The 57,671-nt window shown below is 67.1% G+C and carries 51 protein-coding genes and 1 pseudogene (2 of these 52 only partly in view); 31 read left to right on the forward strand and 21 right to left on the reverse strand.

Annotation, left to right across the window (positions count from 1 at the left end; all coding sequences use genetic code 11):
* The 6 genes from ACKTTN_RS03435 to ACKTTN_RS03460 all read right to left on the reverse strand — a co-directional run.
* Window positions 1-806, reverse strand: the 5' end (the start) of a protein-coding gene (locus tag ACKTTN_RS03435; protein WP_407908472.1) for an ATP-binding protein. 3,112 nt of this gene lie to the left of the window's left edge; 806 of the gene's 3,918 nt are visible here — the first part of the coding sequence; it begins with the start codon at window positions 804-806; its stop codon lies off the left edge, out of view.
* 152 nt (window positions 807-958) lie between these two features.
* Window positions 959-1,990, reverse strand: coding sequence for a YncE family protein (locus tag ACKTTN_RS03440; protein ID WP_407908473.1), 1,032 nt, complete (start codon window positions 1,988-1,990; stop codon window positions 959-961).
* Window positions 1,987-3,519 carry an ArnT family glycosyltransferase gene (locus ACKTTN_RS03445; RefSeq protein ID WP_407908474.1) on the reverse strand — a complete coding sequence of 511 codons (1,533 nt, stop codon included), beginning with the start codon at window positions 3,517-3,519 and terminating at the stop codon, window positions 1,987-1,989. Before ACKTTN_RS03445 ends, ACKTTN_RS03440 begins: the two co-directional genes overlap by 4 nt.
* Window positions 3,509-4,249, reverse strand: coding sequence for a hypothetical protein (locus ACKTTN_RS03450; RefSeq protein WP_407908475.1), 741 nt, complete (start codon window positions 4,247-4,249; stop codon window positions 3,509-3,511). Before ACKTTN_RS03450 ends, ACKTTN_RS03445 begins: the two co-directional genes overlap by 11 nt.
* A gap of 3 nt (window positions 4,250-4,252) precedes the next feature.
* Complete coding sequence (locus ACKTTN_RS03455) at window positions 4,253-5,050, reverse strand: COG4705 family protein (RefSeq protein ID WP_407908476.1); 798 nt, start codon at window positions 5,048-5,050, stop codon at window positions 4,253-4,255.
* A gap of 172 nt (window positions 5,051-5,222) precedes the next feature.
* A complete protein-coding gene (locus ACKTTN_RS03460) occupies window positions 5,223-7,160 on the reverse strand; it encodes an LTA synthase family protein (RefSeq protein ID WP_407908477.1) in 1,938 nt (645 codons plus the stop codon).
* Between the two features lie 126 nt (window positions 7,161-7,286).
* On the opposite strand from ACKTTN_RS03460, the gene ACKTTN_RS03465 reads away from it, so the two are divergent.
* Window positions 7,287-7,973, forward strand: coding sequence for a response regulator transcription factor (locus ACKTTN_RS03465; protein ID WP_407908478.1), 687 nt, complete (start codon window positions 7,287-7,289; stop codon window positions 7,971-7,973).
* The gene (locus ACKTTN_RS03470; RefSeq protein WP_407908479.1) at window positions 7,970-9,178 is read left to right on the forward strand and encodes a sensor histidine kinase; all 1,209 of its coding nucleotides are present in this window, start codon (window positions 7,970-7,972) and stop codon (window positions 9,176-9,178) included. Before ACKTTN_RS03465 ends, ACKTTN_RS03470 begins: the two co-directional genes overlap by 4 nt.
* Window positions 9,179-9,205: 27 nt before the next feature.
* On the opposite strand, the gene mnmE is transcribed toward ACKTTN_RS03470, so the two are convergent.
* From mnmE to rpmH, 4 genes are all read right to left on the reverse strand, one after another.
* The gene (gene mnmE / locus ACKTTN_RS03475; RefSeq protein WP_407908480.1) at window positions 9,206-10,531 is read right to left on the reverse strand and encodes a tRNA uridine-5-carboxymethylaminomethyl(34) synthesis GTPase MnmE; all 1,326 of its coding nucleotides are present in this window, start codon (window positions 10,529-10,531) and stop codon (window positions 9,206-9,208) included.
* Between the two features lie 55 nt (window positions 10,532-10,586).
* Window positions 10,587-12,260: a membrane protein insertase YidC gene (gene yidC / locus ACKTTN_RS03480; protein ID WP_407908481.1), complete on the reverse strand. Its 1,674-nt coding sequence runs from the start codon at window positions 12,258-12,260 to the stop codon at window positions 10,587-10,589.
* A gap of 30 nt (window positions 12,261-12,290) precedes the next feature.
* Window positions 12,291-12,698 carry a ribonuclease P protein component gene (rnpA, locus tag ACKTTN_RS03485; protein WP_407908482.1) on the reverse strand — a complete coding sequence of 136 codons (408 nt, stop codon included), beginning with the start codon at window positions 12,696-12,698 and terminating at the stop codon, window positions 12,291-12,293.
* Window positions 12,699-12,786: 88 nt separating this feature from the next.
* On the reverse strand, window positions 12,787-12,927 hold the full coding sequence (rpmH, locus tag ACKTTN_RS03490) for a 50S ribosomal protein L34 (protein WP_027083663.1): 141 nt from the start codon (window positions 12,925-12,927) through the stop codon (window positions 12,787-12,789).
* Between the two features lie 244 nt (window positions 12,928-13,171).
* Here rpmH and dnaA point away from each other — a divergent pair, with 244 nt between their 5' ends.
* From dnaA to ACKTTN_RS03540, 10 genes are all read left to right on the forward strand, one after another.
* A complete protein-coding gene (dnaA, locus tag ACKTTN_RS03495; protein WP_407908483.1) occupies window positions 13,172-14,509 on the forward strand; it encodes a chromosomal replication initiator protein DnaA in 1,338 nt (445 codons plus the stop codon).
* A 244-nt stretch (window positions 14,510-14,753) separates the two neighbouring features.
* On the forward strand, window positions 14,754-15,857 hold the full coding sequence (dnaN, locus tag ACKTTN_RS03500) for a DNA polymerase III subunit beta (RefSeq protein ID WP_407908484.1): 1,104 nt from the start codon (window positions 14,754-14,756) through the stop codon (window positions 15,855-15,857).
* A 126-nt stretch (window positions 15,858-15,983) separates the two neighbouring features.
* Entirely contained in the window at window positions 15,984-17,075 is a 1,092-nt protein-coding gene (recF, locus tag ACKTTN_RS03505; protein ID WP_407908485.1) for a DNA replication/repair protein RecF, read from the forward strand.
* A 134-nt stretch (window positions 17,076-17,209) separates the two neighbouring features.
* Window positions 17,210-19,645 (forward strand): DNA topoisomerase (ATP-hydrolyzing) subunit B, encoded by a 2,436-nt coding sequence (gyrB, locus tag ACKTTN_RS03510; RefSeq protein ID WP_407908705.1) that lies wholly within the window; start codon window positions 17,210-17,212, stop codon window positions 19,643-19,645.
* Between the two features lie 206 nt (window positions 19,646-19,851).
* Window positions 19,852-20,661 (forward strand): M48 family metallopeptidase, encoded by an 810-nt coding sequence (locus ACKTTN_RS03515; RefSeq protein WP_407908486.1) that lies wholly within the window; start codon window positions 19,852-19,854, stop codon window positions 20,659-20,661.
* Between the two features lie 138 nt (window positions 20,662-20,799).
* Complete coding sequence (locus ACKTTN_RS03520) at window positions 20,800-22,068, forward strand: tetratricopeptide repeat protein (protein ID WP_407908487.1); 1,269 nt, start codon at window positions 20,800-20,802, stop codon at window positions 22,066-22,068.
* A 224-nt stretch (window positions 22,069-22,292) separates the two neighbouring features.
* On the forward strand, window positions 22,293-22,880 hold the full coding sequence (locus tag ACKTTN_RS03525; RefSeq protein WP_407908488.1) for an energy transducer TonB: 588 nt from the start codon (window positions 22,293-22,295) through the stop codon (window positions 22,878-22,880).
* Between the two features lie 75 nt (window positions 22,881-22,955).
* The gene (locus ACKTTN_RS03530; RefSeq protein ID WP_407908489.1) at window positions 22,956-23,729 is read left to right on the forward strand and encodes a MotA/TolQ/ExbB proton channel family protein; all 774 of its coding nucleotides are present in this window, start codon (window positions 22,956-22,958) and stop codon (window positions 23,727-23,729) included.
* Window positions 23,730-23,760: 31 nt separating this feature from the next.
* Window positions 23,761-24,180, forward strand: coding sequence for an ExbD/TolR family protein (locus ACKTTN_RS03535; protein ID WP_407908490.1), 420 nt, complete (start codon window positions 23,761-23,763; stop codon window positions 24,178-24,180).
* 9 nt (window positions 24,181-24,189) lie between these two features.
* Entirely contained in the window at window positions 24,190-24,609 is a 420-nt protein-coding gene (locus tag ACKTTN_RS03540; RefSeq protein ID WP_407908491.1) for an ExbD/TolR family protein, read from the forward strand.
* Window positions 24,610-24,889: 280 nt separating this feature from the next.
* On the opposite strand, the gene ACKTTN_RS03545 is transcribed toward ACKTTN_RS03540, so the two are convergent.
* The 3 genes from ACKTTN_RS03545 to cls all read right to left on the reverse strand — a co-directional run bounded on the left by ACKTTN_RS03545 (window position 24,890) and on the right by cls (window position 28,213).
* Window positions 24,890-25,678 carry a pyridoxine 5'-phosphate synthase gene (locus ACKTTN_RS03545; protein ID WP_407908492.1) on the reverse strand — a complete coding sequence of 263 codons (789 nt, stop codon included), beginning with the start codon at window positions 25,676-25,678 and terminating at the stop codon, window positions 24,890-24,892.
* Between the two features lie 631 nt (window positions 25,679-26,309).
* The gene (locus ACKTTN_RS03550) at window positions 26,310-26,570 is read right to left on the reverse strand and encodes a hypothetical protein (protein WP_407908493.1); all 261 of its coding nucleotides are present in this window, start codon (window positions 26,568-26,570) and stop codon (window positions 26,310-26,312) included.
* 215 nt (window positions 26,571-26,785) lie between these two features.
* Entirely contained in the window at window positions 26,786-28,213 is a 1,428-nt protein-coding gene (gene cls / locus ACKTTN_RS03555; RefSeq protein WP_407908494.1) for a cardiolipin synthase, read from the reverse strand.
* 170 nt (window positions 28,214-28,383) lie between these two features.
* Here cls and ACKTTN_RS03560 point away from each other — a divergent pair, with 170 nt between their 5' ends.
* Both ACKTTN_RS03560 and ACKTTN_RS03565 read left to right on the forward strand, forming a co-directional pair.
* Window positions 28,384-29,472, forward strand: coding sequence for a PA0069 family radical SAM protein (locus tag ACKTTN_RS03560; RefSeq protein WP_407908495.1), 1,089 nt, complete (start codon window positions 28,384-28,386; stop codon window positions 29,470-29,472).
* Between the two features lie 167 nt (window positions 29,473-29,639).
* On the forward strand, window positions 29,640-30,737 hold the full coding sequence (locus tag ACKTTN_RS03565) for a sensor histidine kinase (protein WP_407908496.1): 1,098 nt from the start codon (window positions 29,640-29,642) through the stop codon (window positions 30,735-30,737).
* Window positions 30,738-30,774: 37 nt separating this feature from the next.
* Here the strand turns inward: ACKTTN_RS03565 and ACKTTN_RS03570 are convergent.
* A pseudogene (locus ACKTTN_RS03570) lies at window positions 30,775-31,299 on the reverse strand (SLC13 family permease); the annotation flags it as partial.
* On the opposite strand from ACKTTN_RS03570, the gene ACKTTN_RS03575 reads away from it, so the two are divergent.
* Together ACKTTN_RS03575 and ACKTTN_RS03580 are read left to right on the forward strand one after the other, a co-directional pair.
* Window positions 31,180-32,151: a sensor histidine kinase gene (locus tag ACKTTN_RS03575; protein WP_407908497.1), complete on the forward strand. Its 972-nt coding sequence runs from the start codon at window positions 31,180-31,182 to the stop codon at window positions 32,149-32,151. The pseudogene ACKTTN_RS03570 and the gene ACKTTN_RS03575 sit on opposite strands and share 120 nt — an antisense overlap.
* 7 nt (window positions 32,152-32,158) lie before the next feature.
* On the forward strand, window positions 32,159-32,590 hold the full coding sequence (locus ACKTTN_RS03580) for a response regulator (RefSeq protein ID WP_407908498.1): 432 nt from the start codon (window positions 32,159-32,161) through the stop codon (window positions 32,588-32,590).
* 222 nt (window positions 32,591-32,812) lie between these two features.
* Here the strand turns inward: ACKTTN_RS03580 and ACKTTN_RS03585 are convergent, their stop codons facing one another.
* The gene (locus ACKTTN_RS03585) at window positions 32,813-33,139 is read right to left on the reverse strand and encodes a hypothetical protein (protein ID WP_407908499.1); all 327 of its coding nucleotides are present in this window, start codon (window positions 33,137-33,139) and stop codon (window positions 32,813-32,815) included.
* Window positions 33,140-33,165: 26 nt separating this feature from the next.
* Window positions 33,166-33,882, reverse strand: a complete 717-nt coding sequence (locus ACKTTN_RS03590; RefSeq protein WP_407908500.1) for a 2OG-Fe(II) oxygenase — start codon at window positions 33,880-33,882, stop codon at window positions 33,166-33,168.
* Window positions 33,883-34,214: 332 nt separating this feature from the next.
* Between ACKTTN_RS03590 and ACKTTN_RS03595 the strand changes: the two genes are divergently transcribed.
* The 7 genes from ACKTTN_RS03595 (at window position 34,215) to ACKTTN_RS03625 (ending at window position 39,836) form a co-directional block, all read left to right on the forward strand.
* Window positions 34,215-34,712, forward strand: coding sequence for a hypothetical protein (locus ACKTTN_RS03595; RefSeq protein WP_407908501.1), 498 nt, complete (start codon window positions 34,215-34,217; stop codon window positions 34,710-34,712).
* Window positions 34,709-35,299: a hypothetical protein gene (locus ACKTTN_RS03600; protein WP_407908502.1), complete on the forward strand. Its 591-nt coding sequence runs from the start codon at window positions 34,709-34,711 to the stop codon at window positions 35,297-35,299. Before ACKTTN_RS03595 ends, ACKTTN_RS03600 begins: the two co-directional genes overlap by 4 nt.
* Before the next feature lie 45 nt (window positions 35,300-35,344).
* Entirely contained in the window at window positions 35,345-36,103 is a 759-nt protein-coding gene (locus tag ACKTTN_RS03605; RefSeq protein ID WP_407908503.1) for a hypothetical protein, read from the forward strand.
* 33 nt (window positions 36,104-36,136) lie between these two features.
* Window positions 36,137-36,904, forward strand: a complete 768-nt coding sequence (locus ACKTTN_RS03610; protein ID WP_407908504.1) for a hypothetical protein — start codon at window positions 36,137-36,139, stop codon at window positions 36,902-36,904.
* A gap of 70 nt (window positions 36,905-36,974) precedes the next feature.
* Window positions 36,975-37,673, forward strand: coding sequence for a C39 family peptidase (locus ACKTTN_RS03615; protein WP_407908505.1), 699 nt, complete (start codon window positions 36,975-36,977; stop codon window positions 37,671-37,673).
* A gap of 65 nt (window positions 37,674-37,738) precedes the next feature.
* The gene (locus ACKTTN_RS03620) at window positions 37,739-38,476 is read left to right on the forward strand and encodes a hypothetical protein (protein ID WP_407908506.1); all 738 of its coding nucleotides are present in this window, start codon (window positions 37,739-37,741) and stop codon (window positions 38,474-38,476) included.
* Window positions 38,477-38,504: 28 nt separating this feature from the next.
* Window positions 38,505-39,836, forward strand: a complete 1,332-nt coding sequence (locus tag ACKTTN_RS03625; RefSeq protein ID WP_407908507.1) for a transporter — start codon at window positions 38,505-38,507, stop codon at window positions 39,834-39,836.
* Here ACKTTN_RS03625 and ACKTTN_RS03630 read toward each other — a convergent pair whose 3' ends face one another.
* The 3 genes from ACKTTN_RS03630 to ACKTTN_RS03640 all read right to left on the reverse strand — a co-directional run bounded on the left by ACKTTN_RS03630 (window position 39,837) and on the right by ACKTTN_RS03640 (window position 43,029).
* On the reverse strand, window positions 39,837-41,330 hold the full coding sequence (locus ACKTTN_RS03630; RefSeq protein ID WP_407908508.1) for a sigma-54 dependent transcriptional regulator: 1,494 nt from the start codon (window positions 41,328-41,330) through the stop codon (window positions 39,837-39,839). It abuts the gene before it with no gap.
* A 103-nt stretch (window positions 41,331-41,433) separates the two neighbouring features.
* Entirely contained in the window at window positions 41,434-42,486 is a 1,053-nt protein-coding gene (locus ACKTTN_RS03635) for a class 1 fructose-bisphosphatase (RefSeq protein ID WP_407908509.1), read from the reverse strand.
* Between the two features lie 75 nt (window positions 42,487-42,561).
* Complete coding sequence (locus ACKTTN_RS03640; protein WP_407908510.1) at window positions 42,562-43,029, reverse strand: hypothetical protein; 468 nt, start codon at window positions 43,027-43,029, stop codon at window positions 42,562-42,564.
* A gap of 90 nt (window positions 43,030-43,119) precedes the next feature.
* Here ACKTTN_RS03640 and dinB point away from each other — a divergent pair, with 90 nt between their 5' ends.
* The 6 genes from dinB (at window position 43,120) to ACKTTN_RS03670 (ending at window position 54,907) form a co-directional block, all read left to right on the forward strand.
* A complete protein-coding gene (gene dinB / locus ACKTTN_RS03645; RefSeq protein WP_407908511.1) occupies window positions 43,120-44,223 on the forward strand; it encodes a DNA polymerase IV in 1,104 nt (367 codons plus the stop codon).
* A 124-nt stretch (window positions 44,224-44,347) separates the two neighbouring features.
* Window positions 44,348-46,744 carry a sensor domain-containing protein gene (locus tag ACKTTN_RS03650; RefSeq protein ID WP_407908512.1) on the forward strand — a complete coding sequence of 799 codons (2,397 nt, stop codon included), beginning with the start codon at window positions 44,348-44,350 and terminating at the stop codon, window positions 46,742-46,744.
* Window positions 46,745-46,918: 174 nt separating this feature from the next.
* Complete coding sequence (locus tag ACKTTN_RS03655; protein WP_407908513.1) at window positions 46,919-48,007, forward strand: Fic family protein; 1,089 nt, start codon at window positions 46,919-46,921, stop codon at window positions 48,005-48,007.
* A 61-nt stretch (window positions 48,008-48,068) separates the two neighbouring features.
* Window positions 48,069-52,136, forward strand: a complete 4,068-nt coding sequence (locus ACKTTN_RS03660) for a DUF6531 domain-containing protein (protein WP_407908514.1) — start codon at window positions 48,069-48,071, stop codon at window positions 52,134-52,136.
* 12 nt (window positions 52,137-52,148) lie between these two features.
* Window positions 52,149-54,461 carry an RHS repeat-associated core domain-containing protein gene (locus ACKTTN_RS03665; protein WP_407908515.1) on the forward strand — a complete coding sequence of 771 codons (2,313 nt, stop codon included), beginning with the start codon at window positions 52,149-52,151 and terminating at the stop codon, window positions 54,459-54,461.
* Between the two features lie 11 nt (window positions 54,462-54,472).
* Window positions 54,473-54,907 carry a hypothetical protein gene (locus ACKTTN_RS03670; RefSeq protein ID WP_407908516.1) on the forward strand — a complete coding sequence of 145 codons (435 nt, stop codon included), beginning with the start codon at window positions 54,473-54,475 and terminating at the stop codon, window positions 54,905-54,907.
* A 123-nt stretch (window positions 54,908-55,030) separates the two neighbouring features.
* Here the strand turns inward: ACKTTN_RS03670 and ACKTTN_RS03675 are convergent, their stop codons facing one another.
* Window positions 55,031-55,729: a transposase gene (locus ACKTTN_RS03675; RefSeq protein WP_407908517.1), complete on the reverse strand. Its 699-nt coding sequence runs from the start codon at window positions 55,727-55,729 to the stop codon at window positions 55,031-55,033.
* Between the two features lie 278 nt (window positions 55,730-56,007).
* On the opposite strand from ACKTTN_RS03675, the gene ACKTTN_RS03680 reads away from it, so the two are divergent.
* The gene (locus tag ACKTTN_RS03680; RefSeq protein ID WP_407908518.1) at window positions 56,008-56,337 is read left to right on the forward strand and encodes a hypothetical protein; all 330 of its coding nucleotides are present in this window, start codon (window positions 56,008-56,010) and stop codon (window positions 56,335-56,337) included.
* 114 nt (window positions 56,338-56,451) lie between these two features.
* Here ACKTTN_RS03680 and phhA read toward each other — a convergent pair whose 3' ends face one another.
* Entirely contained in the window at window positions 56,452-57,342 is an 891-nt protein-coding gene (gene phhA, locus ACKTTN_RS03685) for a phenylalanine 4-monooxygenase (RefSeq protein WP_407908519.1), read from the reverse strand.
* 121 nt (window positions 57,343-57,463) lie between these two features.
* On the opposite strand from phhA, the gene ACKTTN_RS03690 reads away from it, so the two are divergent.
* A protein-coding gene (locus tag ACKTTN_RS03690) for an Lrp/AsnC family transcriptional regulator (RefSeq protein WP_407908520.1) crosses the window boundary here: on the forward strand, window positions 57,464-57,671 show its start. It continues 269 nt past the right edge of the window; the window shows 208 of its 477 coding nt (coding positions 1-208); the start codon lies at window positions 57,464-57,466; the stop codon falls past the right edge of the window.

A 57,671-nucleotide genomic window follows, 5' to 3' on the forward strand; every position in this document is an offset into this window, starting at 1 on the left:
TAGGCGCGGTCGACCGGCTCCGACCATTCGCTCGGCGCGGGCAACAGGCCGTCGAAGGCATCGACGACGCCGGAGTGATGGTGTTCGAGCAGGCGCATCGCTTCGCGCGGTAGTCGCGTGCGCGACATTTCCGCGGCTGTCGCCGGCGTGCCCGTCGCCGCGACGCAGCGCGCGCCGTCGCCCTCGATGCGGTACAGCGCCGCGAACGGAAGATCGCGCCGCGCCGATTCGAGCGTGGCGACCGTGCGTGCACACGCGTCGTCCACCGAATGCGCGCCCATCGCACGCGTGAGCGATGCGATCGTCGCGAGGCGGCGTTCGGCGAGCGTGCGCTCGGTGACTTCGGTCACCACGCACAGCATCGCTTCGATCCGGCCGGTGTCGCCCTGCACCGGGCTGTAGGAGAACGTGTGGTACGTCTCTTCCTTGAAGCCGCGACGCTCGAGGTAGAGCTCGAGGCCTTCGTCCCACGTGGCGTCACCGGTGCGCAGCACGTGCTCGATGCGCGGGCCGATGTCGGGCCAGATCTCCGCCCATACATCGCGCGCGGAGGCGCCGATGAAGTCCTGCTTGACGCCGAGCGTCGGCCTGTATGCGTCGTTGCAGAAGAACGTGAGGTCCTCGCCCCAGGCCAGCCACATCGCGAAACGCGAATCGAGCATCAGCTCGACCACCGTCTTCAGGCTGCGTGGCCAGCTGTCGATGTCACGCAGCGGCGTGGTCGACCAGTCGCGTTCGGCGATGGCACGGCGCATCGATGCATCGGAACCCGTCGCGTCGCGCAGGGCAGGAGCGGAGGGGGTCATGGAGCCGGGCGGGAGAAGTGTCGGTACAGGTCCGGCAAGCGTGTCGGGTCGCACCGTGATGATTCCGTGCACGCCGCCCGCGTGCATATCCGGTCTGGATCACATGGCCCGCGCGGTCCGCGACCGGTGCAGGCGATGCATCGATCCCGGCGTCAGTCCTGCGTGCCGACCGCGAGCACCGTGAAACTGCCGGCGATCATTTCCGGACGCGATTCGGCGCCCCCCGTGCGGGGTTTGAAGCGCGCCGCCGGCAGATAGGCGCGGTGCGTCGCGGTATCGAGTGCGATCGTGCGCGCGCTGACCTGCGTCGCCAGCACCTGCCGCACGCTGTAGTGATCGGCGTCGTCCTCGTGCACGACGGTGAGGTTACCGCTCTTGCCGTTCGGGCTGAGCGCGACCTGCAGCACGGGGTCGAATTCGGCGCCGTCGGGGCCGTCGCCGATCGGCACGCGCGCGACCGCGTGGCCGTCGTGCGCATCGGTCACCGCCATCACGCCGTTCGCGCAGGCGGAGAACAGCCGCGCATGCACGCGATCGAACGCGAGGCCGGTCGGTTCCTCGCAGCCGTCGAGTTTCCACGCACGCGCGACGCGCGAGGTGTCGCTCGCGATGTCGACAACTTCGCCCCGGTCCTCGATGTTGACGAAAACGTGCCCGGCCTCGTCGCTTGCGCCTAGCTCCGGATTGCCGTCGAAGGCGATCGTCGCGAGTTCGCGGCCACTGATGGGGTCGAGCACCGACGCGTTGTTGCTCTTGGCGTTGAAGATGAAGAGATGCTTCGAGTGCGTGTCGTACAGCAGGGCGTCCGGCGACTGGCCGCTGACCGGCAGGTCGCGCACGCGGGCCAGCGTGGCGAGGTCGAATTCGGTGACGGTGTTGCTGCGCCCGTTGGTGGCGAAACCGCGCCCGAGCGAGGGCACCAGCGCGATGCCGTGCACGCCGGCAGTGCCGCTGATCTCGCCGATCAGGTGACCGTCGCGCGTATCGATCACCTGGACGCGATCGCTGCGGCTGAGGAACAGGCGATGGCCCGAATCGTCGACCGCCAGGAGATCCCAGCGCCCGTCGCCCGGCACGGCGAAGCTTGATTGCACCGCGTAGGTCGGCGTGGCGGGCGCGTGGACACCGGCACATCCGGCGAGGACGGCAGCCACGGCGACGGTCGTAGCGATTCGGATGGTCATGGCGTTTTTCCGGAGGGCGGTTGGTTGGGTCGACGTGGAGGTGCGGACGGCGTAGGTGTCACGTCGAACATCACCCGGCCGCGGAACGGCGCGCCGAGTGCGTGGGCGTCGCCGCCGTGGGCATGCAGGTAGTCGCGAACGTCTGGCCAGTGCGCAACGCGCGTGATCCACACGGCGTTGTGATCGGCGTTTTCCTCGACCAGCTCGGTCGCGGCATCTTCGTCGAAGGCCGGATTGACGGGCGCCGCATCCGGGGCCGGTGTCGGCTGCAGCGTGACATCTTCGACTTCGGCGCCCAGGTGCAAACGCAGGCCGTAGCGCGGATCGTCGTCGACGAAGACGACGCGATCGATCGGCGCGCCGGTTCGTGCGCGAATCGCGTCCGCCCACTGGCGCGCATCCTGCTCCGAAGCGATGTGCGACCCACCGATGCGCAGCGCGACGAGCAGCACGATCCACACGAGAAGTGGAACAGACGGCAGCGCGGCGCCGCGTGCGGCGTAGTCGCGCACGGCGAGCAAGGCGAGCGGTACCGTCAATGGCAACACGTAGAGCGGCAACCGCGAGCGCGCGACGCAGAATACGATCAGCGGCAGCACGCACCACGCGATCAGCAAGATCGTTGGTGCATCCGCGGTCCGTCCGGCCGCGCGTTTCCAGTCGGGCGCGCGACGCACTGCACGAGCTGCGTGTCGCAATGCGGGGATCGTCCACGGCAACGCGCCAAGCACGATCGTCGGCGCGTACACCACCAGCCAGCCATACCACTCGCCGTGGCGACCGAATTCGTTGCTGGCGACGCGGCTGACCACTTCGTCGCCGAGGAAGTACGCCAGCAGTCTGGGTTCGCGCATCACCACGCAGGCGAACCACGAGAGCGCGACGACCAGGAACAGCGCGATCGCCGGCCATCGGAACGCGCGCCGCGGCGCCGGTTGGGCGAACTCCGACACCACGACCGCGAGCAGCGGCAACAGGCCCGGCGGACCCTTGGCGAGGAACGCGAGGCCGAATGCGCCCCACATCAGGTAGGCCCAGCGCGGTCGCGCATCGCCCCAGCGCAGTTCGACGTAGGCGTACATCGCCAGCGTCTCGCAGGCGGTGAGCAGGAAGTCGATGGTCACCAGCTGCGAGGCGATGGCCGGCAGCAGCATGGTGGCGAACACCAGCGCCGCCGCGCGCTCGTAGCCGGGTGCAACCCGACGCGCGATGCGCGATGCGAGCCACGCGCACGCCAGGTAGGACAACGCGGGCGTCAGGCGCGCCGCCCACGTGTTGACGCCGAACACGACGAACGCCGCGGCGATCGACCAGTACGCGAGCGGAGGCTTGGTCCAGTGCGCGACATCCAGGCTGCGATGCGGCACCAGCCAGTCGCCGCGCAGGATCATGTTGATCGCGACGTTGGTGTAGCGGCCTTCGTCCGGATCCCACAGCGCGCGGCTGCCGAGGCACGTGAAGGCGAGCACCACGAGCACCAGTGCGATACGTGGCCACGTCCAGAACGCAGTGCGCGTGTCAGCGGACATGCTGGACGCCCAGGTAGAAGACGAGCGGCTGCCGATGGACGCCGCTGACTTCGCTGCCGAGCGAACCCATCAGCAACAGCCCCTCGCGCAGCGCATAGCGCGCACCGATGTTGAGGGTGGCGCGCGCAGCTTCGCCGTCGACGCGTGTCGCGTTGATTTCAGCGAGGCAGGTGATGGTGCGTCGGCAGTCGTGCGCGACGAACGCACCCGCCTGCCAGGCATCGGCCTCGTGCGCGACCACGTGCCGCGCGACTTCCGTGCCAATACTGACGCTGCCGAATTCCTTCGCCGCCTGGATCGGCAACACCCATTCGGGATTCGTCGACGCAAGCCCGCGACGGCGCGCGGCGGGTGACCCGCCATGGATCCACAGCGGTTGCACGGCGACCGACACGCCGGCGGTGTCCTGGTCGAGAAAGCGCCAGCGTGCGCCGAGTTCGACATCACCGAATCCCGATGCCCAGCCACCGTCCGCGCGTGCATGCGCCCACGAGCCGTGGACCGACAGCTGCACGCGCTCGCCGACGCCGCGATTGATATCGAGGTCGGGCGCGGAAAGGTCCCAGTCGCCGTTGTGCGCGCCGCCGGCCGCGGCGAGGTTGATCTCCCACACACCCGGTCCTGGCGTGTCGGGGTCGTTGGTGATCATCGGCGGGCCGGCCTGCGCGCGCGCGGTGCCGGCCAGCGCGAGCAACGCCATCGCGACCACCGCACGCGGCGTGGCGGCCATGCGTCAGTGCGCCTTGTCCGCCGCGCGTTGCGGGAACACCAGGATGCCGACCACGATCGCGGCGACCAGCGCCAGCGAGCCCGTGTAACGGCTGAGTTCGAGGCCGCCCTTGGCGATGGGTTTGTCGAGGAAATCGCCGACCACCGCACCGAGCGGGCGCGTGAGGACGAATGCCGCCCAGAACAGCGCGGTGCGAGAAACACGCGTGGTGAAGTACAGCACGGCGACCAGTGCAAGCAGGCCGCCGAAGATCGCGATGCCGCCGACGTAACCGAGCCCCTGCGTGTCCGCGACCCAGTCGCCGAGCGCGGTGCCGAGCGTCTGCGAGAAGGTGATCGTCAACCAGTAGAAGAGTTCGGAACGCGTGTCGCGCACGCTGTCGACGGCGATCGTCCCGGTGGTGCGATACCAGGTGAACAACGACGCCAGCAGCAGCGCGAGCAGCAGCGACGAGCCGCCGGTGTAGCCGATGCCGAGCGAGCGGTCGGCGAAGTCGGCGAGCGTGGTCCCTACGGTGGTGCTGGCGACGATCGTCGTCCAGTACATCCACGGATTGAACCTGCGGGCGCGGATCTGCAGCGCGACCGCGGCGGCGAAGATCGCGGCGAAGATTGCCGTGCCGATCAGGTAGCCCGACGCCCACACCGTCGTGCTCGCGTTCGGCGTGGTTTCGCCCAGCCACGACATGGTCACCGCGTCGCCGCCGATCTCGCCCAGCGTGGTCGCCAGGATCTTGATGATCCAGAACGTGAGCGTGATGGCTGGAACCTTGCTCAGGTAGTCGTCGCGCGCGTCGGTCATGGGGTTTTTCCTGCGGTGGGGGCGATGCAATGGCGGGCGCAGGGAAATGCGACCGGCCGATGACGCAAGCCGACAGCCCATCCCGTATGCCCGCGGCTCGACAGCGAGACCGCGGCGAACAGACCGAGTACGACCCAACCGGGCCCGGCGGTCTCCTCGATCACCGTGTGGATCACGGCACGCTCCTTGCGGTGGCCGCGGCGGCGCGTGGATGCAACGCCATCGCGCCGTGCTCGAAGTCGTGCGCGGCGGTCTGGTAGTAGCTGATCGCCTCGAACGTGGTGTCGGGGTTGTCGGCGACGACCGGTTGCAGGCGGTCGTCATCCATTGCCGGTGCCAGCGTTACCGCGCGACGGTGCGGCGACAGCTGCACGAGGCGATCCCGCTTGAGCAGGCCCAGCAGCTCGTACGTGCCGATAAGCGCGCGATCGGGCGCCTGCTGGAACACGTCGACGCCGACGAACCGGCTTTGATAGTCGAAGCCCAGCAGGCCGAGCAGCGTCGGCGCGATGTCGATCTGGCTCGTGAGCCCGTCGAAACGCCCCGGCGCGATCCGCCCCGGCGCATAGATCCACATGGGGATGTGATAGCGGAACACCGGCAAGGCGGCCTTGCCCGCGCTGGATGCGCAGTGGTCGGCGGTGATGACGAACACGGTGTCGGCGAACCACGGTTTCGATCGCGCACGACGCAGGAAATCGCCGATCGCCCAGTCGGTGTAGCGGACCGCGCTGGCGCGGTCGTGCTGCTTCCACGGGCCGCGTCCCGCGGGGAACGTATACGGCCGATGGTTCGACGTGGTCATGACGTGCGCGAAGAAGGGCCGGTGCGCGGCGTAGTCGGCGTCGAAGCGCTTGATCGCGAGCGTGTAGAGGTCTTCGTCGGCGACGCCCCACACGGTTTCGTGGTGGACGGCGTTGTCCGGAATCTCCGTGCGGTCGTGTACCTCGTAACCGTTGTGGCCGAAGAAGTAATTCATGTTGTCGAAGGCGCCGTAGCCTCCGTACAGGAACTCGGAGTGGTAGCCGTGCGCGTTGAATACGCTGGCGAGGCTGAAGAGGTTTTCGTTATGCGGGCGCTTGACGATCGATTCGCCGGGCGTCGGTGGCACCGATAGCGACAACGCCTCGAGTCCACGCACGGTGCGCGTGCCGGTGGCATACAGTCGCGTGAACAGCAGGCTCTGCGACGTGATCGCGTCGAGCTGCGGTGTCAACGAGAACTTCTGTCCATAGGTGCCGGAGTAGTCGGCCGAGAAGCTCTCCACGCTGATCAGCACGACGTTGAGGCGTCGCTCGGGCGCGGCGTTGTGGATGCTGCGCGCGATGCCGGTCGGGCCGAGGAAGGTGGCGTCGGGCGTGGTGAGTGCGCGACGCACGCGTGCATCCGCCTCGGCGTCGGGAACGGTGCGGTAGAAGCGGTCGTAGTCGAGCGACGCCTGCCGGTACGCGGCGAAGAACTGGTAGATGCCATCGCCGGCGAGTTCATCGGCGTATGCGTTCGCGCCACCGTCCTTGGCCTCGGCCGAGACGAGCAGCGTGCCGAGCGTCGCCGCGAGACCCCACGCCAGCGCGACCGTGCTGCGCTGCAGGAAGGTCGATTCGTCGACGCCGATCCGCCGCCATCGCGCCGTCGCCGCGAACACCAGCACCGACATCGCGGCGATGCCGGTCAGGATCGCACCCACCGGATACGACTGCCGGATATTGCCGAGCACCTCGGTGGTGTAGACGAGGTAGTCGACCGCGATGAAGTTGAAGCGCGACTGGAACTCCTGCCAGAACGTCCACTCGGCGACCGCGATGAACAGCAGCGCCGCGAGCAGGACGAAGCACGTCGTCGCGATCAGCGCGCGGCCGGCCGGCCGGGTCGTCCAGCGCTTGGGCAACAGCCACAGCATCAGCACCAGCGGCACCGCGAAGTACAGCAGCGCCAGCAGGTCGTAGCCCGCGCCGATGGCGAAGATGCGCAGGTCGCCGGCGGGCGAGAACGGCAGGCTGCCGGCGATGTCGACGCGCAGGACGAGCCGCGTGAGGGTGGCAACGCCCATGAAGACGACGGCGAGCCAGGCGAGCGGTCGCCAACGGGCGGACAATGCGGGTTCGTTCAAGGCGATGCGCTGTGCGGAGACGACGCGCAGCGTCGGCCGGTGCGCGTAATCGACACTCAGCCGAATCTCAGCCGAGCGTTAAGCGGCCGCACGCGCATGTGGCATCGTCGTCCCACGGAGTTGCCGATGACCACCACCGCTGCCGGCCTGCGCGTCCTGCTGATCGAGGACCAGCACGACATCGCCGCCAACATCTGGGATTACCTCGAACGTCGCGGGCACGTGGTCGACCGCTGCGCGGACGGCGTGTCCGGCCTGCAACGCGCGCTGGGCGAATCCTTCGACGTGATCGTGCTCGACCTCGGGCTACCGCGGCTGGATGGCCTCGATCTCTGCCGCCAGCTGCGCGCGGCCGGGCGCGGCGTGCCGGTGCTGATGCTCACCGCCCGCGATACCCTCGACGACAAGCTGCGTGGTTATGCGGAAGGAGCCGACGACTACATGGTCAAGCCGTTCGCGATGCGCGAGCTTGAAGCGCGCCTGCGCGTGATCCATCGCGGCATCGCGGGCGTGCCGCAGGCGCATGGCGTCGGTGGCCTGCGTTACGACGCCGCCACCATGATGGCGAGCCGCGACGGGCGCTCGATCGCACTCACCCGCCTGCAGGGACGCCTGCTCGATACGCTGCTGCGCGAGTCGCCGCGCGTGGTGCCGCATGCGCGCCTGATCGACGCGGCGTGGCAGGACGAGGCGGGCGACATCGCCGCATTGCATACGCAGATGTACGAGCTGCGCGCGCTGGTCGACAAGCCGTTCGACGCGCCGGTGATCCGGTCGGTACGCGGCATCGGCTATCGGGCGGTGGCCGAATGACCACGCGCGGCACGTCGTTGCGACGCCGCGTCACCTGGGCGTCGGCGCTGCTTGGGCTGGTGATCAGCCTGCTGTTCGCCGGCGCGGTGGTGCTGGTCACCGAGGACTACGAAGCGGTGCTCGCGCATGAAATCCTGCGCGGGCAGGCCGAGGACTACAGCCTGCGTGTCGGCAGCGGCGTGGCGGCGCAACTGCCGCGCACGCAACGCCTGAGCGGTTATCGCGGCACGCCGCCGCCGCAGTACGCGAACTACACGCCCGGCGTGCACGAGGATCCCGAACACGACGGCGTGCATGTCGGCGTGTTCGACACCAGCGCGGGCCGCCTGTATTTCGTCATCGACCTCGGCGACATCGAAGTGCTGGAGCAGCACCTCAATCTGTGGCTGGCCGCCGTGATTCTCGGTGGCGTCGCGTTGTCGGGCTGGCTCGGCTGGATGTTCGGCGGCCGCGCGCTGGCGCCGGTGAGGCAACTCGCCACCGCCGTCGATGCGCTCACCGACAAGCCGGGCCCTTCGGACCTCGCATCGACGTTGCCGCCGGACGAACTCGGTGCGCTCGCACGCGCGATCGACGACTACCAGGGCCGGCTCACCGTCGCCGACGCGCAGCAGCAATCGTTCTTCGCCGACGCCAGCCACGAGCTGCGCACGCCGATCGCGGTGGTGCAGGGCGCCGCCGAAGTCCTGCTCGACGATCCGGAGCTTCCGGTCGACGCCACCGCACGCGTTGCACGACTGGAGCGCGGCGCGCAGGAACTCGCCGATCTCACCGAGGCGATGTTCGCCGTCGCGCGCGACACGCCGGTGCGCCGCGAGGCGCTCGACATGTCCGAGCTCGCACGCGAGGCGTGGGCGGCATGGCCGTCGGCGTCGCAGCCGGTGACGATTCGAACCGGCGGCGCGATTCCTGTCGTCGCCGCGCGCCGCGAAACCGTGCTGCTGTTGCGCATGATCGCGCGACGCGCGTTCGCCAATGCGCGCTGCATCGGCGTCGACGCGGTGCCGGGTGCTTCGGCTCCAGCCACGAACGCGATCGATGCAGTGGACGCGGCAACGGAGCAGGCGGTCGACATCGGCGGGCTCTCCGCGCTGCTTCGACGCACTGCATCGCGCGGCGGCTGGAGGGTGCATACCGGCGCGGATGGCGTCGTGCTGGAGTCCCTCGACTCGCGCACGCGGGTCCGGTTGCACGACGCGTCATAGGCGTCGGCCCGGGGCCGCGCGGCAGCGTTACTTGCCGATGCAGAAGCTCGAGAAGATGTGCCCAAGCAGATCGTCCGCATGCACGCGGCCGGTGATCGCGCCCAGCGCATCGTGCGCACGCCGCAACTGTTCGGCGGCGAGGTCGAGATGCTCGTGCGCAAGTTGCACCCGCGCCTGCGCGAGTTCGTCGCGCGCTTCGTTCAGCGCGTGCACGTGGCGCGTGCGCGCGCTGAACGCGCCCTGCGCGGTCTCCGCATTCGGCCCGAGCGCGAGCGCGTGCAGGCGGCGACGGACATCGTCGAGACCGATGCCGGTATGCGCGGACGCCGCGATGAAATCGTCGGGCGGTTGAGCGTCGAGCAGGTCGGTCTTGTTGGCGATGCGCAGCACGTGCGGCACGCCGGTGATCGCGTTCGCGACCGCGGCATGCCCCGCGATCGCATCGCGCGCATCGACGACGACGATCGCGAGGTCGGCACGCTCGAGTTCCGCATGCGCGCGACGCATGCCTTCGCGTTCGATCGCGTCGCCGCTGTCGCGCAGGCCGGCCGTGTCGACCAGCGTGAGTTCGACGCCTTCGATGCGCACGGTCTCGCGCAGCACGTCGCGCGTGGTGCCGGCGATGTCGGTGACGATCGCGCGGTCGACGCCGGCGAGCGCATTGAGCACCGAGCTCTTGCCCGCGTTCGGCGGACCGACGATCACCGCGTGCAGGCCGTCGCGAAGTCGCCGGCCCTGTTCGGCCGCGACGAGCAATGCGTCGAGATCGCGTTCGATCGCGTCGAGCCGGCGACGCAGGTCGTCGCCACCGAGCGTGTCGATCGGTTCGTCGGCGAAGTCGATCGCGGCTTCGCAATGCACGCGCACGTGCAGGAGTTGCGCGGCGATCGCGTCCACGCGTCGCGAGAAGTCGCCGTCGAGCGCGCGTCGTGCCGCGCGTGCCGCGCGAACATCGGCGGCGGCGATCAGGTCGGCGACGGCCTCCGCCTGTGCCAGATCGAGCCGGCCTTCGAGGAACGCGCGTTCTGTAAATTCGCCCGGCCGCGCAGGCCGCGCACCGAGCGCGAGGCAGGCGTCGAGCAATTGCGCGAGCACGGCCGGGCTGCCGTGCGCCTGCAGTTCGACCACGTCCTCGCCGGTGTAGCTCGCGGGTGCGACGAACAGCAGCGCGAGGCCGTCATCGATGACGTCGTCGCCCGACCGGAACTGCACGTGATGCGCACGGCGCGGCGTCAGCGTTCGTTGCGCGATCGCCTCGCCGACGCGGCGTGCGTCGGGGCCCGACAGGCGCACGATGCCGACACCCGCGCTGCCGGCGGCGGTGGCAATGGCGGCGATGGTGTCGCGCGACATCACGTGCGGCGTCTCCAAACGACGAGCCCGCCGGGTGGCGGGCTCGCACGCTGCGTCAGTTCTTCTTCACCGGCTCACCGTGCTTGCGCAGGAAGTACCACTGCTGCGCGAGCGTGAGCAGGCCATTGGTGACCCAGTACAGCACCAGGCCCGACGGGAAGAACGCGAACATGATGCCGAACACCAGCGGCATGAACTGCATCATCTTGGCCTGCGCCGGATCCATGCCCGCGGTCGGCGTCAGCCTCTGCGTCACGAACATCACCGCGGCGTTGATCGCCGGCAGCACGAAGTACGGATCGCGCGCGGTCAGGTCGTGGATCCACATCACCCACGGCGCGTGGCGCAGTTCCACCGACTCCGACAGCATCCAGTACAGCGCGAGGAAGATCGGCATCTGCACGAACAACGGCAGACAGCCGCCGGCCGGATTGACTTTCTCCTTGCGGTACAGCTCCATCATCGACTGCTGGAACTGCTGGCGATCCTCGCCATGGCGTTCCTTGAGCTGCGCAAGCTTCGGCTGCAGGCGGCGCATCTTCGCCATCGAGCGGTACTGCGTGTTGGCGAGCGGAAGCAGCAGCAGCTTGATCAGCACGACCAGGCAGATGATCGACCAGCCCCAGTTGCCGATCTTGGCGTGCAGGAAGGCGAGCACCGCGTACAGCCAACCGGCGAGCGTCGCGAACACCGTGTAGCTGCTGAAGTCGACCGCACGCTCGAGGCCCGGCACCTTCTGCGCGGCGATCTGCTCGACGCTCTTAGGGCCCACCCACAGGCGCGCTTCGGTGGTTGCGCGCTGGCCCGGTGCGACGCTGAGCGTCGGGCCGAGTTCGCGGATCACGTAGTTGGTGCCGCCGATGCCGTTCGGCGTGGCGGTCGCGAACTCGGTGGCGTCGTTCGACTGCGGGATCCACGCGGTGAAGAAGTGGTGCTGGAGGAACGCGATCCAACCGCCGGTCACCTTCTTCGACAGCGTGCCGTCGTCGACGAACTTGTTGAACGCGCGCTTCTCGTACTTGTCCTGCGGGCTGTACCAGGCCGCGCCCTGGAACGCGAACACGCGACCCGAGGTGAAGCCGCCCGTGGGCGCCGGCGGCATGGTGCGGCTGAGCTGGCGATACACGCTGGCCTGCCACGGCGCGGTGCCGGCATTGGTGACGTCATCGCGGACGCGAACGGTGTAGCCGCCGCGGTTGAACGTGTACGTGCGGCGGATGGTCACGCCGTTCGCGCCGGTCCACACGAACGGCACGTCGAGCGTCGCGGCGCCGGGCGCGAGCGCGTAGCTGCGCGCGGCGTCGGCCGGCACGAAGCCGGCAAGGTGGGTCGGTGCCGGGGCGCCGGTCGCGACCCAACCGCTCTGCGCGGCGAAGTAATGCGCCGGATCCGTCGAGAACAGGCGGACCGGTCGCGTCGGGTCATCGAGGTCGGCGTACGCGGGCAGGTCGGCCTGCAGCATCTGGCCGCCGTCGAGCGTCACGTCCAGCACGTCGGTGTGGACGGTGACGATGCCCGGCGTCGCGACGGGCTGCGCATTCGGCGCGGCGGCTGAAGGCACCGCGCCGGCGCCGGTCGGTGTCGGAACCGCGGCGGCGGGGTTCGCGTTGGCGGCCGTCGACGTCGGCGTCGCCGCCGGCGGCGCGGACTTCTCGCGCGACCATTCCATCCACAGCAGCGACGCCACCAACAGCCAGGCGAAGAGGAGGAAGGCGCGGGTCTGGTTCATGGGCAGGCAGGCTCGTGCCGGACGCGTCGATTACGCGCCGGCGGAAGGGTCGGAGGACGGCGGCGGCATTGTGCCGGCGGGGGCCGGGGCCGGCAACGCGCGGGCCCGACGCAGGAGATCGAGGAACGCCGCGCGCAATTCAAGGCCCGAGCGCTGTGCCGCGCCCGGTCGCGCGACGATGACGTAGTCGCCGGGCGCCAGCGTCGAACGGAGGCGACGGAATTCGTCGCGCAGCTGGCGCTTGATGCGATTGCGGCCGACCGCATTCGGGTCGACCTTGCGTGACACGGCAAGGCCGAGCCGCGGCGCGATCGCGTCGTCGCGGTTCCAGTGCAGGGCGAGCACGGGAAGCCCGGTGCGTCGGCCGTCCTTGAACACACGATCGAAATCGGCACGCGTTCGCACGCGCGCCGATCGGGGAAAGCGCTGGGAGTTCATGGTGCGTCGTCGACGCAGGCGTCCGCGGCGATTCGGCGCGGCGCGGACGCAGCCCGGCGGATCACGCCAGGCGACCGGCCGGAGCCGATCAGGCCGTGAGGCGCTTGCGGCCCTTGGCGCGGCGACGCGCGAGGATCTTGCGGCCATCGGCCGTGGCCATGCGCGCACGGAAGCCGTGGTCGCGCTTGCGCTTGAGGTTGCTGGGCTGGTAGGTGCGCTTGGTGGCCATGAGGCAACTCGCGTAAGGACGGCGAAAGTGAACCCGGAAGTCTAGCGGGCCCTACCCGGCCGGGTCAAGCCGATGTGACGACGCACCTCTGTGGTGGTGTGGACAAGCCTGTCCCCGCCCTGTGGATAAATGGTAGTCTGCCCGACCCCCGAACCGCTGGACGCGGCCTCTTCCCGAGGCTTCCGCGCCGGCGGTCCGTCGCCCTCTTTTCGCTGCAATTCGCGGGTTTCTGCACTTGTCGATGATGGATGCCTGGCCGCGCTGCCTCGAACGCCTGGAAGCCGAACTGCCGGCCGAGGACGTGCACACCTGGTTGCGGCCGCTGCAGGCCGAACTGCAGGGCGAGCGCGCCGTGCTGTATGCGCCGAATGCGTTCGTGGTGGACCAGGTGCGCGAGCGCTACCTGCCCCGCATCCGCGAACTGCTGAGCTATTTTGCTGGCGCCGACGACGTGCGACTGGAAGTCGGCGCGTTGCCGAAGGCGAAAAGCGCGTCCACCGCGGCGGCGTCGCCGGCCTATCCGACCGCGAGCTCGCAGGCGCCCGCGCCGATGCCGTTCAACGGCAACCTCGACAACCACTACACGTTCGAGAATTTCGTCGAAGGCCGCAGCAACCAGCTCGGCCGCGCCGCGGCGATGCAGGCCGCGCTGAAACCCGGCGACCGCGCGCACAACCCGCTGCTGCTCTACGGCGGCACCGGTCTCGGCAAGACCCATCTCATGTTCGCCGCCGGCAACATGATGCGCACCAACAACCCGGGCTTCCGGGTGATGTACCTGCGCAGCGAGCAGTTCTTCAGCGCGATGATGAAGTCGCTGCAGGACAAGACCATGGACGCCTTCAAGCGGCAGTTCCAGCAGGTCGACGCGCTGCTGATCGACGACATCCAGTTCTTTGCCGGCAAGGACCGCACGCAGGAAGAGTTCTTCCACACGTTCAACCAGCTGTTCGACGGCCGCCAGCAGATCATCCTCACCTGCGACCGTTACCCGCGTGAGGTCGACGGGCTGGAGCCGCGGCTCAAGTCGCGCCTGGCCTGGGGTCTGTCGGTGGCGATCGAACCGCCGGACTTCGAGACGCGCGCGCAGATCGTGCTGAGCAAGGCACGCGAGCGTGGCGTCGAAATCCCCGAGGACGTCGCCTTCCTGCTCGCCAAGAAGATGCGCAGCAACGTGCGCGACCTCGAGGGCGCGCTCAACACCCTTGCCGCGCGCGCCAACTTCACCGGCCGCAGCATCACCGTCGAGTTCGCACAGGAGACGCTGCGCGACCTGCTGCGCGCCCAGCAGCAGGCGATCGGCATCCCCAACATCCAGAAGGTCGTGGCCGACTATTACGGCCTCCAGATGAAGGACCTGCTGTCCAAGCGCCGCACCCGCTCGCTGGCGCGGCCGCGACAGATGGCGATGGCGCTGGCCAAGGAACTCACCGAGCATTCGCTGCCGGAGATCGGCGACGCCTTCGCCGGCCGCGACCACACCACCGTCCTGCACGCCTGTCGGCAGATCCGCACCCTGATGGAGACGGACGGCAAGCTGCGCGAGGATTGGGACAAGCTCATCCGCAAGCTGAGCGAGTAAGGTGTGCATGGCGCGTGTGCGCGCCGGGGGCAAGCTGTGGACAATTCGGGGCGGTCGCGATGACGGCCGGTTTGTCCACAGGTTGACCACGATCCCGGGGAGTGTTTCCAACAGGGTCGGAAGGTCAATAAAAACCAAGTAATTCAGTAGGTTGAGGGAGTTTTCCCGGATTCCGGCGCCCTCCACCACCACCATGCTTTTGATTTAATCCACTCCTTAGAAACGGAACGGGGATCGGGTCCAGATGCGCTTTTCCCTTCAACGCGAAGTGTTCCTGAAGCCACTCGCGCAGGTCGTCAACGTCGTCGAGCGACGCCAGACGCTGCCGGTACTCGCCAACCTGCTGGTGCAGGTGCAAGGCGGCCTGCTGTCGTTGACCGGTACCGACCTCGAGGTCGAAATGGTCTCCCGCGTCGCGGTCGAGGACGCCCAGGACGGCGAGACCACGATCCCGGCGCGCAAGCTGTTCGAGATCGTCCGTGCCCTGCCCGACGGCAGCCGCATCACCATCAGCCAAACAGGCGAGCGGATCACGGTGCAGGCGGGGCGTTCGCGCTTCACGTTGTCGAGCCTGCCGTCGACCGATTTCCCGTCGCTGGACGACGTCGACGCGACCGAACGCGTGCAGGTGCCGGAAGCGGCGCTCAAGGAGCTGATCGAACGCACCGCGTTCGCGATGGCCCAGCAGGACGTGCGCTACTACCTCAACGGCCTGCTGTTCGATCTGCGCGAAAGCTCGCTGCGCTGCGTCGCCACCGACGGCCATCGCCTCGCGCTCTGCGAATCGGGCCTCGAAGGCACCGGCGCACAGACCAAGCGCCAGATCATCGTGCCGCGCAAGGGCGTAACCGAGCTGCAGCGCCTGCTCGAGGGCGGCGATCGCATCCTCGAACTGGAAATGGGCCGCGGCCACCTGCGCGTGAAGCGCGACGACGTGACCTTTACCAGCAAGCTCATCGACGGGCGTTTTCCCGACTACGAGGCCGTGATACCGATCGGCGCGGACAAGGAAATCCGCATCGACCGCGACGTGCTGCGGGCGTCCTTGCAGCGCGCAGCCATCCTGTCGAACGAGAAGTACCGCGGCGTGCGCATGGAAGTGTCGCCCGGCCAGCTCAAGATCTCCGCGCACAACCCGGAGCAGGAAGAGGCGCAGGAAGAGGTCGAGGCCGAAACCCGTGTCGACGACCTCGCGGTCGGCTTCAATGTCGGCTATGTGCTGGATGCGCTGAACTCGCTCAAGGACGAGGTCGTCGTGGTGCAGCTGCGCGATGCGAACTCGTCCGCGCTGATCCGCGAGGCGTCCAACGAGCGCTGCCGCCACGTGATCATGCCGCTGCGCCTCTGACGGTCTGGTTCCACGTGGAACATGCGACGCCCGGCTCAGGCCGGGCGTCGTCGTTTGTGGGGCTGCGTAGCGGACAATGGCGCCATTGGGCGTCCGCCGCCTGCCCTCTCCGGCTAGAAGCTTTCCGTGCAGGTCACCCGCCTCGACATCCGCAATCTCCGGCGCTTCGACGACGTCAGCCTGTCGCCCGCGCCCGGCCTGAACCTGCTGGTCGGGGATAACGGCGCCGGCAAGACCAGCGTGATCGAGGCGCTGCACCTGATGGCCTACGGCCGCAGCTTCCGCGGGCGGGTTCGCGAGGGCCTGGTGCAGGCCGGCGGCGATGCGCTGGAGGTGTTCGTCGAGTGGGAGGAAACCGGCGCGGCCGCCGGCCGAACACGTCGGGCCGGCCTGCGTCATTCGGGCGGTGACTGGACCGGACGCCTCGACGGCCAGCCGGTTGGCCAGATCGGCGAGCTGTGCGCGGCCTTGGCGGTCGTGACCTTCGAGCCGGGCAGCCATGAACTGGTCCATGGCAGCAGCGAGGTTCGCCGCCGTTTCCTGGACTGGGGGTTGTTCCACGTGGAACATGGCTTCCTGCGGCCGTGGCGGCGTTACGCCCGGGCGCTGAAGCAGCGGAACATCCTGCTCAAGCAGCGGGTGCGGGATGGGCAGCTGGACGCCTGGGATGCGGAACTGGCGGAAACCGGCGAGCAGCTGACCGAGCAGCGCCGGCGCTACGTCGACGCGCTCGCGCCGGGTTTCGCCGCCGTCGCGGACGAGCTCGCGCCCGGGCTAGGGGCGGCGACGCTCGCCTACTCGCCAGGCTGGCGTCGCGACGAGCTGCCGCTGGCCGACGCCCTCCTGCTTGCTCGGGACCGCGACCTCCTCGCCGGCCACACCAGTGTCGGACCTCACCGCGCCGACTGGCGTCCGACCTTCTCCGCGATTCCGGGCCGCGATGCCCTGTCGCGTGGGCAGGCCAAGCTCGCCGCCCTGTCAGCGCTTCTCGCGCAGGCGGATTTCCACGCCGAGGCGACGGGCCAGCAGCCGATCTTCGCACTCGACGATCTCGCGTCCGAACTCGACCGCCACCATCAACGGCGCGTCCTGCAACGGTTGGCGGAGCGCGGCAGCCAGGTCTTCGTCAGCGGTACCGATATTCCGGCGGCGGTCGCCGAGCTCGGCCTGCAACCAAGACTGTTCCACGTGGAACATGGCCGGATCTCAATCGGCTGAGAGTCGCCGTTCATCCCCGCTCTTCGAGCCGCTGGGACCCGCTGCTATACTTCGCGCACGTAAAGCTAATGTGTCGCGACGCCCCCGCTCCCGCGGACGCCGGTGTCGCGCGAGGCGCCTGCCTGATGTCCGAGATGCACGACGACGCGATGCCCGTAGCGGCACCGTCCGATTCCTACGACTCCTCCAAGATCACCGTGCTGCGCGGCCTCGAGGCCGTGCGCAAGCGTCCCGGCATGTACATCGGCGACGTACACGACGGTACCGGCCTGCACCACATGGTGTTCGAGGTCGTCGACAACGGCATCGACGAGGCCCTCGCCGGCCACGCGAACGAAGTGACGGTCACCCTGCACGCCGACGGCTCCTGCTCGGTGTACGACAACGGCCGCGGCATCCCGGTCGACATCCACAAGGAAGAGGGCGTGTCGGCGGCCGAGGTGATCCTTACCGTGCTGCACGCCGGCGGCAAGTTCGACGACAACTCGTACAAGGTGTCGGGCGGCCTGCATGGCGTCGGTGTCTCCGTCGTCAACGCGCTGAGCTCGAGGCTGTGGCTCGAGGTCTGGCGCGACGGTTATCACTGGCGCCAGGAATACGCGCTCGGTGAGCCGGTGTACCCGCTGGAGCGCCTCGAAGCGTCCGACCGCAAGGGCACCCTGCTGCGCTTCCTGCCGGCGGCGGAGATCTTCACCGACGTCGAATTCCACTACGACATCCTCGCCAAGCGCCTGCGCGAGCTTTCGTTCCTCAACTCCGGCGTTCGCATCGTCCTGACCGACGAGCGCGGCGACGGCAAGCGCGACGTGTTCGAGTACGAAGGCGGCATCCGCTCCTTCGTCGAGCACTTGGCGCAGCTCAAGAACCCGCTGCACCCGAACGTCATCTCGGTGACGGGCGAGCAGAACGGCATCACCGTGGACGTCGCGCTGCAGTGGACCGACGCCTACCAGGAAACGATGTTCTGCTTCACCAACAACATCCCGCAGAAGGACGGCGGCACGCACCTGATCGGGTTCCGCGCGGCGCTGACGCGCACGCTGCAGAACTACATCGAGCAGAGCGGTATCGCCAAGCAGGCGAAGGTCGCGCTTTCGGGCGACGACATGCGCGAAGGCCTGATCGCCGTATTGAGCGTGAAGGTGCCGGACCCGAGCTTCTCCTCGCAGACCAAGGAGAAGCTGGTCAGCTCCGAGGTCAGGCCGGTCGTTGAGAGTACGTTCGGTGCACGTTTGGAGGAGTTCCTGCAGGAACACCCCCACGAGGCCCGTGCCATCGCCGGCAAGATCGTCGACGCCGCCCGCGCCCGCGAGGCCGCCCGCAAGGCTCGGGATCTCACCCGCCGCAAGGGTGCGCTCGACATCGCCGGCCTGCCGGGCAAGCTCGCCGACTGCCAGGAGAAGGATCCGGCGTTGTCGGAGCTCTTCATCGTTGAGGGCGACTCGGCGGGTGGCTCGGCCAAGCAGGGCCGCAACCGCAAGACGCAGGCGATCCTTCCGCTCAAGGGCAAGATCCTCAACGTGGAGCGCGCGCGCTTCGATCGCATGCTTGCGTCCGCGGAAGTCGGCACGCTGATCACCGCGCTCGGCACCGGCATCGGCAAGGACGAGTACAACCCGGACAAGCTGCGCTACCACCGCATCATCCTGATGACCGACGCGGACGTCGACGGCTCGCACATCCGCACGCTGCTGCTGACGTTCTTCTATCGGCAGATGCCGGAGCTGATCGAGCGCGGCCACGTCTACATCGGCCTGCCGCCGCTCTACAAGATCAAGCAGGGCAAGACCGAGTTGTATCTGAAGGACGACGCGGCGCTCGATGCGTATCTCGCGAGCAATGCGGTCGACGGCGCATCGCTGATCCCGGCCGATGGCGAACCGCCGATCACCGGCGAGGCGCTCGAGAAGTTGCTGCTCGCCTATGCGAACGCACGCGATGCGATCCGTCGTCATTCGCATCGCTTCGATCCGCAGGTGCTGGAAGCGCTGCTCGACATCGCGCCGTTCAACGCAGCGACACAGGAGCTCGACGCCGCCGCGTTGTCGGTGATCGAAGCGCGCATCAACGACGGCTACCTCGGCAAGCCGACGTATCGCCTCGAATGGAATGCGGCGAGTGATGCGCGTCCGGCGGCACTCGTCGTGCATCGTATGCACATGGGCGAGGACTCGGTGCAGACGCTGCCGATGACCGCGTTCGAGAGCGGCGAGTTGCGCACGCTGCGCGAAGCCGCGACGCAGCTCAACGGGCTGGTTCGCGACGGCGCGCAGATCGTTCGTGCGAATCGCGCGCAACCGGTCGAGCGTTTCGCCGACGCATACGCATGGCTGATGGACGAAGCGAAGAAGGGTCGCCAGATCCAGCGCTTCAAGGGCCTCGGCGAAATGAATCCGGAACAGTTGTGGGAGACCACGGTGAACCCGGAATCGCGTCGCCTGCTGCAGGTGCGCATCGAAGACGCGGTGGCTGCCGACGCGATCTTCTCGACGCTGATGGGCGACGTGGTCGAACCGCGTCGCGAGTTCATCGAAGAGAACGCGCTGAAGGTCGCCAACCTCGACGTGTGATACGCGCGTCGCGACGCAATGAAACAGAGCCCGGTTCGCCGGGCTCTTTTTTTGCCCCGTCGTCGCGTTCGACGATCACGTATCGCTCACGGCAACGCGTCGCCGACCGCACCGGACGACATCGATTCAGAGTTCGCGCCTCCGTTTGACGACCCGTTGATCGACGGCCGCCTACAACCGGAGGCCCATTCAGCCGGTACATCGTCATGAAGCCGCTTCTGCTCGCGTTGGCCATCACCGTTGCAGTCGCCGGTTGCGCGACCACCACCACCTCACCGACCGGTCGCAAGCAGACTGTCGGCGGCGTGACGCAGGAACAGCTCAACCAGCTCGGCGAGCAGGCGTTCGCGCAGGCCAAGGCGGAAACGCCGCAGAGCAGCAACGCGCAGCAGACGGCGTACGTGCGTTGCGTGGTCAGTTCGCTGACGCGCCAGCTGCCCGCGGAATGGCAGCAGGGTGGTTGGGAAGTCGCGCTGTTCCAGAAGGACGAGCCGAACGCGTTCGCGCTGCCCGGCGGCAAGGTCGGCGTGTACACCGGCATCTTCAAGGTGGCGCAGAACCAGGACCAGCTCGCCGCGGTGATCGGCCACGAGATCGGCCACGTCATCGCGCGCCACCACGACGAACGCATCACCCGGCAAATGGAAGCGCAGACGGTGGTCGGACTCGCAGGTGCGATCGTCGGCGCGAAGTACGGATCGACCGCCGCCAACGCCGTGTCGCAGTACGGCGCCGCGGGCGCGCAGGCGTTGTTCCTGTTGCCGAACTCGCGCACGCAGGAGAGCGAAGCGGACGTCGTCGGCCAGCAGCTCATGGCGCGCGCAGGGTTCGATCCGCGCCAGGCGGTGAACCTCTGGCAGAACATGGCCGCGCTCGACTCGAGCCGCCCGCCGACCTTCCTGTCGACCCACCCGGACCCGCAGGCCCGTCTCGCGGAGCTCAGCCAGCGCGCCGGCGGACTGGTGCCGACCTACCAGCAGGCGCAAGCCTCCGGCCTCAAACCGCGCTGCGGCTGACCGCCGCCGGAACAAACCGCGCGACACCCTACGCCGGCGTTCCAACGCCGGCCGCGATTCTGCTAGCGTGACCGCCCCGGCGGCCCTCTACGCCGCCTTTTTTGCCGCGCCTCGGCGCGGCCGGAACGAGGTCAAACCATGGCATCCCCCCTCCTTCGTCGCCGCGCTCTCGCCGCGGTGATCGCCGTTGCCACCTGCGCCTCCGTCATGCCGGCTTTCGCGCAGAGCCAGACCGATGAGCTCGAAGATCGCGCGGTCTCGAGCTCGAGTCGTGCGGAAGCGGCGCGCCGTGCGCGCGAGAAAAAGGCGGAGAAGAAGAACGAGTCGACGGCGGCCGTCAGCGCCGCCGTGACGAGCACCAAGTACCCGAACGCGACGCGTAGCGTGGCGGCGGGCAAGGCGTCGGTGAAGGGCACGCCCAAGTTGCAGGCGCTGCTCAAGGCGTTCAACGACGCCAACAATGCCGAAGTGCGTACCGGCGCCGACGCGATCATCGCCGACAGCGCATCGAACCCGTACGAGAAGGCGTTCGCCGCACAGCTCGCCGCGCAGACCGCGATCCAGGCGCAGGACTATCCGGCGGCGCTGCAGTACATCAACACCGCGGTGACGCAGAACAGCCTCGACAACGATGCGCACTTCGGCCTGATGATGCAGCGCGCGCAGGTGCAGATGATGCAGAAGGACTACGCGTCCGCGCTCGCCAGCATCGACCAGTTCCTCGCCGAAACGCACGACACCGCGCCGGAGTCGCTCGTGCTGCGCGGCAACGCGCTGTATCGCCTCGGCCGCTACGCGGAAGCTGCGACGACGTTGAAGCCGGCGGTCGCCGCCGCGCCCGGCCATGCCGATTGGGACCAGCTCCTCGCCGACTCGCTTGCGCGCAGCGGCAACGCAGCCGAAGCCGCGAAGATCGCCGAGACCGTCGCGTCGAAGAATCCGGGTGACAAGCAGGCGCGCTTCAACCTCGTGCAGTCGTACCTGCAGACCAAGCAGACCGACAAGGCCGCGCAGCTGCTCGAGCAGATGCGCAAGGAAAACCAGCTCACCGACGACGCCGACTACCGCCAGCTGTTCGCCATCTACGCGAACATCCAGGGCAAGGAGCAGGAGACGATCGACGTCATCAACGAAGGCATGTCGAAGGGTGCGCTGAAGCCCGACTACAGCGTCTATCTCGCGCTCGCGCAGTCGTATTACTTCTCCGACCAGGTCGACAAGGCGATCGATGCGTATCGCAAGGCCGGACCGCTGGGCAAGGATGGCGAAGCCTACCTCGCACTCGCCGGTGTCCTGCGCAACGAGCAACGTATTTCCGAGGCCAAGGCGGCCGCGCAACAGGCACTCGACAAGGGCCTGAAGCATCCGGAAGACGCGAAGAAGATCCTTGCGCTCTCGGGCAAGTAAACAACGCGCAAGCGGTCACAAGCGCGTAAAAAGCGCTTGGAACCGCTGCCGCCGTTTGGTATATGCTTGCCAGTTCCCACGGGCGTGAACACCCTTGGGTTTGAACCACGCCCGAGGCGCCATGGCGTCCGGAATTCCCTCCTGAGCAATGGCGCATGACGCAAGACTTCTCCCACGCCACTCGTCGTGATAGCGAAGGACTGAACTGGCCTCGTATTGCCGGTGTGTCCACCGCTATCGCCGTGCACGTCGCGGCACTGCTGCTCCTTCTGGTCCCGGCCACCGCGCCGAAGGTGCAGAAGGAAGAAGAGCAGGTCACCGTCGTGAACCTGATCAAGCCGCCGCCGCCGCCTCCCCCGCCGCCGCCGCCGCCGCCGGAACCGCCGAAGCAGCTTCTGCTGAATCCGCCGAAGCAGCAGATCGTGCAGCCGACCCCGACGCCGCCGCCGCCGGACCAGCCGCCGATCGAGAACACCGATCCGAGCCCGGTCGATCCGCCCGCGCCGCCGCCGGCCCCGCCGTCGCCGCCGGCCGCTTCGCCGTCTCCGCCGAACGTCGTGAACGGCCAGGCCAGCGTCTGCAGCAAGAACACGCCGAGCTACCCGCCGGCCGCACTGCGTGAGCAGGCGGAAGGCACCACGATCGTCCAGGTGACGTGGACCGGCGATGGCACCATCACCGATGCCAGCGTTCGCAAGAGCGCCGGCAACCGCGACCTCGACCGTGCCGCGGTCAGCGCGGTCCGCCGCTGGAAGGTCTGCCCCGGCGATCCGGGTACGGCCGTCGTACCGGTGGTGTGGTCGCTGCAGTAAGCGCCCCGCCCCGTCCCGAATTCCAGCCCCGCTTTTTTTGCACCACCTTTCAACTACTCAACAAAGGTAAGCGTCATGCTGCAGGAAACCCTCGCCCAAGCCGCCGCCACCGGAGGCAACGCCGCAAATGCCCTGACGCAGATGGGCCCGCTGCACCTGCTCCAGGAAATGACCGGTAGCCCGGGTCAGTACATCATTTCCTGGGTCGTGCTCCTCACCCTGACGCTGATGTCCGCCATGTCGATCTACTGGATCGTCATGAACTTCATCAAGAACACGCGTCTGCGCACCTCCAGCGACCGCGTCATCAGCACGTTCTGGGAGACCCCGAACGCGCAGGACGCCATCCGTTACATGGAAGAGCAGCCGCGCTTCGAGCCGTTCTCGAAGATCGCGCTCGACGCCGCCCAGGCCGCTGCCCACCACCAGCGTCACGAGGGTTCGCGCCTCGTCGAGTCGCTGAACCGCTCCGAGTTCGTCGACCGCGCCCTGCGCCAGGCCGTCACCCGTGAGTCGTCGCGTCTGGAAGCCGGCCTGACCGTGCTCGCCACCGTCGGTTCGACCGCTCCGTTCGTCGGTCTGCTCGGCACCGTGTGGGGCATCTACGGCGCGCTGATCCGCATCGGTGCTTCGGGCCAGGCGTCGATCGACGCGGTCGCGGGTCCGGTCGGCGAAGCGCTGATCATGACCGCGCTCGGCCTGTTCGTCGCGATCCCGGCGGTGCTGGCGTACAACTTCTTCAACCGCCTGAACCGCGTGACGAACAACAAGTTCGACACGTTCGCGCACGACCTGCACGACTTCTTCGCCACGGGTGCTCGCGTCGGCGAAATCCCGGCCAAGCGCTAATCCCGGTCGAACGCCCTAACCGGAGTCGGAAATGGCCTTCAGTTCAGGCAATAGCAGCGGCCCGATGGCCGAGATCAACGTCACCCCGCTCGTGGACGTGATGCTGGTGCTGCTGATCATCTTCATGATCACGGCACCGCTCATGACCCACAAGGTCAAGGTGGAACTGCCCCAGGCCAACCTGATCAAGCGTGGCGAAGACGTTGCACCTCCGGTGCCGCCGGTCACGCTGACGGTCCAGGAAGACGGGTCGGTGTTCTGGAATGACGAGGCGATCACCAAGAACGCGCTCGAAAGCCAGCTCTCGGTGACCGCGCAGCAGACGCCGCAGCCGCAGATCAACATCCGTGGCGACAAGACGACGAAGTACCAAACGTTGAACGAGTTTGTGCAGATGGCCCAGAAGCAGGGCATGCGCAAGGTCGGCTTCGTCGCCACCAAAGAAAGGTAAGGAATCGCCATGGCTTTCAGCACAGGCTCCGGCAGCGGCCCCATGGCCGACATCAACGTGACGCCGCTTGTCGACGTCATGCTGGTGCTGCTGATCATCTTCATGGTCACCGCGCCGACCCTTTCGTACCCGATCGACATCAACCTGCCGCAGCCGACCCTCAATCCGCCGCCGGTGGACAAGGAGCCGCCGCCGCCCGTGTCGTTGAAGATCGATGCGTCGGGCACCGTGTTCTGGGACAACGCACCGATCCCGCTGAACCAGCTGCAGAACATCATGGTGCAGACGGTCCAGCGCGATCCGACCAACCAGCCGCGTCTGGAAATCGACGTGAATGGTCAGGCCGAGTACGAAGTGCTTGCAAAGGTCCTGGCCGACGCGAAGAACGCGCAGATGGACAAGATCGGCTTCGTCCAGCCGAACGAGTAATCGCAGTACGGCGCGTCAGAATTCGAACAAAGGCGCGCCCAAAGAATCACGCAACACCGCTTACCTTGTTGAAAACGCCACCTCCGGGTGGCGTTTTTTTTGCTTGATCGGACGTGCGAGACGCCGCAACGTTTCCCCACGCGGTGGGCTCGGCGAGCAACGCGCACCACAGCTGCGCGCGCCGACGCGTCGCGGCCATGGTGTCGGGTGCCGATGGATCACATGCAGCCCACGTCGCCGGTCGTGCAGCAACCCGATGTCGAGCCACGAAAGACGGCCACTAGGCCGCGCCTACCGCCTCGCGAATCACGCGCAGATAGCCGGCCACGGTCGGCGCGAGGCCGTCGTAAAGCGCTTCGCCGATCAACGCATGGCCGATCGACACTTCGAGCACGTCGGGCACTCCGCGCAGGAACGCGCCCAGGTTCACCTGGCTCAAATCGTGCCCTGCGTTGACGCCGAGCCCGACGGCCTGCGCGCGCATCGCGACCCGGCGCGCGGACGCGAGGGCGGCTTCTGCAGTCGACGCGGCGAATGCCTCGGCAAATGGACCGGTGTACAGCTCGACGCGATCCGCGCCGACGGTCGCGGCGCGTTCGACGCCGTGGTCGGCCGGCAACGTCGCCGCCTCGGCATCGGCATCGACGAACAGGCTGACGCGGCAGTCGAGCGCCTTCAACGCGGCAATGAGTTCACGCAAACGACCGACGTCCCCGGAGAAATCGAAGCCGTGATCCGACGTGATCTGCGCGTCGCTGTCCGGCACCAGCGTCGCCTGTGCGGGGCGTACCGCTTCGCACAACGCGAGAAAACCCGGGTAGCCGGCGCGCGGAGGCGCGAACGGATTGCCTTCGAGGTTGAGTTCGACGCCGCGTTCGCGCGTCAGCACCGATAGCGCATGGACGTCGTCAGCGGTGATGTGGCGTGCGTCAGGGCGCGGGTGCACGGTGATGCCGGCCGCGCCGGCGTCGAGGCACGTCGCCGCGGCACGCACGACATCGGGTTCGCGCCCGCCGCGCGAGTTACGCAGCACGGCGATCTTGTTGACGTTCACGCTGAGCAGAGTCATGTGCGAATCCTAGCGCGCGGCACGTTCACTAGTGTTGGATCGCGGCGTCGCAGGTGGCCCTGGCCGACGGGATGCGTCGGCCGAATGCGTGAACCATTGGCGCGAGCAGTCGACGTCGTCGGTTGCGCGCGGAACAGGGTGCGATCCACAGTCGGTGCGACGTGACCTCTCGTACAGGAAGTCGGGCACGGCAATTGCGTCGGTATGAGACGTTACCGACACGCACTGCTGCATCGAAAGCAGCAGCGTCCAACATCCGTGGGCGTGAGGGTGGGCGTAGAGCGCCAGTGAGCTGGCTGTCGCCGCGACAACACACGTCGACGCGTCGTCCGCATGCTTCAACGCGCATGCGCCAGCGGCCTTCGGCCACTTCGCACACGCGTCATCGCCCGACCGGTCGCGCGCAACAGTGCAAATCTCGCGAAGGCTGCAACGCGATTGGCGTCGGGCGCGAGTGCCGGCGGACGCTCGGCCCGCTGCGTCAACGACCACGCCGGCAAACCAGCGCGAATGCTCCGTGACCACCATTCACAGGTAGCGCAGCCGCGACAGTTCGCGCGTGCAGGCGATAGCCACCGACACACGGATTGCCGTCGGAATCACGTCATGAAGGACACGGTAACCGCCCGCATCACTCGGCGGCAGGCGGTGCTCCGTCCATCGCTGCGCGCCGGGCTTCGGCCTGTTCGCGCAGGCGGGTCAGTTCCACCGGGTCGATGATCATCGACGCGTCGCCGCTGCGGCTTTCCATGCGCGAGGCCAGCATGCCCATCAGCCAGGCTACGAGCAGCGCCAACGCGACGAGCAGGGCGACGACCATCAGGGCGGTCGAGGCGGTCTTGAAGGCGATGGCCGCGGCGGCGATCGCGAGCAGCAGATAGAGCCAGGACATGCGACGTTCCTCGGGCGAGCAGCCGGAGTGTAGCGCCGCTTGGGGCGGGTGGTGGCCGGTGGGCCGACGGACGCGACCCTCCATCGGCGCCGGGCGTCGGCATCGCTTCCGATCGATGCCCGACAAGAACTCGCTGCGACCCGAACGTCAGGTGTGGGGTGGAACGCGCGCTCTCACGCGCATGACTGCCCGCAGCCACCATGCGGCGACAGTTCCTACAGCAACGGCGACATCAACCGCGCCAGCGCTTCCGGCAGTTTCGTGCGGAAGAACGCGCGACGCCTGTCGGGCCGTACGCGCGGTGCGTTCGACATGTCGTGCTGCAGCAACTCGGCGAGCGTTGCCGCGATGCCGGTGTCGCGGAACAGCATCGACACCTCGAAATTAAGGCGGAAACTGCGGTTGTCGAAATTCGCGCTGCCGATGATCGCGACCTCGTCGTCGCAGAGCAGCGCCTTGGTGTGCAGCAGGCGCGGGCCGTATTCGTGGATGCGCACGCCGGCGGCGAGCAGTTCGTCGAAGTAGGAGCGTGCGGCGAAGGTGACCAGTCGCGAATCGCTGCGGCGCGGCACCAGCAGGCGCACGTCGAGCCCGGCCAGTGCCGCGGACGTCAGTGCCATCATCGCGGCCTCGCCGGGCACGAAGTACGGCGTCGCCAGCCAGACACGCTGGCGCGCGCCGTGGATCGCCGACACGTGCAGGCGATGGATCGCTTCCCACGGGCCGTCCGGCCCCGACACCAGCACCTGCGTCGATACGTCGCCGGGCTCGCTGTCGAGTCGCGGAACGCCCGGTGGTTTCTGTCCGGTCGCGTAGATCCAGTCCTCGAGGAACACCTGCTGCAGCGAGGCGACGACGTCACCTTCCAGGCGCAGGTGCAGGTCGCGATACGCATCGGAGCGCAGGCGCTCGTCCTCGTCGTCGGTGACGTTGATGCCGCCGGTGAAACCGATGCGGCCGTCGATGACGACGATCTTGCGGTGCGAACGCAGGTTGAGCCACGGGCGACGCCAGCGCGCGAGCATCGGGTGGAACCACGCGACTTCGCCGCCCGCGTCGAGCAGCGGCGCGAAGAAGCGACGCCCCAGCCGCGCCGATCCCACCGCGTCGACGAGCAGGCGCACGGTGACGCCGGCGCGGGCGCGTTCGATCAGTGCGTCACGCACGCGCGTGCCGGTGCGGTCCGGCTCGAAGATGTAGTACTCGAGATGCACGTGGTCCTGCGCGCTGGCTATCGCGTCGAGCAACGCGTCGTAGGTCGCGCCGCCGTCGACCAGCAGGCGCACGTCGACGGCGGTCGACGCCGGCATGCGCGTGGTCGCGAGGCCGAGTCGCGTGAGTTCGCGTGACTCCGATGCGATCGCGTTTTCCGGCGCCTCCGGCATGCGTGCGCGGGCGCGTCCGCGGCGCAGGCGCTGGCGCCGGATGCGCTGCGGGCCGAATACGTAATAGACGAGGAAGCCGACGTAGGGCAGTGCGGCCAAGCTGATCAGCCATGCCAGCGTCGCCGCCGGCTCGCGCTTCTGCAGCACGATCCACAGGCCGAGGCCCACCAGGTAGACCAGCCAGCCGGCCAGCAGCCAGGCGCCTAGCCGCGGGTGCGCGGTCACGAGCGCGTCGATCGCGTGGATCAGCGTCAGCATCGGCGCGGCCGCAGTGGCGTGCGTGGGCGGCGGAGCGGGGCGGCGTGCTTGGACGGCATGCGGGACCGGACGGCAGGCACCGGGCGCTCGATCATACGGGCCGCGCGCGACAAGCGGCCGTGACGCCGCCGGTCGCACAGGCTGAGACGTGCGGCCCCGAGAATCCGCCGATGACCGACGCGCGCAAAGCACTGAAACCGATCAAGGGCCGCGGGTCGGCATCGCGCGTGGCCGGCCGGTTCGAGGTCACCACCACGCAGGGCGTCGACGACGGCTGGGGCTCGGTCTACGAGGACCTGGTCGATCCGCCCAAGCTCGCGACCACCGTCACCGAGGAACGCGCGCGCACCATCCTGACGCGCAACCAGTCGCCGGACGTCGGCTTCTCGCAGTCGCTCAACCCGTACCGTGGTTGCGAGCATGGCTGCGTCTACTGCTTCGCGCGGCCGTCGCACGCCTACCTCGACCTCTCGCCCGGGCTCGATTTCGAGACCAAGCTGTTCGCCAAGACCAATGCGCTCGAACGGCTGCGCGAGGAACTGGCCAAACCGGGCTACGTGCCGCAGGTGACCGCGCTCGGCATCAACACCGACGCCTACCAGCCGATCGAGCGCCGCTACGGGATCACCCGGCAGGTGCTGGAGCTGTTCGCGGAGACAAAGCATCCGGTGAGCTTCGTCACCAAGAGCGCGCTGATCGAACGCGACGTCGACCTGCTCGCGCAGATGGCGCGCGACAACCTCGTCAGCGTGCATTTCTCGGTGACGACGCTGGATAACCGGCTCGCATCGAAGCTCGAACCGCGTGCGTCGGCGCCGCATGCGAAGTTGCGTGCGATGAAGGCGCTCGCTGCGGCCGGCGTGCCGGTCGGGGTGATGGTCGCCCCTGTGATCCCGATGATCACCGACATGGAGATGGAGCACATCCTCGAGGCCGCGTACGGGAACGGCGCGCGCGAAGCCGGCTACACGCTGCTGCGCCTGCCGCATGAGCTCAAGGATGTGTGGCGCGAGTGGCTGGAGCTGCATTACCCCGATCGCGCCGCGCACGTGATGAGCCTGGTGCAGCAGATGCGCGGCGGCAAGGACTACCACGCGGAGTTCGGCACGCGCATGACCGGCACCGGTGTGTTCGCGCAGCTGGTGCAGCAGCGCTTCCGCAAGGCGCGAGCGCGCCTGGGTTACGGGCGCTACGGTGAACTCGATGCGAGCCGGTTCACGCCGCCGCGCAGGCCGACGCCACAGGGCGAGCTGTTCTGACCGCAGGGCGCGGCGAGTGCCGAACGCCTACACTGCGTGGACACCGGTGGCGCGCCACCGCCGCATCGCGCTCTACTCGTCGACGCGACGAGATCCAGGGTCCGGCACGCATGCCAGGCCGTCGCAGGGAACTTCCGATGCCGCTGTCCCGATTCATTCAGTCGCACATGGACCCGATCCTCGCCGACTGGGAGCAGTTCGCGCGCCGCAACGCGCCCGAAGGCACGCGCATGACGGACCTCGCGCTGCGCGACCACGCCAAGGACATCCTCACCGCGGTCGCGATCGATCTCGAATCACCGCAGTCGCAGCACGAGCAGTTCGAGAAGTCGCAGGGCGATTCGGACGACGCGAGCGGGCCACGCACGGCCGCGGCGATCCACGGCGCGCTGCGGCAGGACAGCGACTTTTCGCTCCTGCAGCTCAGCGCCGAATTCCGCGCGCTGCGCGCCACCGTGCTGCGCCAGTGGCTGCCGACCGTGCGCGAAGTCGACGAAGAAACGCTGGACGACATGGTGCGTTTCAACGAGGCGATCGACCAGGCGCTCGCGCAGTCGATCGTCGCGTATTCCGAACGCGCCGACATCGCGCGCGATCTGTTCCTCGCCGTGCTGGGTCACGACCTGCGCTCGCCACTTGCCACCGTCGCGATGATCGGCCAGCTGTTGACCGGCACCGGCGTGTCGCCGGCGCAGGTGCACGAGCTCGGCGAGCGCGCGTCGCGTTCGGCGCGCTTCATGCACCACATGGTCGACGACCTGCTCGGGTACACGCGCGTGCAGATGGGCCCGGGCATCCCGACCTTGCGCGTCGAATGCGATCTCGTCGACGTCGTGCATGCCGCTGTTGCCGACGCGGGCGCCACCTTTCCCAAGGCGCGCTTCGAGACCGCCATGCACGGCGACCTGCGCGTCCACGCCGATCCCGTCCGTTTGCAGCAGCTGCTCACCAACCTGCTCGTCAACGCCGCGCAGCACGGTGGCAGCCTGTCCCCGGTATGCGTCGAGGCAGAGGGCACTGCCGATGTCCTTGTCATGCGTGTCATCAACCAGGGGCGCCCGTTGCCGGAACAGGACATCGAGCGCATCTTCAAGCCGCTCGTGCAGCTGCCGGCGGCCGAGACGCGCACCACCAGTCTCGGACTGGGGCTCTACATCGCGCGCGAGATCGCGATGGCGCACGGCGGCACGCTGCGCGTGACCTCCGACATCGAGCGCGGCACGATCTTCGAACTGCGCCTGCCGCGCGAGACCGCCGCGGCCTGATCACAGCGGCTCCGCAACCACTGCGCTGTCCGGCGGCGCGGCCGATCCACTCGCTGGGGCGCTCGGTCAGCCCGGCCGCCGCCAGCGCACCGGAAATCACGAACACCGCTGCGACGGTCATCGCCGGCTCGCTGGCGAAACCCGACAGCGCCTGCTTCGCATCGAGCACGTTGGTCTGCACCAGCGCGAGCAGCGTGAGCGCCGCGGTGACGTCCACGCGCAGGCGCTCGCTAACGAACGGGTAGAGCGCGCCGGCGAGGATCGGCACGAATGCGATCCGGCGGAGGTCCATGGTCGGCTCGGGAATCGTGGCGACGCAGCCATCGCCGCCGGTGCCCGCTGTGCGAGCTCCGTGGACCCCTCCGTCACCCGTGGCCGCTACACTCCGGCGTTTCCGCGAGCCGGCTTTTCCCCCGTGCCCAGCCCCCCGCCGACCGACCGGATGGATCCGACGGCCGCCGCCCCCGCGGCGTGGTTGTCGGCCTGCGCTGCGCCCAGCGCGCTCGTCGACGCAGACGGCCGCGTGATCGCGGCCAATTCCGCATTCACCCGGCGCCTGCATCTCGCCGCAGGCGCGCGCCTGGCCGACCTCGATCCCGCGCTCGCCGATGCATCCGCAATTGCTGCGCCGATCGCGCTCGCCGCGTTCCCGGGTGGCCAGCTGCATGTGCATGCCATCGACGCGACGCATCTGCTCGCGCAATGGCTCGACGCGCCCGCGAACGGGCACGCCGAACAACGCCAGCTGCAGATGTTCGCCGACACCGTGGCGCACGATCTGCGCGCCCCGCTGCGATCGATCGAAAGTTTCGCCAAGCTGCTCGAGGACCGCGCTTCCGAGAAGCTCGACGCCTCCGAGCGCATGCATCTGTCGCGCATCCGCGCCGCCGCGACGCGCATGTCCGGCCTGCTGCTCGCACTCGGCGAACTCTCGCGTGCAGCGAGCGCGCCGATGCAGCCCGCCGAAGTCGACATCTCGATCCTGTGCGAATGGGCGCTGGCCGAACTGCACGACCTGGAACCGGGACGCAGCGTCGCCGTCGATGTCCAGGCCGGGCTGCATGCGATCGGCGACGAACGCCTGCTGCGGCAGATGCTCAAATCGCTGCTGGAGAACGCGTGGAAGTTCACGCGCAACACGGGCGACGCGCGCATCGACGTGCACGGTGAACGCATCGGAAACCGCCTGCGCCTGGTGATCCACGACACCGGCAGCGGATTCGACATGCAGTATGCTCACAAGCTGTTCCAGCCGTTCCAACGCCTGCACGGGTTGGACCAGGGCGCAGGCCACGGGCTCGGCCTCGCCATCGCGCAACGCATCGCGCACCGGCACGGCGGGCACGTGACAGCGGAGTCCACCGAGGGGCAGGGGAGCACGTTCACCGTGGACCTGCCTGCCGCCGACGACTGAGGCGCGGATGCACAAAGAAATCCTGCTGGTCGAGGACAATCCGGACGACGTCGAGCTGACCCGGCTCGCGTTCGACGAGGCCAAGATCGCGAACCAGCTCGCGGTTGTCGGCGACGGTGCCGAAGCACTCGACTACCTGTTCGCACGCGGCCGATTCGCGGACCGCGATCCGGCCGATCTTCCGTCGCTCGTGCTGCTCGACCTCAACCTGCCCAAGGTCGACGGCCGTGAAGTGCTGCAGGCGATCCGCGCGAACGAAGCCACGCGCGCGTTGCCGGTGGTGGTGCTGACCACCAGCACCGAGCCGTTCGACGTCGAAGCCACCTACGCGCTCGGCGTGAACAGCTACATCCAGAAGCCGGTGGATTTCGAGCAGTTCGTGTGGGCGGTCAAGCAGGTGGGCCTGTACTGGCTCGTGCTGAACCACTCACGGCCCTGAGATCCAGCGCGGCGGTCGCCGCGTTCGTGCTGTTGCTCACGTTGCCTGTCGCGTTCGTCGCAATGTTTGCGCTCGCGCCCGCGTGGCGAACGGTTGAAGCGGATGTGCTGGCGGGGCGTTCGGTCGTTCGTGATCGGCGTGGTCTTCGGAGCCGTCGAAGCAGCCTTCGCTGCATGGCGCGATCGCGTTCGCGATGAAACGCCGATCGAACGCAACGCATCCTCAGCGTTCGATGCGTTCGTCCCACGCCGCGCCCGGGTCTTCGCGATACCAGTGTCGCCACCCGTGTCGATATGCGCGCGCGATGTACGGACCGCGCAGGATCGCGGCGTCCGTGTGCGTCGATGCATCGTCGCCCAGCAGATAGACCGCGGCTGCCCACGGCATCACGAACTCACTCGGCATGCGCGCGAGTTCGCGGTCGACGATCGCCGCCGCCTGCTCGACCGAGGTCGCGCGCACGAGGAAACAGGTGTCCGGTCCATCCGGGCCGCCGGTGTCGACATCGTCGGACTCGTTGCCCCAGCGGATCACTTCGTAGAGATGCATCGTGGTCCTACCTGCGGTTGCTTCGATCAGCGCGCGCCGAACAGCGCTTCCGCGCGCTGGAACAGGATCCAGCTGGTGGCGATCACCTTGTCGCCGCCATGCGGGCGGTTGCCGCGGTGCGTATGCGTGAACGCGGCGGGCGCGATCAGCAGTGAACCGGTCTTGGGCACGACCTTGCGGCGCTGGTAGAGGAACTCGGTCTCGCCTTCGGTGAACCCGTCGTTGAGGTAGACCGTCCACAGCAGGTGGCGATGCAGCGTCTCCGCGCTCGCGTCGCGTGGCATCAGCTCGCAGTGCCAGTACGGATAGCCGCCGCGGTCGGCGGTGTAACGCTGCAGGTTGATGCCGCCAGGGCGGAACACCTGCATGAGCAGCGGCGTCAGCGCGTCGTCGTCCATCGCCTGCAGGCGTTCGCCGGTAAGGCGGTGGCGCTTGCCATCCACCTGCGTCTCCAGCATCAGCGGCGCGACCAGCATGTGCGGCCAGCGCCGCAGGTAGGAGCGCAGGCCGGCGACGACGGCTTCGTTGAGCGTGTTCACCACGTCGCGCCAGTCGTCCAGCGTGGAGATGGTGAGGTCCAGGCTGTCCTTCATGTCGGGAAAGACACCGCCGCCGATACGCCCCGGCTGCAGCGCGCCACTGCGCCCGAAACGCTCCACCACCTGCGCGCACCACGCCGGATCGAGCGCGTTTTCGACCACGTGGATGAAATCGTCGGACGGTGCGATATCGTCGGGGCGCATGTGAATGGGGGACGGTCGGCCGGGGTCCGATCCTCGCATGCGGGCGCCGGTTTCGTGGATGAAACACGCGCTCGGGAACGACGTCCGCCGCGCGCTCCGGCCGTTGAAAGCATGGCTGGGCACGGCTTGGCAGGCCCGACCGTGGGCAATGCCGCTGTCACCTCGCGACGATCTTGGTGAATCCCGCCGGGGCGACGTTGCACGAATGAAACGTTTGGCACGTTCCGCCGGGTGCCGCCGCGATCGTCACCGGGAAAACACGTTTCCGAACAACGACTTAAAAACTTGGCACGGGACTGGCTCTAGGGGCGATACCCCGACGGAGTGCGCCCGTGCCCTTTCCCCGCCCTACCACCCTGCTGCTGACCCTCACCGCCGCGTTCGTGGCGGGTCCGGCGTGCGCGGGTGATCCGGCGTCCTCCCCCGCGGGCATGGACGCGGCGCTCGACCAGACGATGGTCGTCGTCCGCGACGTCAATCCGCGCATCGCGTACCGGGGCCCTGCCGACACCACCGACAACCCGGCGCGCGTCACCGCGACCGTGTTCCCCACGCGCGTCTTCAACGACGCGCTCGGCGGTGTGATGGAGTCGCTGGTCGGCGAGGAGTCGCTGGGCGACACCGCACCGACCGCACTGGTGATGACGCACGATCCGCGCCGCTTCGGCGGCGAGATGCCCGAGCTGCGCGGCATGCCCGCCGGTCCGGCGGCGACGCCACTCGGCATGACCGGAACGATCGGCGGTGCGGTGATCGGCGCGACCTCCGGCATCGCCGACACGGTCACCGCGGCGGCGATGCGCGCCAGCGCGATCGGAGCCGGCCCGTGAGCCGCGCGCTGGTGGCGGCGATGCTGCTCGCGCTGGCGCCGCTCGCCGCCGCGCAATCGCGCGACGACAGCCGCATCGACGGCAACGCGGCGGCGGACATGTCGGGCGTCGCCAGCGTCAACGTCGCCGCGGGCGTTGGCAACGCGCAGGCCAACCTGCGTGCGATCGCGATCGGCGACGCCAGCCTTGCACGCGCATTCGGCGCGCAGGCGGTCGACACCAGCGGCGCCGACCTCACGCGCGCCGCGACGGTCACGATCAGCGGCGGCGCGCTCGACAACAGCAACGGCCTCGTCGGCGTGAACCAGGTCGCCGGCGCCGGCAACGCGCAGGCCAACCTGATCGCGATCGGCAGCGGTGCCAGCGCGGGCTTCGTGCAGCAGGTCGACGAATCCGCACTGGCCGCCACCGCCGCGCCGGCGTCGACCGACACCAGCACGTCCGCACCGGTCGGCATGCGCGAAGCGCACATCGACGCCGGCGCCATCGCCGCACCCAGCGGCGTCCTCCAGATCAACCAGACAGCGGGCGTCGGCAATGCGTCGGCGAACGTCATCGTGCTCCAACTGCCGGGGGGCACGCCGTAACCCACGGCAGCTAGGCAGAACCCACGTCAACAGGAGAGAGAACCCATGAAACTGCATCGCACGCTGCTCGCGCTCGCCGCCAGCGCACTGTTCGCCGCACCGGCCTTCGCGTCCGGCGGCGCCACGATCTTCAACGTCACCGACTCCGAGGACTTCGCGGTCACGCTCGGCTTCGTCGACGCGTTCGGCTTCGTCGACATCTCGAGCAAGTCGGCCGCCGTTGCCGACCAGTACCAGCAGACGATCTTCAACACGTCGCTCGGTGATGGCGACCACGCTGCCGACCTCAACGGCGATGCGCTGCGCAATGCGCAGGGCAACATCGGCGTGAACGTTGGCGCGGGCGTGGGCAACACGCAGTCGAACGACGCCGCGCTGTCGTCGGTCGACGCCGGCAAGGTGTTCGCCACCGCGATGGCGACCTCGTCGCAGACCTCGCTGCTCAACGCCGGCTACTCGGCCGACTTCGACACGTTCTACAGCGCCGTGCTCAACGGCAACGCGCTGCGCAATGCCCGCGGCAACATCGGCGTCAACGTCGCCGCCGGCGTCGGCAACGCGCAGGGCAACGCGATGACCGGTTCGGTCAACACGTCGGGCCGCTATGCGATCGCCACCTCGGCCAGCGACCAGTCCTCGCTCGGCAACGTCCTCGAAGCCGTCTACGACCTCGACACCTTCGCCGTGCTCGGCGGCAACGCCCTCCAGGGCGCGCAGGGCAACATCGGCGTCAACGTCGCGGCCGGCGTCGGCAACCTGCAGCACAACGGTCTCTCGATCGCGTCCGCGGTCGACGGCCCGTAATCCCCCACACGAACCACTGAAAAGGAACTCACCATGAAGCTCCGTCTTTCGCTCCTCGCCGTCGGCCTCGCCGCCGTCGCCTCCCCGGCCTTCGCTTCCGGCGCCGCCGACATCTACAACCTGACCGTTTCGGCCGACTTCGCCGAGACCGACGCGCTGGTGTTCGCGTTCGGCGACATCGACATCTCGAGCAAGTCCGCCGCCGTGGCCGATCAGTACCAGACCACCATCGCCAATGCCTCGTTCGGCGACGGCGACCACATCGCCAGCTTCAACGGCGACGCGCTGCGCAACGCGCAGGGCAACATCGGCGTGAACGTGTCGGCGGGCGTGGGCAACACGCAGTCCAACGACGCCGCGCTGTCGTCGGTCGACGCCGGCAAGGTGTTCGCCACCGCGATGGCGACGTCGCTGCAGGACGTCGAAGGCAACTACGCCGAGACGTTCCAGACCGACACCAACTACACCGCCGAAATGAACGGCAACGCGCTTCGCAACGCGCGCGGCAACATCGGCGTGAACGTCGCTGCCGGCGTGGGCAATGCCCAGAGCAACGCGATGACCGGTTCGGTCAACACCTCGGGCCGCTACGCGATCGCCACCTCGGCCAGCGCGCAGGGCACGTTCGAGAACGAACTGAACTCCGATACGTGGGCGTTCAGCGACCTCGACGTGTACGCCTCGCTCGGCGGCAACGCGCTGCAGGGTGCGCAGGGCAACATCGGTGTCAACGTCGCTTCGGGCGTGGGCAACGCGCAGCACAACGGCCTCTCGATCGCTTCGGCCGTCGACGGTCCGTAATCCGTTCCAAGGCTCCACGTCGTAAACGCGGTGGCCGGCCCCACGCCGGCCACCGCGCTCTGGAGAATCCATGTCGCGCTTCCCGCTGCTGATGTCCGCTGTCCTGCTCGCCACGTCCGCGTTGCCGGGACATGCATCGAGCCTGTCGTTGGCGAACATCGTCGACGGCGCGCCGGTGGCCAAGCCGGTCACGACGATGCGCGACTTGCGCTATCGCGACATGGTGCGCCAGCGCTACGACTTCAGCTGTGGATCCGCCGCGCTCGCCAGCGTGCTGCGCTACGGCTACGGCATGGAAGTCGACGAGCCGCACATGATCCGCAGCATGCTGGTCGGCAACGATCCGAAAGAGATCGTGCGCAACGGTTTCTCCATGCTCGACATGAAGCACTACGTGGAAAGCCTCGACGGGTTCCGCGCACACGGTTTCCGCATCGACGCCAGCGCGCTGTATCGCCTGCAGATGCCGGTGATCGCGCTGCTCGATCTCAAGGGCTACAAGCATTTCGTGGTGGTGAAGGGCGCCGAATCCGGTCGCGTCTTCATCGCCGATCCCTCGCTCGGTCATCGCGTGATGAACGAGCAGGACTTCGTCGCCGGCTGGAACGGCATCGTGCTCGCCGTGGTGGCCGACAAGCCACTCGCCGACTCGTACCTCGTGCACGGTCGCCAGTCGGTCGCGCTTGCGCGCCGCGGCGATGCGGTCATCGAGGCGTCGATGCCGGTACCGGTCGTCGAGCTCGGCCTGGTCCGCGCCGACCTGTTCTGATGCATCAAGGAATGATTCGCTTCGAGGGCTCCATGAAAATCCGCCTCCTCCCCCACGCTGTTTTCATGGCCTTCGCGGCAGTGGCGGGCGCCGGTCCGGCGCTCGCCCTGCCACCTTCTTCAACGCCGGCGCCGGCCGCGCCCCTTCGCGTCGATCTCGTCGACGACGCGACGCTCGGCCAGCTCACCGGCAAATACAACGGCGCCGACATGCTCGTCGGCGTGCGCATCGACCTGGTGTCGACGCTCGCCACCGCGCAGGGCGGAACCGCCAACGCGGTCGGCTCGCTGTACGTGCAACGCACCGACACCGGCTTCGACGTGCAGGTCGATACCCATGCCAACGCCGCGGCGGGCAGCAGCGACGCACCGGCATCGAACAACATCGCGATCGGCGGCGAGCAGGTGCACGTCGACGGCATCGGCCAGATCACCCAGATCGCCGGCGACGGCAACCGCATGGGCAACCTCACCGTCGTGCAGCTCGGCAGCAATCCCGCCGCGCCTTCGGGATTCAACGGTGCAGCGAGCGCCCAGGCCGCCGATGGCGGACTGCAGGCGCAGATCAGTTTCGTCGGTGGCGGCGTCCAGCTCGGACTCGTCGCGCCAGGCGCTACCATCGGCCAGCAGGTGACGCCGGGCGCGTCGGGCCGGATCACGCAGATCGGGCAGATCGCCGGGGATGGCTTCACCGCCAGCAATGCCCTGCATCTGCAGATGATGACGACGGCCATGCCGACGTCGGCGGTGCAGCAGCTGGGCATCCAACAGGCGCTTTCGGCCATGTCCGGACTGCGCCACTGACCGCAGCCGTCTCAAGGACCGAAGAAGAATGCCGTCGCACCCGTCGCGCCTGACCGCCCGCCTCCTCCCCACCGCCCTGGCCCTCGCACTCGCAAGCCCCGCCGCCTTCGCCGACCCGCAAAGCGCCACGTCCGCCGCGTCGGATGTCGACGCGAAACTCGGCGCACTCACCGCCAAGCTCGACGCGCAGGCCGCGGAGATCGCGAGGCTGCGCGCGGAAGTCGAAGAGCTGCAGTTGCAACAGCTTCGCGGCCGCGGCCTGGCCGGCGGGGGCGCGCCGCAGCAGGCGGTGCCGCCTCCCGTCGACACGGCACGCATCGCGCGCGAGAAGTCGACGCCGCCTCCGCCCGCCGAAGACAGCAACCTGCAGGTCGGGCAGACGCAGCGCGACGAGGACGAGCAGCGTCGCCAACAGGAAAAGACGCTGGTCGTGCGCGAACACGCACCGTTGTTCGAGCGCAAGTTCACGCTCGACATGGGCATGAGCTACAGCTACTACGACCGTCGCGAACTCACGCTCAGCGGTTTCCTTGCGCTGGACGCGATCTTCCTCGGCACGATCAACCTCGACCAGAGCAAGTCGTCGATCGGCACGGTCGACGTGACCGGTCGCTACGGCATTACCGATCGCCTCAGCCTGGAAGCCGACCTGCCGTGGGTGTCGCGCGAAACGCGCTTCGTCAGCGGTGGCGCCGGCGGCGCGGCGACGTCGCTGACCGAAGTGAAGGTGCGCTCCAGCGGCATCGGCGACGCCAGCGCGGCGGCGTACTACCAGCTGGTCAAGGAGTCGGCGACGCATCCCGACGTCGTCGGCAGCGTGCGCGTGCGCGCGCCGACCGGTCGTGATCCGTTCGGCTTGAAGGTGATCCAGGCCGACGGCGACAACAGCAACCTCAACGTGCCCGAGAACCTGCCCACCGGCATCGGCGTGTGGAGCGCGACCGGCAACGTCTCGGTGCTGCGCACCTACGACCCGGTGATCCTGTTCGCCAACCTCGGTTACACCTGGAACCGTCCGGGTTCGTTCGACGACATCTCGCCGGTGGTCGGTGCGACGTCGCCGGCCAAGGTCTACCTCGGCCACAGCTTCAACCTCAGCGCCGGCGTCGCGATCGCGCTAAACGACCGCGCGGCGATCAGCATGAGCGTGGGCAGCGCGATGCAGGCCGCCACCCACACGAAATCGCCCGGCGGACAGCAGGCGCGCATACCGGGCAGTTCGAGCAACGCGACGGCGCTGAATCTGGGCACGAGCTACGTGCTGCCGTCGGGCTGGACCATCAACGGCCAGCTCGCGGCGGGCCTGACGCCCGACGCGCCGAACTTCGTGTTCTCGCTGCGCGGTTCGCGCGCGTTCTGATCAGGCGATCGACAGCCCGCGCGTCCGACGTCGTTCGGCCGCGGGTTGCGAGCGGCCATCGGTCGCGCGACGTCCGCCCGTGACCGCCATGACCGGTGTCATCGGCGGCGGCGCGAGATCGCTACCCGCGTTCTCGTCGTGGCTGCCGTCGGCGGCGAGGCCGTAGCGCTGCATCAAGCGGTAAAGCGTGACGCGCGAGACATCGAGTTCGCGCGCGGCATCGACCAGCCGACCGCGGCTGCGACGAAGCGCGGCCTCGATCGCACGACGCGACGCGTCGTTGCGCACGTCCTCGAGCGTGGGTGGCGTTGGCGCGACCACCTCCCCCAGGCCGAGGTCAGCCGCGGTGATCAGGCGGCCTTCCGCCATCACCACCGCCTGGCGCACGCGGTTGATCATCTCGCGCACGTTGCCGGGCCAGTCGTAGGCGTGGATCGCGCGGCGCGCGCACGGCGAGAAACCCTTGATGACGCGCAGGCCTTCGGTCGAATAGCGCGACAGCGCGTGCTGTGCGAGCAGGTCGATGTCATGGCCGCGTTCGCGCAGCGGCGGCTGCGCGAGGCGCAGCACGCAGAGGCGGTGATAGAGGTCGGCGCGGAACCGACCATGCGCGATCGCGGTTTCGAGATCGTGGTGGGTGGCCGAGACGATGCGCACGTCGACGCGAACGGTGTCGTGCCCACCAAGGCGCTGGAACGCGCCCTCCTGCAGGAAGCGCAGCAGCGAGGCCTGGCTCTCCATCGGCAGGTCGCCGATCTCGTCGAGGAACAGCGTGCCGCCGTTGGCCATTTCGATGCGGCCGAGCTTGCGGTTCTGCGCGCCGGTGAATGCGCCGCGCTCGTAGCCGAACAGCTCGGACTGGATCAGCGAATGCGGGATCGCGCCGCAGTTGATCGCCACGAACGGCATCGGCTTGCGACGCGAGTTCGCGTGCAGCGCCTGCGCGGCAAGTTCCTTGCCGGTGCCGGTTTCGCCGGCAATGAACACCGGCGCCTCGGTCATCGCGGCCTTGCACAGCGTGCGCGCCAGCGCCTTCATGCCCGGGCTCTCGCCGATGATGCCCTCGAGGCCGTCGTGCGCGAGTCGCACCGCGGAGTCGCACGCGAGCCGCGCCATGCCGTGCGCGTGGCCGATCACCGTGTCGAGCACGGCCTCCGGGCACGGCATCGTGACGTAGTCGTAGCAGTAGTCGCGGATGAGGCGACGCACCGCCGGCTGGTCGAGCTGCTCGGTGGTGACGCCGGCGACCCAGCCGACGTTGCTCGCCGCCAGCACCGGGCCGAACTCGGCGAGGTCGCTGTCGGAGAACCCGTCCCGCAGGTCGAGCAATGCGGCGAAGGGGTGCGTCGCGCGTCGTTGCACGATGCGTAACGCACCGCGCGCATCCGACGCCGCCTGCACCTTCCAACCGAGTTGTTGCAAACGCTCAGGGGGCGTTCCTCGCCCCGCGCGCGCGACGTAGACCACGTCGCGGCCCGCGCCACCGTCCGCCATGTCCGACTCCTGTCGGCGCCCCACGCACCGGACGACCAAGGTAGCCCGCTGGCGTTACAGGTCAAGCTTCTGTGACCGCCTTCACATACCGGTCGTCGGCACGTCAGGCCGCGGCGGTGGCCCGGGCGTCGTGCTCGGCGTGGTAGCGCACCGAGGCTTCGACCTCGCGCTTCGAGCCCAGGAAGACCGGAACCCGCATGTGCAGGCCGGTCGGCTGGACCTCCAGCATCCGCTGGCGCCCCGTGCTCGCCGCGCCACCGGCCTGTTCGACCAGGAAGCTCATCGGGTTCGCCTCGTACATCAGGCGCAACTTGCCGCCCTTGGGCGCGCACTTGCTGTCGAGCGGGTAGCTGAAGATGCCGCCGCGGGTCAGGATGCGGTGCACGTCGGCCACCATCGAGGCGACCCAGCGCATGTTGAAGTCCTTGCCGCGCGGGCCGTCCTTGCCGGCCAGCAGGTCGCCGACATAGCCCTGCATCGGCGCTTCCCAGAAGCGCTGGTTCGACATGTTGACGGCGAATTCCTTGGTCTCTTCCGGGATCCGCATGCCGCGGGTGGTCATCACGAACGAGCCGATCTCGCGGTCCAGCGTGAACGCGTGGGTGCCGTTGCCGATGGTGAGCACCAGCATCGTGCTCGGCCCGTAGGTGCAGTAGCCGGCCGCCACCTGAGCGGTGCCCGGCTGCAGGAAATGCTCGTCGCCGACCTCCGCGACGCCCTCCGGGCAGCGCAGCACCGAGAAGATCGTGCCGACCGAGATGTTGACGTCGATGTTCGACGAGCCGTCCAGCGGGTCGAACAGCAGCAGGTACTTGCCGCGCGGCTGGTCGTCCGGGATGCGCACCGCGTGGTCCATCTCCTCCGACGCCAGCGCCGCGAGGTGGCCGCCCCAGGCGTTGGCTTCGAGCAGGATCTCGTTGCTCAGCACGTCGAGTTTCTTCTGCGCCTCGCCCTGCACGTTGATGCTGGCTTCCCCGGCGGTGCCGGCGTCGCCCAGCACGCCACCGAGCGCGCCCTTGCCGACCGCGATCGAGATCGACTTGCAGGCGCGCGCCACCACTTCGATGAGCAGCCGCAGGTTGGGGCTGACGCGGCCTTCGCGCTCTTCCTCGAGCAGGTAGCGGGTGAGGGAGACGGGCGAGGCGGTCGGATTCATCGGCGACGGGCTGGCGGGCGGGGCGCCTATTCTCGCCGATCGCCCGCCGGCGCAGTCACGGCGCCCGTGGGCGTATCAGGCGACGCGACGACCGCGCGGCAGCATCAGCGCGTGCCGGCGCACCAGCCGGGCGAGGTTTTCGCGGGCCAGCGCCAGCATCCGGACGGGCGCTTCGGGTTCCGCGGTGTCCATGACGCGCCGCGCGGCTTCGGCGACGTCCGCCACCGCCTGCGCGGCGCTGCGGTCCGACAGCATCGCCTGCAGCAGCTTGGCCTGGCCCATCAGTCGGCGCTCCAGCACCAGGTCCGGCCCGGCGCCGGCGCGGCGCAGGGCGTGGGCGACGCCGTCCTCGAGGTAGGCGTGCTGTTGCTGGAGGCGGTCGGCGGTGACATCGAGCATGGGCGTACTGCGTTGCGACGGGACCGCGAAAGGGTGGGCGTCCCCGCGTGAGCGACAGGTGGCGACGGCCTCCGCGGTTGCCGGCAATTCAGCGGTCGCGTCGCGCGACAATCCCGTCATCGTGTCCTGCATCCGCTCGTCCATTGCACGTTCGCATCCGTCGTCCGATGGCGGCGAACGCTGCGCGTCGCGTGTTGCGCGCATGTGTCGACGCCGCGTCGGACGCGTTGCGCCGTGACCGCGCGCAAGGTCATCCACGTCGACATGGACGCGTTCTATGCGAGCGTCGAACAGCGTGACGACCCGTCGCTGCGCGGCCGGCCGGTGGTCGTCGCCTGGCGCGGCGCGCGCTCGGTGGTGTGCGCGGCGAGTCACGAGGCCCGCGTATTCGGCATCCGCTCGGCGATGCCGGCGGTGCGCGCCGAACGCCTGTGCCCGGACGCGGTGTTCGTGCCGCCCGACTTCACCCGCTACAAGCTCGTCTCGCAGCAGATCCGCACGATCTTCGGCAGGCACACGCCGCTGGTGGAACCGTTATCGCTGGACGAGGCCTACCTCGACGTCACCGCGCCCTTGACCGACCTCCCCACCGCCACCGACATCGCCAGATCCATCCGCGCCGAGATTCGCGAGGTCACCCAGCTCACCGCGTCCGCCGGCGTCGCGCCCAACAAGTTCGTCGCCAAGATCGCGTCCGACTGGAACAAGCCCGACGGCCTGTTCGTCGTGCCGCCGTCGAAAGTCGAAGCCTTCCTCGCGCCGTTGCCGGTGGGGCGTCTTCCGGGCGTCGGCAAGGTCACGCAGGGCGAACTCGAGGCGATGGGCCTGCACACCGTCAGCGACCTGCGCGACGCCGGTCGCGATGCGCTGGTCGAGCGTTTCGGTCGATGGGGCCGTCGCCTGCACGAACTCGCCTGGGGCATCGACGAGCACCCGGTCGAACCCGAGCGCCCGCACACGCAGATCTCCAGCGAGGACACGCTGGAGTCGGACCTGACGCTCGACGAGCTCGCGCCGCACATCGCGCGCATGGCGGAGAAAACCTGGGCCGCGTGGCTGCGCCAGCACGAGCGCGACCTGCGCGACAACCGCCCGCCGCGCGCGCCGCGCACCGTCGTGCTCAAGCTCAAGACCTCCGACTTCCGCATCCTCACCCGTTCGCTCACGCCGACCCGCATGCCCGACAGCGCCGACGCGCTCGCGCGCACCGCGGTCGAACTGCGCACGCGCGTGGCGTTGCCGGCGTCCACGCGCTATCGCCTGATCGGCGTCGGCCTGGCGAACCTCGGCGACATCGATCCACAGGTTGACCTGTTCGACGACGCGCTCACGTTGTGACCGCTGCACGTCGCAGTTGCGCACACCGCACAGTGCAAAACGCGACGCAGTTCGAAAACCACGGGGTTCGCAGCGGTGGCGGCGCGTGGCAATGTGTGGGGCTTACGCGACGCGTGGGGACGCCGTGACCGAAGACTTCGATGCATTCGACGCCAGCCCGGTGCCGATGTGGGTCTTCGACGAGTCGACGTTGCGCATCCTCGATGCCAACACCGTCGCGGCCGAGATGTACGGCTACGACCGCGACGCCATGCGGTCGATGAGCATCCTCGACCTCCGACCCGAAGCCGAACGCGCGCAGATCGAGCGCTACATCCGCGAAAACGCGGGCGCACCGCGCCCGGAAACCGTGTGGCTGCACCGCCACCGCGACGGCGCGCTGATGCACGTGCAGATCCGCACCGCCCGCGTAACCTGGCGCGGCCGCCCGGCGCGGCTGGTGGTCGCGCGCGACGTCAGCGAAGTGGAACGCGCGCAGGCGCGCGTGCACCTGCTCGCACAGGCGATGAGCGACGCCGCCTACGACTGGAACGTGGCGCTCGGCGACATCTGGTTCAGCGACAGCTTCGCCACCAACTTCGGCTTCGACGCCGCGACCATGCCGCGCGACATCGATGCCTGGGCCGCGCTCGTGCATCCGGACGATCGCACCCGCGTCGGCGCCAGCCTCGCCGCGGCGATCGAAGGCAATGCGACGCAGTGGGTCGAGGAATACGCGTTCCAGCGCGGCGACGGCACGTTCACCGACGTGCTCGACCGCGGCTACATCCAGCGCGACGGCCACGGCGCACCGCTGCGCATGGTCGGCGGCATGATCGATCGCTGCCCGCAGAACCTGCTGTCCACACGCATGCGCCTGCTCGATCGCGCGGTCGAGGCGTCCGCGAGCGGCATCGTCATCGCCGATGCCGGGCGCGACGGTTACCCGATCGTCTACGCCAATTCCGCATTCCAGCAGATCACCGGCTACGCCGAAGCGGACATCGAAGGTCGCCCATTCGACGTGGTGCAGGCGTTCGATCCCAAGCACACCGGCAGCGCACTGCTGCGCGATGCGCTCGAAGCGGTGACCGACCTGCACGTCGCCTCGCAGGGCACGCGTCGCGACGGCACGCCGTTCTGGTACGAGCTGCAGCTCACGCCGATGCGCGACGTCGATGGCCGCGTCACGCATGTGCTGGGCATGTTGACCGACACCAGCGAGCGCCAACGCCATGCGCAGCAGTTGCACTGGCGCTCCACGCACGACGTGCTGACCGGCCTGCCGAATCGCCACCTCGTGCTCGAACGCGTCGCCGAAAGCGTGCAGCGGATGGAGGCTGAAGGCGGTCGCGTCAGCGTGCTGATCGTCGACCTCGACGAATTCAAGCTGGTCAACGACGAACTCGGCCACGCCACCGGCGACCGCGTGCTGTGCGAGATCGCCACGCGCCTGCAACGCGTCGCCGGGCCGCGCGCTCTGATCGGGCGTTCGGTCGGCGACGAATTCGTCATCGTGCTGGAAGGCGACAGCGAACTTGAGACCGAACGCGTCGCCGCGCGCGTGCACGCCGCGCTGTCGGAACCGCTGGAAGTCGCCGCGCGCCGGTGCAAGGTCAGCGCCTGCGTCGGCTACAGCCACTGCCCGGAAGACGCCGTCAGCGCCGAAAGCCTGCTGATGTGCGCCGAACTCGCGATGTACCAGGCGAAGAAGCAGGGCCGCAATTGCACCGTCGCCTACCGCGCCGGCGCGACGCCGTCCGGCGGCGGCAAGTTGCAGCTGCTGCAGGAACTTCGCGAAGCACTCGAGCGCCGCGAATTCCGCCTGCTGTTCCAACCGCTGTTCTCCGCCGACCTGCAACTCGTCGCACTCGAAGCACTGGTGCGTTGGGAGCATCCGATGCGCGGCCTGCTGCCGCCGTCGGATTTCATCGCCATCTGCGAAGAGAGCGGGCTGATCGTCGAACTCGGCCGCCGCGTGCTGCACGAAGCCGCGCGCCACCACGCCTTCCTCGTCGCCCAAGGTCTGGGCCACGTGCGCATCTCGGTCAACGTCTCGGCCATGCAGTTCGCGCACGGCCTGCTCGACGACGTGCGCCGCGTCATCGACGAATTCCAGTTGCCACCCGGCGCGCTCGAACTCGAACTTACCGAAAGCGTCATCGTCGACGACCCCAAGCGCGCCGCCGAAGTCATGGCCGCGCTGTCCGACCTTGGCGTTACGCTGGCGATCGACGACTTCGGCGTCGGCTATTCCAGCCTCTCGTACCTCAAGCGCCTGCCGATCCATCGACTGAAGATCGATCGCTCGTTCGTCAACGATCTGGAACGCGATGCGAGCGATCGCTCGATCTGCGAAGCAGTGATCGCGCTGGCGAAGACGCTGCGATTGGGCGTCGTCGCCGAAGGTGTGGAGTCCCCGTTCCAACGCGACTGGCTACGCACGCGCGGTGCCGGTGAACTGCAGGGCTACTTGTTCGCGAAGCCGCTGCCCTTCGAGCGGGCGACGCAGGTGGAGACGGCGTCTGCGCCGGTGAGTTAGCGAAGAGACCATTTGCCGTGAACGCCAATGACTAGATTGACCCCAACGGGCAGCAATGTATGATCCGGCTCTTGCAAATCCGAGGCTGGGGAGCCTGGATGCAGCGTCGCGACCGCGAATGAGCGCACCGACTAACGACTGCTAGCGCGTTGGGGTGGAGGTTGGGGGGACGACATGGATAGTCGGGACGTCATCGATGCTTACGATCTTGGGCGGTCGATCGATCGGCCGGCTGGGTCGTATGCGACGGTGCCATCGCTCGCCGCGGGAAGGAGCCTTCGATACTTCACGCCTGCACCTCTAAACGAACTGCTCCACCGCGCACAACGTTGCAGTTCGACACCCGTCTCAAGGCCGGATGTTGAGGCAGCCCGCGCAGCCGCCATTCTGCTTATCCCCTCGATCACGCGTCGTCGCAACGACATGCTCTGCTCCCCACTGCTAGCAGGCATTGCGTTCGACGCTGTTGTGGATGCCGGGCCGCCTCGCTCGTTTTCGACAGAAGATCTTCTCGCGATTGCGCGCAGCACGTCTGGATCGACCCAATTTCGGCAAGAAATCATCTTCGCCGGCGGACGCAGTTCAGCTGATGCGCGCCACATCTATCCGCCATTTGATCGCTTGCCAGAGCTCGTCTCCGGCCTCGCTACTGCGCTGTCGTCACCGGCGAGTGATGTGAGACCCGTACATCGCGCAGCCCTTGTCCTGTTCTCGGGTGCCGCGATCCACCCGTTCCGCGATGGCAACGGAAGATGGGCTCGACAACTGACATTGGCTGCTGCAAACGGGGCGGACGTGGTCTTTTCCTACGCAGCCGTCGTATGTCTGGAAGCCGCGAGCCGCCGCCTCCTGATCACGCAGACATGGAACGATATTTACGAGCGGGGCCTGCGCAAGTACTTGGCCGCCGCCGAGATTTTTGAAATCGAACTTTACGCCGAGCTTATGCGGCTTGGCGCAGTGCGTGCAGCCGCAGAAATCAGGCGGCAATGGCCTTTTTCCGGCAGCTCGCGCTCGGTCCGAAGGCGCTTGGAGCAACTCTTCTGGTGTACAGGCCAGCTCAATGCCGCCGACGTGGCGAGCGTGGCCGGATTGTCCAAGAAGGCAGCGATGGGCTCTCTGGAGCGAATCGCTCATTCCGGCGGCCAGCTCCTCACCATTGACGCCAATCGCGTACATACGCGCGCGCTCGCCGAAGTGGTCGGCGATGCGATTGCACGCTCAATCAAGATTTCTCTAGGGGAAGTAAGCGCTGATGAGTAACGTTCTTGGGGTTGAACTCAACGCTCGGGCACAAACGTGTCTTCGCTCAGCTATTCAATGCGTGTTATTCATCACCTTGGGACACGCATCCAATGCCGTGGCCTCTAGTGACCCGTGCGAATCAAACCCAAATGACCCGAAATGCCAGCTTCAACACCTTAGGAACGGCGATACGACTGTAGAAGGGTCGCGACTCCGCGCCATTAACTTGGCGTTGTTTAGAGACGCAAACGTACAGATTGCAATTCTTACCAACACGCGTCGTCCTGACGACAAGCGTGGCGAAACGTTGCTAACCAATGCCGGCGCATCTCCGGGTACGCGAGGCGTTTCGAAAACAAGTTCCTGCGCAGTCCAAGGTAACGACGTAAATAAGGCGGACCCGATCAATATTGGCTCGGGCAACGAGTCAATCGTCGAGACCGACTTCCAGTTGCCGGGCGAGATGGGCCTTGCGCTTGAAAGAACGTACGTCTATTTGAACGGGGCCTCTGGAATTTTCGGCCCCCATTGGCGCAGCAACTACGACTATCGACTTCTCTACGCTTTCGGACCAGATGCGTATGAATGCCCGCACGAGGCGCCGTGCGACATGGCTGAAGCGAACCTGCTGGCGGCAGAGCGTCCGGACGGAAGCCGGGTAATGTTCGTCAGAGCAGCTGATGGGAACTTCTACGAAGACAAGCCAACCCCGATCTCCAAGATCGTTCCTCAAGGAGCGACCTTCGTCCTCTACTGGGAGGATGGCTCGCGCGAGGTCTATTCAAACCAAGGCGACCAGGGTACGACTGGACGTCTGCTTAAGAAGTCCGATCAACACGGCGTCAGCTGGACCTTTGCGTATACCGGCCGCCAACTCAATCGTGTCACGCACAGTTCCGGGCAGTACGTCGAACTGATCTGGACAGGCGAATACCTGACGGGGATCAGAGATCCGGCCGGCCATACGTACACCTACGGCTACACGAACGTCTTTCAAAACTGGAAGGTGCTCGGCAGTGTGACGGCACCAGGCGATCCGGCGATAACGACGACTTACCACTACGAAGCTTTCGACCCAACCAGCCCGTACGCGAACGACTTGCGCTACGCGCTAACTGGCAAGTCGATCAACGGAGCTCGCTATTCACGGATCTACTACGATCCCCAAACTTTTCTTGCAATAGGTTCGGAGCGCAACGGCGCGGAAAAGTACTCATACGCTTATTCGACCGATGCCGATGGGCGTTGGATCGCTGAAGAAACGAACCCGTTAGGGAAGAAGGCAACGTATGTCTTTACTGATGGAAAGCTTACGTCGGTAACAGGCACGCCGAGTGCGAACTGCCCGTTCTCAGATGCAACCGAACGCACCTACGACACGAACGGTTATCCGTTGACCCTGAAGGACGCGAGGGGATACATCACACAGTTTGTCTACAGCCCGGCCGGGCAGCTACTTCGCAAGACGGAAGCGTCCGGAACCTCGGAACAGCGCGTCACCGAGTACACCTGGAAGAACGGTACTGACATCGAAAGTGAAACCATCGTAGGGAAGGTGAAGGTGATCTTCTCGTACGGCGCGGACGGTCGGCTTTCGAAAGTTGAGCGCATCAATCTCTCTGCCAACGGCGTCCCAGGACAGAGTCGCATTACGACATACACCTACACGTACCAAGTGCCAGTCGGTGGCACTGGTGAGCAAGTGCTCGAGAGCATTACCTCAGACGGGCCGCTACCTGGCACCGGCGACGTCGAGACCGTTCGTTACGATACATTCGGCAACATCGTTTCGGTGACCAATTCATTGGGCCACACGACCGCCTACAGCAACTTCGACGGGCTGGGGCGAGCCGGCCATTTCGTGGGGCCCAACGGCGACGTCGTAGATGCGATCTATGACGTGGTGGGCCGCGCACACAAGACTATCCACTATGTAAATGGCGCGCCGCAAACGACCATCTTCGACTACGACGCACTAGGCCGGTTGTCGAAGACGACGCTGCCCAATGGTCGCGCGCTGGTGCAGGAGTACGACAACGCGTGGCGGGTAACTCGCAAATATGCGCAGGAGGCCGCGGGCACGTACGAAGTTACGCGTTACACGTACAACCCGATGTCCCAGGTGACTTCGACGGTCGTCGAGCGTGTGTCTGCAGTGGCAGCCCCTACCGCTGCGCCTACAGCTAGTGCACCGTCGTCCAGCGCCGACGGCAACTACAGCGTCAGCTGGTCCGCTGTCTCCACAGCAAGCGAGTATCAGTTGGACGAGTCGGCTAACGGGGGGGGCTGGGCTTCGATCGGCCGTGTGAAGTCGACTACTCAAGGCTTCACGAGCAAGGCGGACGGTACGTACAGCTACCGCGTTACGGCATGCAACCAATACGGTTGCGCGTCACCGTCTAACACGGTGTCTGTGCAGGTGGTCCGCCCTCCATCCGCCACTCCGACGTTAACAGCGCCGGCGATGAGCGCGTCCAATACCTACTCGATGAGCTGGACGGCCGTGGCCTCGGCCACGAGCTACAAGGTCGAAGAGAACACGGGCAACGGTCTGTGGACGGCACTTTCGCCGACCGCCTCGACGTCGATGACACTCACGGGGCGCGGCGTTGGTACATATAGCTATCGCGTATCGGGCTGCAATGTATCCGGCTGCGGTCCTGTGTCCGCCGTCGTTTCGGTTAAACGCGTGGATGCGCCCATCTCGGCTCCATCGCTCAGCGCGCCGTCGTCAAGCCCCGACGGTAATTACACGTTGTCGTGGACGGGCGTCTCTGCAGCGAACGCGTATCAGCTTGACGAAAGCTCCAACAGCGGCGCATGGGCGTCGGTTGGCCGCTACGCCGGTACCACCTTCACTTACTCGGCGAAGCCCGACGGAACGTACGCGTACCGTGTCTGGGCATGCAACGAAGCAGGATGCACGGGCGCATCGAACACGGCGACCGTGCAGGTGATTCGCCCGCCGGCGGCGTCGCCCGCGCTGAGCGTCCCTGCAACCAGCAGCTCGAGCACGTACACCATCACCTGGACGGCAGTCGGCTCCGCCTCCAGCTACAACGTCGAAGAGAACACCGGCAACGGGTTGTGGACCACTCTCGCGCCCACTGCGTCCACCTGGATGACGCTGACCGGTCGGGGCCAAGGCACCTACAGCTACCGCGTGGCCGGCTGCAATGTGTCGGGCTGTGGTCCGGTGTCTGCGGTCGGTTCGGTCAACCGACTGGACCTTCCCGGCTCGCCGACGGTGTCCGCACCCGCTGTGAATACGAACGGCAGCTACACCGTCAGTTGGTCCGGTGTGAGCGGCGCAACCGCTTACCAGCTCGACGAGAGCGTAAACGGTGGCGCCTGGACGACCGTTAGTGGCGGCAATAGCGTGGCGCTGACCGGCCGCAGCACTGCCGCGTCGTACAGCTATCGAGCATGGGCATGTAATGCAGCAGGTTGCGGCGCGCCTTCCGCTACGGTCACCGTGCAGCCGATCGTCTATGGCAGCAATTACGTCAATCAGGCCGTTCCAACGCTCGTCGCCGCAGGCAGGCCGTTCGCAGCGACGGTGCAGTTCAGCAACACCGGCAACACCACGTGGACGGCGGCCGACGCCTACAGCATGGGATCGTTGAACCCGGGCGATAACACGACGTGGGGCACCAACCGGATCGGCACGCCGTCGCCCGTCGCGCCGGGGCAAGTCGCAACCTATGCGTTCAATGCAACTGCGCCATCGGCAGCAGGTACCTACAACTTCCAGTGGCGGATGGTGCGCGACGGGTACGCGTGGTTCGGTGCAACGACGCCGAACGTGGTGATTACGGTGGCAAGCGGATCAATCAGCGCATCCACCAATCCCTGCAAGATATATGTGGGCGAGACCACCTGCACGGTCACGATGAGCTGGAGCTCCAGCCGCGCGGACGCGGAGGTATGGGTCAGTAATCCCGACGGGTCGGGTCCCCAGCTATTCGCCCGCGCACAGGGCGGCACGCAGGTTGCGAACTGGATTACTACGAATCCCGTGCGCTTCGCCGTGAAGAGCGGCGGGGTCGAGTTGTCGGCGATTCTCGTTAGTGGCTACCAATCGGGCGAGTATCGGCCGGATCCCAATCCGCCGAAGTGCCCGACCCGCCAGTGCCAGGTCCAGTAAGGAAGCGCCGACATGACACAGACCAAGACAGCTGCTCGTCACATGCATCGCAAGGCCCTCGTCACGGCGTTGGCATTGGCGCTACCAGGCATTTCAATCGCAACGCCCACGCTGCCGCCGGGTGATCCTCCGATCGCGATTCCGGCATTCGCGCAGTACACCGACTACGACGAGCTGGGTCGCGTGATTCGCGTGCGCAACAGCACGAACGTGACCATCCAGAGCTTCACCTACGACGCCAACGGCAACACATTGACGGCAACAGATGGCGCAGGTCGCACGACGACGTTTACGTACGACGCGCTCGATCGCGTCGCTACGCAAACCGACTATGCCGGCAACACCACGACCTTGACATATGACGCGGGCGACAACGTTGTCGCGGTGAAGGATCCGAAAGGCCTCCGGACGACGTACACGCGAGACGGATTCGGCGAAGTCTGGAACCAGCAGAGCCCCGATACGGGTGCAACGAGCTACGTACATGACGGTGCAGGGCAAGTCACCAGCGTCACCCGCAATGACGGCAGCACCATCGCGATGACGTACGACGGCTTGGGCCGACTGAAATCTACCGCCAGGTCCGACGGTAACGATGCACGCACGTTCAACTACGACACCTGCGCCAACGGCAAAGGGTTGTTGTGCAGTGCGACGGGTGATGGCGTAACCACGGCCTACACGTACACGCCACATGGCTGGCTCGATACCGAGCAAGTCGTCAACGCGTCGCTGGGCACCGCTGATCTGACTGCCTACGCCTACAACGGCATGGGCCAGACGATCGGCGTGACCTATCCGAACGGCATGACCGTCGGCTACGGCTACGTCGATGGACGCGTGCAGCTGGTGCAGGCCACGATCAACGGTACAACACGCACCGTGGCATCTGGACTGACCTACCAACCGTTCGGTCGTGCAAACGGTTGGACCTACGGTAACGGTCTGCAGCGTCGCTACGACTTCGACAGTGACGGCCGGCCATTTGCCATCAGCTCCGGTACGGCGAGCACTCTATTGCAGAGTCTGACCTATCGATTCAACGATGCCAGCGAGATCACGGGTCTGACCAACGGCATCGACGCTGGGCAGAATCGCAGCTATCGCTACGACAATGCCGCGCGTTTGACGGCCGACGACGCCCAGTCGCGGGTGTGGTCGTATGACCCGAACGGCAATCGCACGGCGTGGACCGCCGGAACGGCGCGGGCCGACTACACGATCGATCCGCAGAGCAATCGCCTGATGGGTTACACCGATGCATCGGGTAGCTACGGCTACAGCTACAACAATCTCGGGGCGCGTAGTGGCGAAACCGCGCCCGGTCGCACAGCGAGCTATGCCTACGATGCCTATGGCGATCTGCGCACGGCGACGGTCAACGGTGTAGTCACCAACTATCTGACCGATGCCGCAGGGCAGCGGGTCACTAAGTCCGGTAGCGCTGTAGCCACGACTCGCTATGCGTACAGCGGGCCCAATCAGCTGGTTGCGGAGGCTGCTGCTGCGGGCTGGACGAACTACATCTGGCTGGGCGGTGAGCTTGTCGGCGTGGTCAAGCCGGACCAGCAGCTCTACTACGTGCACAACGACCATTTGGGTCGCCCTGAGGTCGCCAGCAATGCCGCCCAAGCGCAGATGTGGCGGGCGAGCAACGACGCGTGGGGCCGCACGGTCGTAGCCGATCAGATCGGTGGGTTGAACATCGGGTTTCCAGGGCAGTACTACGACCAGGAAACTGCACTTTGGTACAACGGGGCGCGTGTATATGACAGCGTGACGGGCCGATATCTGCAATCAGATCCCGTTGGCCTTGCAGGGGGGGTAAATACTTATGTTTACGCGAATGGCAGCCCAGCCAACTTCTACGACGCCACGGGGTTGTTCGCGTATATGTGTAAGAAGGGTAATCATATTGCGCTCGGAGTTCCCATCAATTTCATCAAATCTAACGGCGTCAAGGATTCCGATGTTGCGAACATAATCTCCAAGATGGAAGAAGTGTGGAACACTACTGTTGGCGACTACACAGTTAGCATGCACGTAACTCAAGTGACAAGGGCGGCTAACGCGAATACGACTATGGTCTACCCGTACCAAGATGACACGATGGATTCCGGGCATCTTAATATTTACCCAATGCCCGGCAGGAGCGACCGGGTTTGGGGGCACGAACTTGGCCACTATCTTGGATTACATAACAAGGGTACCCAAAATGAACTCATGGCTTACGACTTGGGTGCCGTAACAGGTGCGGATTTGGACTGGATCTTGGATCCTGCAAATAGCCAGATTCAGCGAGTGAGCGGCTGCGGATGCGAGTGAGAACAGGTGCCTTGATATACCTGCTTCTGTTGGCTGGGTGCCAACAGGCCGAGAGTGACGGGCTGCTGAGCAAGCGCTTTGGCGTTTGCTCAAATGTTGCTTCAGCTGACATAGCGCCCGTTGACGACGGTCCTGACTTTGTTTTTGGGACACTCAAACGAGGCAATATTGCGGTCCGCTACTACATTGGATCAGAGCCGGGTCAGCTTGGAGATGGGCGACTGCTGAACTCTGTGCCGCTGGATGAGCCGCAATTTCGTGCTCGCAGACTACTTCTCAACACGTTCGCCGACGGTATTGAGAGTGTTGTTGTTGCGGGGCTTCGCGACCCCTTGGATGGCACGCCTAAGACATCGGCGCAATTCTTTTTTGATCCGCACGTGCCCGCGCAATTCGAGCTTGCGAAAGAGGCGGCTTACAAGACAAACAATTGCGTATCCCGTTAAGCCTTGCTTCGCCAACCCGCGTAGGGCGGGTCTCGACCCGCCATCGGCCGGACGTGCGAGGCAATGTCCTGCGGAGGGGCACGTCGATGTCCCATGATTGGCTTCGCGACGCTGAAAAAGGGGTCAGGTTCCATTTCCTGACCGCCGCGGCCGTCCCGCTTGTCGAATCTCCATCGAACGCCCCACCAGCGTTTCGATTTCCGACTTGAAGCGTTGACTGCCCCACGCTTTCTGCTGTCGCGTGTGTGACGTCAACGCTTCGAGTTCTTCAGCGGTCAGCCCCGAAGCGATCAACTCGCGATACGCCGCGAATCGCTGCTCAGCCGTCCCACTCAACGCCAACCATGCGGCATGCGGACGCACGCGCGGTTCGTCGCGACCTAGCGCGTTCGTGACGCAGCTGCTCCACGGATAGTCGGTCGGATGCACGACCATGCCGGCGCGCACGGGATTGAGTTCGATGTAGCGGTAGCAGGCGAGCACGTAGCGATCGCTGTCGACCAGCGCCGACTTGAAGCGGCCTTCCCACAACGTTCCGGTGCGGCGGTAGCGGGCGTTGAAGCACGCGACATAGCGGCGACCGATCGCCTGCATCATTCGCGACACGCCGCCGGGCGACGACGGCGTCACCAGCAGGTGGACGTGGTTGGTCATCAGCACGTAGGCATGCACGGCGCAGTCGTGCTTGAGGGCGGCCTCGCCCAATTCCTGGCGGTAGTGCTCGTAGTCGCCGTCACGCGCGAAACAGGGTTGGCGGTCGTTGCCGCGTTGGACGACGTGTTGGGGAATGCCGGGTAGATCGAGTCGTGGAAGGCGGGCCATGCGTGATGCGGATGTCGGGCGGAAGTCGCAGCATCAAGGTCGTGCCACGGCATCGCCGTAGGACAACAGCGGCCTCAACCGTCGGAGTGGAACATGGCCCGATCTGCAAGGCCGTTGTCGTTTTATCCGGCAACGCGGGTGCATTTGGAAAGCGAAGCCGCTGTCGCTCGATCGGGCGACGCGGGTGGAGACCGAAGGCACCGCGCTCGTGAACTGACGCTTCGCTTCGCGTTGACGCGCGGGCGCGATGCTGTGGCGGATTCCCACGGAGCCTCGCCATGATCCGCACCCGCCTGCTGTTCGTTGCACTCACGACCGCGCTCGCCCTGGCCGCCTGCCACAAGGACGAAGCGACCACCGACACGACCGCCACGCCCGCCGCCGACGCCGCGACGGCCAACGCCAATGCCGCCGCGGACTCGGCCGCCGACGCGCAGCAGTCCGCGGCGCAGGCTGCAGCGGCGGCCGCCGACGCGGCCGCAAGTTCGTCAGCGGCCACGCCGCCACCGGCAGCCACCGATACGACGGGCACCACCATGCCTGCGCCGGCCACGACACCGTCGACCGATACGCCGGCAACGACGACGAACGACACGGACAAGAAGTAATCGCGCGCGGCGCTGCGTCGGTCTCGTCGCCGACGCAGCACAGGCGTTCGGTGGAGCACGAAAAAGGGCGGGTCAATGACCCGCCCTTCGCTTTATTCAGATGGCCGGTAACGCTTACACGTCGCCGTCCAGCAACCAGCCTTCGCCCGTGCCTCGATTGAACACGGTGTCGGTCGCCTGAACCTCGCCCGCCGGGAACGAGTCCTGCGTCGCCAAGCGCGCATAGATGGGCGTGAAATCGGGAAGGGTCGCGTCGAACAGCTGCTCGAAGCTGTCGATCACGAAATACGTCTTCTGGTACGTATCGATGCGGTAGCGCGTGCGCATGATGCGTTCGAGGTCGAAGCCGATGCGGTTCGGCGCGGCGCTCTCGAGGCAGTGGATCGATTCGCCCTTCGACGACAGGATGCCGCTGCCGTAGATGCGCAGGCCGTCGGGGTCGCGGATCAGTCCGAATTCCGCCGTGTACCAGTACAGGCGCGTCAGGCAGGCCAGCGCGTCGGGGCCGATGCCGTGCGCTTTGACGCCGCCGCGGCCGTAGGCCTGCATGTAGTCGGCGAACACCGGGTTCATCAGCAGCGGCACATGGCCGAACAGGTCGTGGAAGAGATCGGGCTCGGACAGGTAGTCCATCTGCTCGGGCTTGCGTATCCACCACGTCACCGGGAAACGCCGATTGGCGAGGTGGTCGAAGAAGTCGAGCTCGGGCAACAGGCCCTGCACGCCGATCAGTTCCCAGCCGGTCGCCGCGCGCAGGGTCTTGTTGAGGTCGTCGAACTTCGGGATCTCGTGCGCGCTCATGTGCATGTCGCGCTGCGCGGTCAGGAAGGCCTCGCTGGCGCGGCCGACCAGGATCTTCTGCTGGCGCTCGAACAGCTGCGCCCAGACGTCGTGGTCGACCGGCGTATACGTCGACCACGGCTGCTCGATCACCGCGGTCGTGTAGACCGGGACGTAGCCCTTGTCGGTGAGCTGGTGTTCGACGCGTTGCGGCTGGGCATTCATGGCGTGGCTCCGCTGGACCATCCCAATCTAGGGGTTGGCCCACGCAACGGGATTGCGTTGTTGCGCCAAGGGCGGCGCTTGGCGCACGATCATTGCGTCAATACGAAATAAGGTGCAACGAATGGCTGCCGTCGAGCTGGATCGCACCGACCTGCTGCTTCTGGCCGCCCTGCAGGGCGAGGGCCGGCTGACCAACACCGAGCTCGCCGAGCGCGTGCACCTGTCGCCGTCGGCCTGCCTGCGGCGGGTGCAGCGGCTGGAGCGTGACGGCGTGATCGCGGGCTATGCCGCCCAGGTCGACCCGGAGCGGCTGGGCCTCGGCCTGCAGG

Origin of the sequence: Lysobacter claricitrinus (genome assembly GCF_045866565.1) — a bacterium.
GTDB classification, from domain to species: Bacteria; Pseudomonadota; Gammaproteobacteria; order Xanthomonadales; family Xanthomonadaceae; genus Cognatilysobacter; species Cognatilysobacter claricitrinus.

Coding starts and splice junctions, on each gene's coding strand:
- dnaN (WP_407908484.1), top strand. CDS start 14,754: ATGCGCTTTTCCCTTCAACGCGAAGTGTTCCTGAAGCCACTCGCGCAG.
- ACKTTN_RS03625 (WP_407908507.1), top strand. CDS start 38,505: ATGCCGTCGCACCCGTCGCGCCTGACCGCCCGCCTCCTCCCCACCGCC.
- ACKTTN_RS03470 (WP_407908479.1), top strand. CDS start 7,970: ATGACCACGCGCGGCACGTCGTTGCGACGCCGCGTCACCTGGGCGTCG.
- ACKTTN_RS03545 (WP_407908492.1), bottom strand. CDS start 25,678: ATGACTCTGCTCAGCGTGAACGTCAACAAGATCGCCGTGCTGCGTAAC.
- ACKTTN_RS03590 (WP_407908500.1), bottom strand. CDS start 33,882: ATGCGCCCCGACGATATCGCACCGTCCGACGATTTCATCCACGTGGTC.
- ACKTTN_RS03585 (WP_407908499.1), bottom strand. CDS start 33,139: ATGCATCTCTACGAAGTGATCCGCTGGGGCAACGAGTCCGACGATGTC.
- ACKTTN_RS03445 (WP_407908474.1), bottom strand. CDS start 3,519: ATGTCCGCTGACACGCGCACTGCGTTCTGGACGTGGCCACGTATCGCA.
- ACKTTN_RS03530 (WP_407908489.1), top strand. CDS start 22,956: ATGCTGCAGGAAACCCTCGCCCAAGCCGCCGCCACCGGAGGCAACGCC.
- ACKTTN_RS03565 (WP_407908496.1), top strand. CDS start 29,640: ATGGACCCGATCCTCGCCGACTGGGAGCAGTTCGCGCGCCGCAACGCG.
- ACKTTN_RS03665 (WP_407908515.1), top strand. CDS start 52,149: ATGACACAGACCAAGACAGCTGCTCGTCACATGCATCGCAAGGCCCTC.
- rpmH (WP_027083663.1), bottom strand. CDS start 12,927: ATGGCCACCAAGCGCACCTACCAGCCCAGCAACCTCAAGCGCAAGCGC.
- ACKTTN_RS03680 (WP_407908518.1), top strand. CDS start 56,008: ATGATCCGCACCCGCCTGCTGTTCGTTGCACTCACGACCGCGCTCGCC.
- mnmE (WP_407908480.1), bottom strand. CDS start 10,531: ATGTCGCGCGACACCATCGCCGCCATTGCCACCGCCGCCGGCAGCGCG.
- ACKTTN_RS03560 (WP_407908495.1), top strand. CDS start 28,384: ATGACCGACGCGCGCAAAGCACTGAAACCGATCAAGGGCCGCGGGTCG.
- ACKTTN_RS03615 (WP_407908505.1), top strand. CDS start 36,975: ATGTCGCGCTTCCCGCTGCTGATGTCCGCTGTCCTGCTCGCCACGTCC.
- ACKTTN_RS03655 (WP_407908513.1), top strand. CDS start 46,919: ATGGATAGTCGGGACGTCATCGATGCTTACGATCTTGGGCGGTCGATC.
- ACKTTN_RS03440 (WP_407908473.1), bottom strand. CDS start 1,990: ATGACCATCCGAATCGCTACGACCGTCGCCGTGGCTGCCGTCCTCGCC.
- rnpA (WP_407908482.1), bottom strand. CDS start 12,698: ATGAACTCCCAGCGCTTTCCCCGATCGGCGCGCGTGCGAACGCGTGCC.
- ACKTTN_RS03515 (WP_407908486.1), top strand. CDS start 19,852: ATGAAGCCGCTTCTGCTCGCGTTGGCCATCACCGTTGCAGTCGCCGGT.
- ACKTTN_RS03455 (WP_407908476.1), bottom strand. CDS start 5,050: ATGACCGACGCGCGCGACGACTACCTGAGCAAGGTTCCAGCCATCACG.
- ACKTTN_RS03620 (WP_407908506.1), top strand. CDS start 37,739: ATGGCCTTCGCGGCAGTGGCGGGCGCCGGTCCGGCGCTCGCCCTGCCA.
- ACKTTN_RS03635 (WP_407908509.1), bottom strand. CDS start 42,486: ATGAATCCGACCGCCTCGCCCGTCTCCCTCACCCGCTACCTGCTCGAG.
- ACKTTN_RS03580 (WP_407908498.1), top strand. CDS start 32,159: ATGCACAAAGAAATCCTGCTGGTCGAGGACAATCCGGACGACGTCGAG.
- ACKTTN_RS03675 (WP_407908517.1), bottom strand. CDS start 55,729: ATGGCCCGCCTTCCACGACTCGATCTACCCGGCATTCCCCAACACGTC.
- ACKTTN_RS03610 (WP_407908504.1), top strand. CDS start 36,137: ATGAAGCTCCGTCTTTCGCTCCTCGCCGTCGGCCTCGCCGCCGTCGCC.
- ACKTTN_RS03575 (WP_407908497.1), top strand. CDS start 31,180: ATGGATCCGACGGCCGCCGCCCCCGCGGCGTGGTTGTCGGCCTGCGCT.
- ACKTTN_RS03550 (WP_407908493.1), bottom strand. CDS start 26,570: ATGTCCTGGCTCTATCTGCTGCTCGCGATCGCCGCCGCGGCCATCGCC.
- gyrB (WP_407908705.1), top strand. CDS start 17,210: ATGCACGACGACGCGATGCCCGTAGCGGCACCGTCCGATTCCTACGAC.
- yidC (WP_407908481.1), bottom strand. CDS start 12,260: ATGAACCAGACCCGCGCCTTCCTCCTCTTCGCCTGGCTGTTGGTGGCG.
- dnaA (WP_407908483.1), top strand. CDS start 13,172: ATGGATGCCTGGCCGCGCTGCCTCGAACGCCTGGAAGCCGAACTGCCG.
- ACKTTN_RS03520 (WP_407908487.1), top strand. CDS start 20,800: ATGGCATCCCCCCTCCTTCGTCGCCGCGCTCTCGCCGCGGTGATCGCC.
- ACKTTN_RS03540 (WP_407908491.1), top strand. CDS start 24,190: ATGGCTTTCAGCACAGGCTCCGGCAGCGGCCCCATGGCCGACATCAAC.
- ACKTTN_RS03465 (WP_407908478.1), top strand. CDS start 7,287: ATGACCACCACCGCTGCCGGCCTGCGCGTCCTGCTGATCGAGGACCAG.
- ACKTTN_RS03605 (WP_407908503.1), top strand. CDS start 35,345: ATGAAACTGCATCGCACGCTGCTCGCGCTCGCCGCCAGCGCACTGTTC.
- cls (WP_407908494.1), bottom strand. CDS start 28,213: ATGCTGACGCTGATCCACGCGATCGACGCGCTCGTGACCGCGCACCCG.
- ACKTTN_RS03535 (WP_407908490.1), top strand. CDS start 23,761: ATGGCCTTCAGTTCAGGCAATAGCAGCGGCCCGATGGCCGAGATCAAC.
- phhA (WP_407908519.1), bottom strand. CDS start 57,342: ATGAATGCCCAGCCGCAACGCGTCGAACACCAGCTCACCGACAAGGGC.
- ACKTTN_RS03450 (WP_407908475.1), bottom strand. CDS start 4,249: ATGGCCGCCACGCCGCGTGCGGTGGTCGCGATGGCGTTGCTCGCGCTG.
- ACKTTN_RS03630 (WP_407908508.1), bottom strand. CDS start 41,330: ATGGCGGACGGTGGCGCGGGCCGCGACGTGGTCTACGTCGCGCGCGCG.
- ACKTTN_RS03640 (WP_407908510.1), bottom strand. CDS start 43,029: ATGGACGAGCGGATGCAGGACACGATGACGGGATTGTCGCGCGACGCG.